Genomic DNA, 45348 nt, shown 5'->3' with positions numbered 1-45348 from the left:
AGGTATATTGTTTATTACAACCACAAACGAATAAAAGTAAAATTAAAAGGATTGACCCCTGTAGAATACAGAATTCAATCCTCATTCGCTGCTTAGATAAAGGGTCTAACTTTTCGGGTTCAGTTCACTTAGAGTGACTTAGCATTAGGTTTATTCTTTACTTCATCAGGTACGTAATCTAAAAGTACGGATATTATTGTATTAAAATTCCAGGGAGTAAGATTGTTTCCAGTATTTTCTTTTAACTCAGTTCTTAGCTTTTCACCCCATATAGGATATTTATTGTTGCTTTTTGCCTCCTCTAACATATAATCGACTACATTTAGTACTTTATAATATTCATTTTCTTTTGTGCTAATATAATAATCCTTTTGTTTATAGTTCATATCTCCGATCCCCTTTTGGTTATTTATGAACAATAAATTTTTTCATAAGATAGCATCAAATTTAGACTATATCTCTTATTTCCTTATAACATCTACATTGATTTAAATAGTTTATAATATCTTGGTTATTTACTTCTTTAATATTATCTCCAAAAAGTTCAACGGCACTTTCTAAACGTTCAATTTTATTATCAATCGTTAGTACATATCGAAGTGCATCAACTACTGGTGCATTATGGTATGTACGACGAACGAAATATTCTTCGATTGCCTTATTTAAGTATTCTGATTCAGCCTTTCTAAATTTAGGTTCTGACCTTTGAAGGTTCTTTACCTCCATCTCTCTCATAAATCCCTCATCCTCTCCGATTTAATTTACTATTTTATTCCCCTACTAGAAGTAAAATAAAACTTAGTTTGTATACAAATTAATGTATTTTCTCAAAATAAAAAACACCTGTGAAGACAGATGTTTTTTGTAAACTTAACATGTTAAAGGAGAAACGATTCGTCAGCAAAAGGAGGAATCTGATTAGGTACAGTATGTGCTCATTTTTCGTATTTATACGTATTCGAATTAATTAAAGAATAAAATGAGGTTAAGCAAACCCATTGATGTTCGATTCGTGTAAGGTTAAAGGATAGATTAAATTTTGACGAAGTGAGTTATAGAATGTAGTCAAGTTATTGTTGAGGAAATATAGCTTTATCTTTTAATTGATGCATCACAGGGACATACTAAAAAATGAGGTGATAACATGGAAATAAATCGAGCTAAACAAATTCTTTCTTCCCCCAAGGAAATTGATGTTCATTACCACGGAGTTCCTATTTGGATTAAAAGTGTAGATGAAACATCAAGTATGGCTACCGTTCATGCGAGAGGAACACATGATGAAGACCGTATGGTTCCAGTCCTTGATTTAGAAGAAAAATAAAAAGTCGGAAAGGAAGAATGTAGTTTTTTTACATTCTTTTCTTCCATCTCCAAATAGAACCCAATAACTGATACCATATTTCTATAAGCTTTATTTATAAGAAAAAAGAGGTGCAGCATGAAAGAGAAAAAAGAACCACAACTTAGAAGTGGCGAGCTAGAAAATGCAGAACTAAAAGGCTATTATGGAATGGATCCTGAAACTAGCCTTCAATCTGTTAATTTTGCCACGACAGAGAACCTATACTTAAATGAGCATTGCCAAGAAGATTCTAAAGAAAATGAATAAAAAGAGAAGAAAATAACCGACCTTTATTTCTTTTCTGTAGTTATACATTTTTATTAAGTCGTCAATAAAAGGGTTTTTAGATAACATATTTCGATCTCAGCTTATTCTTACTTCTGCAACGATATTACCTGACACATAACCATTATAAAGAGCCACTTGCGTAAAACAAGTGGCTCTTTGCTACGTTGTTGAATACACCTGAATCCCTAATAAATAAGGGCAAAAAGCAATCTATAATTGATTTAGATTATTCTTTAACTAATTTAACAAGCATATGAGCAAGATGATGTTGTTCTTCCTCGTTTCCAACTTTCCATAACTCATGTAACAAGTATTGCTCTTCATTTTGTGGCTCCTCATGTGCCGCGAGATAATCAGCTATTTTTTTAGCTGCTAGAGCTAATTGATTATCATTTAACCCTAGTTTCTCACCTTTTGTGACTTTATCTCCTAAGTAACTTTTAAATTCGTTAAAACTAGAAAGGATGTTGTCTTTCTTCTCTTGACTCATTTCATTTAGTTTATCCCCTACTTTATTTTCAACGGTTTCAGTATTATTGTTCATTTTTCATTCTCCTTCCAATTAAGTATCAATGTTCTTATATGGTAAATCCCCCATTTACAGATATATAAACATTTCGTAGCCTACTCATTAAGCAGAATAATAGTGAACCTTGAATAAAACGCGATTATTTGTAATAAAGTTTAGTGAAAAACCTTTTTGATAACAGGATGTATTTCTTAGGATGTTAACAAACTAGGTTAGTTTCACAAAATTTAATCGGTTATTTAGATGAGGAACGGAGTGAATACAAATGAGTTTGGCTACTTATATAGGTTCGAACGTAGAATTACCTATTAATAATGAATTAGATGATTTAGTTACTATTGGGAGCTGCTTTTCAGATGAAAGAAATCGATTGAACATAAAGAAACATCAATTTACTACCCTTTATGTTTATGAAGTTGCAAGTGACTGGGGAATTGAAATTACGGAATATATGAATAAGAGCAGGCGTAAAGAATCAAAAGAGAAACAGATTGCACTATGCAAATTGATGGACCGCTATCTTAAGTCAGGAGACTTTTTTGAATTGTATAGTTGTTGGGTAGGGGAAGAAGCTGAAGAACAAGAGAGGAAATTAACATTAAACATCCATTACTTTGACATTGACGATATTGACATGCCGGAAAAAACATTAGTTAGAATTGAAAAATGAGTTCGTCCTATTATTAGGGTAAATTTCCCCCTACATGGTATACATAAAAAAGAAAAACTCCCCTAATGCCTTAAGAGAGTTTTTCTTTTTAGTTAAATATTAAGGGTGTAATTGCTTGTTACTTACATATCATTTAATATTTTTGTAGATATTTATTATAACCTATCAAATGATTTCGGGAAAGCAAAAAATGAAAGCGATTACTTTTAATTTAAAATAATAAAGGAGATATACTATATTTTTATGAGGTGTATTTTGCTTCTGAAAAAATGCAGACCTTAAGCTTAACTGTTTTAAATTTCCCCTTATATATTAATATAAAAGAAACTTTTATTCTTTATCGTTTCCTGGCACAACATTAGAAACCATAGAAGTGTCTCCAGTATAATACTTATGCGGATAAGGATCAGAAGGCTTGGCAGTCTTTGTTACAAACTCTTTCTCAAGATCACCTAATTCGGTTTCATCTGTATTATTCTCTGATACCTGCTCTAAATCATTTGATTGGTTATTCCCCATATAAAATTCCTCCTTTTAATTAAATAATGCTCATTGCTCATTAAGAATACGTTTTTTAATAATCTGGATATAGATGCTGTTTTTATTCTATACTTTCCTGTGCCTTTTCTTCATTTAGTATATATTTCAAATTAATATTTATTACTTTTTTGAAATTGTGAACGATTTATTCATACCTTTAAAATCCGTTATGTTAACTGAGAAAGTATGCTATATTCACTTCAAAAAGCAGAGACCGATTGGCCCTGCTTGTTATTTGACTATTACTTTCCCTACCATTCCACTATTAAAATGATACCTACATATCAGTTCATATGTACCTGGGTTTTGTGGTTTCACGGTAATAGTTTTTTCTTTTCCAGGCTGGATTTCAGCGTCAATGCCGAGTTTTTCTACTGTGAAGGTATGCTCTTTCTGACCTTCATTTTTCAATATCAATGTTATCGTCTTTCCACTCGGGATAGTGATGGTTTCTGGATTAAAGTAATCATCGTTCAACTGAACCTCCATGGCTTGCTGTCTTACCACGTCAGATTCGGCCAAAACGCCGAGTGACCCTGAAGTTATCACACCGATAACCATCGCAAACAAAACGACCCATCCCGTTAACCAGTTTTTCATAGACATTTACATTCACTCCTTTCACAAGTCATATTCTTTTCCAATTCATAAAATAATATCACTATTTTTTGTGAATTAATTATTATTTTTCCTTAATTTCAATTTTGGGAAGTCACAAATAGTTATGAACGCTGGGAGAATCTTGAGTGCTGAGAGAAGAAAATAGCAGGCTTAACCAGCACTAAATAAGTTTTATGAAAGAAGCTTCTCGATTAGGTCTCCCAATTAAATTACCGCACTTTACAAAATAGTATCGATACTAATAGAACAGTTATAATCATATTCTTATAAGAGAAAACATTAAAAAGGAGTGTTAAGTTAGTTGATCAAAGCTAAGGTTAGTTTACGGCCTATTGTTAGTAAGATAAATTTACCTACCGTTTTAAAAACAGCTATACTTCCAGGTGACTCATTTGAAAGCTTATTTATTGCCACCCAAGTAGGAGAGATCTTTTATATAAGAGACGAAGCTATACAGACTTTTTTAGATATTCGCTCACAAATCCTAAAATTGGGTACTTCTGAACCAGGTGTTTCTCGCGGGGGATATGATGAACGAGGACTGCTAGGGCTAGCGTTTCATCCAGAATTTTATTATAAAGGTCTGTTTTATCTTCATTACTCAGTAGCTGGAACACAAGGACCAGGTGCACTTTCCGAACATTTTAAGCCTAACCCGTGTGATCCTAAAACTTCAAAACTAAAGTGGATAAATAGAGAAACTAAATATGATCATATTGATACAGTGGAAGAATGGATTTTCCAACCAAATGGTCAACCTCAAAAAAGACGAACGTTACTTAACTTAAGAAGACCATTTTTTAATCATAATGGTGTCAACAGCTTAAACTTTTCACCTGAAACTGGAAAACTTATCTTAACAATCGGAGATGGCGGATCAGGATATGACCCCTTTAATTTAAGTCAGGATGATATGGAGATTTACGGAAAAATAATTGAAATTGATGTAAGTAAGAATACATTCATCCATAATCCACCCGCAGTCACACGCTTTCATGAACTCCCTTCACCTATTCAGGAAACCCTTACGCTCATTGCCAAAGGAGTTCGCAATATAACGGGCATTTCATTTCAAAAATTTTATAGTCAGTACATCAAATATGTGGGAAACGTGGGACAAGACGTGGTAGAGTCTATTTTTTCATTTGTTCATTATAAGCCAATACCTGTTCCTCAACTTGTTCAAGCTTCTTTAATGAGAGCTAAACCCAACCAAGAAGGATTTATTAACCTTGGATGGCGGGGATGGGAAGGAGATTTTCCAACTTCATTTATAAAAAGGTGTTCTGAAAATCCGGCCTTGGATGAGAAAATAATTGCTTATTACAATGAAGCAGTAAAAACTTCAGCGAGACGTCTTCAGCCTTTAACTAGTTATTTTCACAAAGATCCCCGCCCTAATAAATTTGGAGGGACCTCCCTTACAGGAGTTCAGCCATATATGGGAAACAAAATCCCTAGCTTAACAGGAAGCGTTATGTTTACGGATATTGCCCAGGTTAATGAATCTCAATCCCCAGTTAGAGGAGTTTTAGCTTATACCAAGGCAGGTACAGATTGTAAGCTAAATGATTTTAGTATTGTGGAAATTGATTATAATTTTGGTTCTCAATCGGCTTACTACGTTAGTTTGGGAACGAATCTGGATCAAACCAGGCTGTATTTAGGAGTTTATGGCTCTATGAAAGTGTCTGACTTTAATCAAGGTACTGTTTTTGAAATTGTTCCATGATTTACACTTATAAAATTCGACTAAACATTAATTTCCCCAAAAAATTATAGCTTAATTTTTTCACCAGCTATTTTATAGGAATGAGCAAATGAACTTTCTAGAAAATAAAAAAGCCTTTAATCAATAAAGCCCATAAAAGATTCATTTTATGGGCTACAGTACATACCTTTAAAAAGATAAAGAAATTTATCTTAACGGATACGACCTATTTCTGTAAAAGTAAATGCGACTTATTAATCCTCCCTCTTAATTTCTTTATATATTACACATAAGAGTTAATATATCGGGCAGTGGTCTAAATTAATCTTTAACCCCTTATAATGTAAACACAGTTAACCGAGGTGAAATTCATGTACTTTTTAAAGTCTCTTTCAAATGAAGTAAAATCTGCGCAGCTTCTTTTTAATAGACTATCTAAAACTAACCAGCTTGTATCAGGCGCTCTTTTCGCCAGCTTAGCAGCCCTTTTTCAATCAGCAGGAGGTTTCTTACCAGGAATAGGAATTTCCATTAGTCCATTATCTACTGCACCCATTCTTTTTTGTTTTGTACTTTCGCTCCCTCTAGGGTTTATTACCTATATATTAACAAATCTGCTTCTTCTGGTTATCCAGCCAAGTGAACTTATTATTTTTCCTTTTACAACAGGAATATTGGGAATGGGCATAGGAGCTGCTTTTTACTTTTTTAAAAAGAGATTGTACATTATTGTAAGTGGGGCCACCCTATTAACTGTTGGAATTATCACCTTATTGTACGGTTTCAAATTCCCAGTACTAGGTCCCGTGATTTCCAAGAATTTTTCTCTTTCTACTACTGGTTTAATTTTTGTATTTACTTTCCTTTATAGTTGGAGTTGGGTTGAACTCAGCTTAGCTTATTTAAAAAAATTAAAAACATTTATTTCCTTGTGAATCTCCAAATTAATCCCGTAATAGAGATAACTCGTTAAAATAATGGAGAAATCGCAATCAGCTTTTTAGAAGAACGTCAATTAGGACAATCTCATCTGAATTTTCCAAGGCTCTTTTCATTATATTTTCAAATTCAACTAAACTATTTGCTCGTTCTCCTTTAATTCCAAAGCTGGTTGCCAGTTGAACAAAATCTGGGTTTGTAAAAGTTACTCCATAGCTCTTACCAAACTTTTTGTTCATCATTTCCTGCTCTATTTTTAATGTAGAGTCGTTTAAAACAATAATGACGAATGAAATCCCTAAGCGCTTTGCCGTCTCTATTTCTGCAAAATTCATTAAAGCTCCTCCATCTCCAGTAATACAAATAACTGGATCATTAGGGCAGGCTAGTTTAGCTCCAATTGAGCCTGGTAAAGCAATACCCATGGAAGCTAGACCATTTGATATAATGAACTTGTTAGCGTTTTTGGGCTGATAAGTTCGGGCTATAGATACTTTATGAGCTCCTACATCTGAAATCACAATTGTTTCCTCTGAAGAGAGCTTGTCAATACTATGCAAGATATTCTCGATTGTCAAAGGCAGCAAATTGCTGTCTATCTTTTTCTCTTCAATGTGATAAGATTGCTTAATTTGTTTCTGGAGATTACCAGAGGGAATCCATGGTTTAGAAGGAATATCAAGCTGATTGAATACTCGTAAAGTCTGTTTTATATCTCCAACCAATTCGACTTCTATAGGATAATATTCATCTATTTCTGCCGGTAAAGTATCTATATGTAAAATTGGTGTTTTTTCTGTGTTCCATTCTTTGGGTAACTTCTCGACAAAATCAAACCCCATTACAATAAGTAGGTCAGCTTCCTTTAAGCCTGGGAGCACTTCATCTTTTTCATTAAATCCAAACGTAAAGAAATTTTTCGGATGATCTTTAGATAATACACCTTTAGCCATATAACTATGGGTAACCGGTGATTGAAGGCGTTCAATAAATGGTTGAAGCTCATCCAAGGCTCCCTGTCTAACAGCGCCGTTACCGATAATAACAAAAGGTCTCTCATGCTGCTTAATAAGAGTATTGGCAGCCTGAATTGACTCCAGTATAGGTATACTTACGGGTATAGATGTAGGTGAAATAGGTTTAATGGGAACGATTTGAGTTGCTAAGTCTTCTGGCAATTCTACTACTACGGGTCCTGGCTTTTCCATTTGTGCAACTTTAAATGCTTTTCGAATAATCTCAGAAAGCGTTTGTGAATCTTTTATTTGAACACGCCACTTCGTGGCCGGTTCTACCATTTTAACAATGTCCATATATTGATGGGACTCTTTATGTTGTCTCCCCAAAGCAGCCTGTCCTGTTAAAGCAACAACAGGGGAATGGTCTAGCTTTGCACTAGATATACCTGTCAATAAATTAGTAGCTCCGGGTCCTAATGTTGATAAACATACGCCTACTTTGTTTGTTAACCTTCCGTATACATCTGCCATAAAAGCAGCTCCTTGCTCATGCCGCACATTCACGAATTGAATCTGTTTAGAGTTAGATAAGGAATCAATAAAATCCAATGTCTCTTTACCAGGTATTCCGAAAATATATTCAACTCCCTCATTTTCTAAACATTGAACAAGTATATCCGTCACTTTCATATTGTTCGACCTCTCTTTAGATAGTATTTTGACAAGCTTATGTGAAAGAAATAGCTCATTAATTCTTATCTCGTTTTTTCTAGTTTTAACTAACCGAAATCGTAAATATATGGAATGAAATCATACTCACTAACTATTGTTTATAGTGTTGCCATTAGGTTCTTATGTTAAATACATTTTTTAGAGAATGTATAAATAATTGGATGCGTCAAAAAGATTGGAAGGAAATTAGACCTCAATGACTGTTTCTTTATTAGTGAACAAAAAAGGCTTTATTTTTTCTGCTATAACCTTACAGAAAGGTATCCTCTGTAACCCTTCCTCTATGTTGGCTGATTGAAAATGTGGAGATAACCTATAAAAAATTACTATTAGAAAGTAACATTTTAAGGAATGTAAAAAATCCCATATACAAACAATAAGACGCATATTCGTTTAAATTGGAAGGAGCCGTTTTTATGAAAAGATTATTATTGATGGGATTTATGTTGTTGTTTTCGCTAAACATGCTGGTTGAACCAAGTAGTGCTCGTGCTGAAACACAAGAACATCGTGTTAGTCAATCTCAGGTAAAGTTTGAAAATGAATTTAGAAGACTTTGGATGGAACATGTATTGTGGACAAGCAATTATATTACAAGTGCAACAACAGCAGGATCAGAAGACCAAAAACAGGTGTTGGCAAGGTTATTAAAAAATCAGGAAGATATCGGGAATGCTTTGAAGCCGATATACGGAGAGAAAGCTGGGAACAAACTTACGGCTTTGCTTAAGGAACATATTGTGATTGCTGGCAAGATTGTAGATGCGGCTAAAACGGGAAAGAAAGCCTTGGTGAATCAATTAAACAAAGAATGGTATAGAAATGCTGATGATATAGCAGCGTTCCTTAGCCAGGCTAACCCTTATTTGAAAAATGAAGATTTGAAAAAATTACTGTATATGCATCTAAAATTAGTGACAAATGATTTATCTGCAAGCTTAGAAAAAGATTGGGAAGCAAGAATCGTTGCAATTGATGAAGGAGTCTCACATATTATCTTAATGGCAGGTACTATATCTGCGGGAGTTGTGAAGCAGTTTCCAGAGAAATTTAATCAATAATCTTAATAATCTCCAGTAGAATGCTGGAGATTATTTGAAATTTCTTCATGAAAAACTGCACTTGTAAGAACTCTTTTGATTGATGCCTCTAGGAAACCTTATGTTCACTAAAAAGGTACATGTAGATATTCTGCATAAATCGTCATACCAAAAAAAAGGTTTATTAAATTTAAACACTGGGTATTATCAAATCAAGACGATGTGTTAAGAGTACCGCCCGTGCATGGGGTGTGTCCTTCTCTATTCTATAAAAAATGGCGCTTCCAACGGCGTCATTTTTTATTTGTAAACAAGTTTACGGATGCTAGTGCGAAGGTTGTATTTATATGAAAAAGGTACATGGATTCTTATCTAATAGAATCTATTTTTACACTACTATTCAAAAAATTCCCAGTGAACTTCCCTTTCTTTTGGACAGACCGGTCTCATTATGCTCTCTCATCTAATTTAGGTTCATACTTATGAATACAATGCCCATAATGATTGTATGGGCATTGGCTAATTTTCGGCTTTCATCCTTTCCATGTTTAAAAGATCATTTATAAATATTTTGAAGTTTTTGCACGAGAATCTCATTATGATGTAGATCGTCATACCCTAATCACCTTTTTAGTGAAGTGAGTACTGATAAAGAAAGTTAGAAAGATCACATTAATTTAAGTTTAAGATGTCTCTATTGGGATAATATAATAAATAAGCTAGATTTAATGATAATCTGGTTTTATTTTCTATATTCATTCTAGGAGGCAACAAAAAATGGAACACGGTAAAGTGAAATGGTTTAATGCTGACAAAGGTTTTGGATTTATTGAGCGTGAAGGTGGAGAAGATGTATTTGTTCACTTCTCAGCTATTCAAGGTGAAGGCTTTAAATCCTTGGATGAAGGTCAAGAAGTGACTTTTGATATCGAACAGGGGCAACGCGGACCACAAGCGACAAACGTAAATAAAGCATAAGAAACCATAATAAAAAACAGACTCTATTTTCAGAGTCTGTTTTTATTTAAAAAGATTTTTATATCAAAACTTGTTCATCAATAATTATAGTTCATGTTTTTTTAATTCTTCTTCAAAGAAAAAGGTACTTGGATATTTGTCGACTGTATAAGAGTATCTTTTCATGTTTTTTACATAATGACTTTTTAAGATTGTCACTGATTCATTCGATACTCTTATATTTACTATTTCTCCATTACTAAATATTTTCTCACTCATAGCCCTTATCCTTTCTCGCATCAAAAGTAATCAAGGATTATTTTCTATACGTTTTTTTACGGCCTGCTGTTTCTTTTCTACCTCTATTTCTCTTACGTTCTGTTTTTGCCTTTTTATTACGAAGCGGTGCCACTTCAGTTAATTGGAAAGGGGTCATATTTGATTCTTTTGTTAAGAGCTTTAAAGTGGCTGACAGTAAAGAAACAGAATCCACTTCTTCTAATAACTTTTCCGCCATTGGCTTATATTCCACAAACTCCCCCTTGTCGATAGCGGTCAAAACCTGGTGAATGATTGCTTCCTGATGCCCTGCCATTACCTCACTAGAAGTAGGAGGTGATTGTCTAGACATTTTGGTTTTCGTGACATCTTCGATCACTTTTAAGTGATTACGTTCTCTTGGAGTTATAAAGGTAACTGCCAATCCCTTAGTACCTGCCCGTCCTGTTCGGCCAATACGATGAACATAGCTTTCAGGGTCCTGAGGAATATCAAAATTGTAGACATGGCTAACACCTGTAATATCAAGTCCTCTTGCTGCAACGTCGGTTGCAACCATAATCTCAATCGTATGATTCTTGAATTGACGAATTACATCGGCACGTTTGGATTGCGTAAGATCTCCATGAATGCCTTCTGCTGCATACCCACGCTTTTTTAGCCCTTCAGCAAGTTCATCCACACGTTTTTTTGTGCGTCCAAACACAATAGCAAGTTCTGGTGATTGAAGATCTACAAGATTACAAAGAACATCAAATTTTCGATTCTCTGGAATTTCCATATATTGCTGCTCAATGTTCTTTACCGTTAACTCCTTCGCTTTTACTTTTACGAGTTCAGGATCGTTCATAAATTTCTGCGCTAAACTTTGTACTTGCTTGGACATGGTTGCTGAAAATAGTAAGGTTTGATGGGGAGAAGAGATGCCACCAAGGATCGTTTGGATATCTTCAATAAAACCCATGTTTAACATCTCATCTGCTTCATCCAGAACAGCTGTACGAATATGATTTAAACGAATGGTTCTTCTTTTCATATGGTCCTTAAGGCGTCCTGGGGTTGCCGAGATAATATGCGGTCTGTTTTTAAGAGCTTTGATCTGACGATTAATATCCTGCCCTCCATAAATGGGTAGCGTTTTAACTCCTTTTACTTGTCCAATTCGATTTAACTCCTCAGCTACTTGAATAGCCAGTTCACGTGTCGGTGCTAAAACTATTCCCTGAATCCCTTCTTCACCAAGCTCAACCCGCTCTATAAGGGGGATGCCAAAAGCTGTTGTCTTGCCAGTACCGGTTTGAGCTTGTCCAATTAAATCTTTACCCGTCATAGCTATCGGAATAGCTTCAGCCTGAATCGGCGTAGCCTCTTCAAAACCCAAGTTATGAACTGCCTTTTCAATTTCCTTGCTTAAATTAAAATCAGAAAATTTTTTCATTTTTTCGCGCTCCTTCTCTTACTTAAATTCAGAAATGAGAAAAGTACTCTTTAACCAGAGATATTATTTATTCATTTCTGCGTATTGGAAATCAGTGTTATTATTCACGAACATCTTATTTTAGCGTATCTATACAAGGCGAATTCATGCCTTATTTTATCCGCACTTCCGTGTATTTATAAATTTTTATAAGATCTATAAAGTGTGTTTTAATTTAGAAAGATATGGTTCTTACTATTTCTCTTTTAAAAGGTATACTATTTAGGAGGAGGGATGATACAGTTATGTATTATAACCATAGGAAGAAAAATCAAGAGCCCTTACCTAAAGAAAAAATAGAGATTTGGGAATGTGAATCAGAAGAATGTAATGGTTGGATGAGAAAAAATTTCTCTTATCAAAATCATCAAAAGTGTCCTTTATGTGGCCATAAAATGAGAACAGGAGAACGGCTTTTAGATGCGTCTCCTAATCCCCATCAAAAATAATTTATGCCCGGCTGTTGTATAAATTTATAAAAAACTTACGGTACTTCTTTAACTGAAAGTAACCTGCTTGCCAAACAAACATGCCATATTTGCTTCGTATTTCTAGCGTATGGTATAACTAGGCCATACCTTGTACCCTTCGTATGACTCAGAGACCAGACTTAAAACGCTGGTTTTTCTATTATAACGAGATTTTAAAATGAAATATAATATGTTTTTTGCTAGCTAGTGAAATCAAAAGTAAAAAAAAGACTCCTAGGTGGAGTCTTTTTTACTCATTTTAATTATGCTACTTTATGAACGTTAGCAGCTTGTGCTCCACGTTGGCCTTGTTCGATGTCAAACGTTACTTTTTGACCTTCTTCTAATGATTTAAAGCCTTCACCTTGAATAGAGCTGAAATGTACGAATACATCGTCTCCGCCTTCAATTTCGATAAAACCGAAGCCTTTGTCTGCATTAAACCATTTTACTGTACCTTGTTCCATAATATTGCCTCCTGGTGTGGAATACTCCACACTTGTATTACTACCCTTGTCCAACCATACTATCTTAAGATGAAAATTTCTATGGAAGAGATTTCTCTTCTCTCAATCCTACACCGAACAAAAATAATTAACCTAAGCGTAACACACAGAACCGAAGATAGCAAATACAGAAAAATAGATAAAATTTTAAAATGGAAATATATGTATCTGAATAAACCTTAATTTAAATTACTAGCAGTACATAAATTCAATGAACTTTCACCATTTTTTCACCTCTGTATATTACTTACAAAATAATAAGCGTATTAAGAAACCTGCTGTTTTTGTGTATATGAAATTTTTCATAAAATTGATATCTTGGGCATAATACAGGATAGACACTTGGTAGAGGGGGGATTGTGTGAGACTGAAGGATGGAAACTTTTATACAGATAGTAGAACCAATAAGGTATATAGATTAAATGAAGATAACAAAGGAAGCTGGTACCTGAGTACTCATGATGATGAAGATAATGATCAAATGTCAAGAACTTCGGGCCGTAACATGATGAAAATGTTAAAGAGTTTTTATAACAAAGTGAACGACAGGTGAAAATTTACAGATCTGGAAAACGGTATAAAAAATATAAAGCTAGCTGTGTTAAGCTAGCTTTATTTCTAGTTTATAGAGCTAGTTATCATAATGGTTTTTTTAGGAATTAAGCAACGATATTAACAAAAAACTTTAGCCTGGCCGTTGGCAATCACCTATTATTTAATTTCGATTGCAGAAGCCTTGTTGTCCCAATCCGACGCCATATTAGCAGTTTTACCATACCAATCGGAGTGTCTAAAGGAAACTCCTTTCCCATATCCTTGAGATGAAGTATGCTCCCACAGCGTCGTGGAATAGCTTGAAGAAGGTGATGCCGTACTTAAGGATGAAATTCTGTCATTCCAGCTCGAGGGCAAATTTTTAAACCCGTCTCTCCAATAAATATACTGTCCACCTTTATTTTTAGACTCATAGAAATCGGTACAACAGGAACCACTGCCCATCATATTGACTTTGTTTTGAAGTTTCTGTTTATCTTTTTCAATAAATGCGTTCAAAGCTTCCCTGCTCGTAAATCCATACGCCAACCAATCACCATTTTTATTCTGTTTAGGTAGAACCATGATTACTTTTATATCTGTGTCGGCAATGTTATTCGCTTTAGATTGGAAATTCACATCTTTTCCATCCACTGTTAAATAATGATACGAATTAATCGTATACTCTTTTTCCGCATACGCCGCGCCCGTAGAAACTGGTATAAATCCCATCACAGCAAAAAGACAACATAGTGCGGAAAGACAAAGTTTTACTCGCAAATTCTTCACTCCTGTATTATTTTAATTTAGATACTTTAGTAAGAAAAAGTAGACTGATGTTAACAGTCCTTGCGTAAAATCTTGATGGAACAGCCAATACCGGCTTGTAAACCAATGGATGAATCCACTTTTATTACTTATGTTAGTACTTTTTCTGTTTTTACAGTGGGGTGTTTATACTCAGCTACTCTAATCCCCCCTAACTTTAATATGCTATATACAGAAAAAACCAAATGTATATTTCTGTAGGATAAATATAATGAATATTCGAAGTATAATGAAATGCCAATACTACCAAATTTCAAGTTAATAAAATTTATTTGTTTTTTTACATAAATTTCAATTTAATGATGAGATAAATATTATTTGTTGAATCTTATAATGATTTTTATTCGAAATAGAATAGTTTAGATCTTTATTTATGTAATATGAAGGCAATCTTCTTTATTTTTTATAATAAAGAAGGCTCAAAATAATCAATAAAATAACCAGACCAAAAGAACTGAATTTTTACTCAGTTTTCTTTTTGATAAGTAAATTCAATACGTTTATATAGCTAAATAACAGAGTTAGTTATTACTCCCTGTATAGAAAAACAACCCATTTGTCGCCACTGAGTATAAATAATAAAATTTTTTATATTTCTTAGATGCTTTAACATTTACTTAAATTACTTTATTACTTTCAACGATATACCTTACCATTTAACAAAATAGATTTATTTACAAATGATAATATTTTATCTTTCCAGTATATTAATCTATAAAACTGGACAGACTAATAACGTATTCCCCCCTATTCCAATAAATTTGAAAATCCTTTGCCAATATCAGCAAAGGATTCTTTTTATATATAAACATTTCTTGAGGTGCAAATCCTTGAAAACTAGCAGTAAGATATATACCAATAGAAGGAGAACCCAAGTCAGCAAAGAGACCAATATGATTCCTATGTAAAAACCAGAACCTGTAAGATCATCCTTCTTTTTTTATCCTCACCTCTTGCTCAGATTTTTTGTTCCATAATGGAAGTAATCTCAGGCTCTGTTAAAATTTATTGATTTTGAAAAAGATAAAGACCAAATCCTAAAGTATCTCTGCCCCATGTAAGATAAGTACGTTTCCATGATCTAATTTTATTTAACATACTGTGATAATCAGGGTCGTTCGGGTTTTCATAACAATATTTTTCCATAGACATAGCATATAGTCCTTCATATTCGTCCCAATCATCATCACTTGCAACAACTGACCAAATCGGCACGAGCCCCATACTTTCTCCGATAAAAACATTCTCATGGTGTTTTTTTAATTCTGACTCATCCGCTCCACCAAGTGCATCTAAATATTCCTGACTAGGTTTCTTTTTCCAGTACCCTTCTCCTACTAGAATAAATCCGCCCTTTTTGACATTTCTTTTAAGAGCTTGTAACGTTAATTCCAGGCTCCCCAAAGCATGAGTAGAACCCACACAAATTCCTACATCAAAATGATTAACGTATTCACTTATCACTTGTTTGGCATCTTGTACAATGTACGTAATTTTTTCTTCAGGAATTCTTTTTTTGGCCTGTTGCTTTGCCTCTAAAATAGAACCTTCATATGACTCTACGGCTATTGCTCCAATACCATACTTTTCAACTAAACGTATTAACAATTCACACTTCCCAGCCCCGATATCCAACACTTTTGCATGAGGTTCTAACTGAAGAAAATCAATAATTCTATTGATTTTAGTTTCACTGATCGGGTTACTAAATAAATGTTCTCTGTGGGCAATTGATGAGAATTTATTTCTGTCCATTGATTGAACTCCCCTTTGTCCTTTTTAGATGCTTATTTTTCCCATTAAGTTATTTAGGATAGAAACATTCATAGTCCCAGCCCCCTTCAGAATAAATATCTATATTTACATATAACAGTAATTAATAAATTCCTTAAAAATTGGAGAAACCCTTCCTCACTGTGCCATAGTTAAATAGTCAAGATGGACAACATATAGCTAGTTAACATAAACACTCCTATAGGAACCAAACACAAAAAAGAACCCTTGCAGCAGTTGGGTCCAGCTAAATAAACATAGTTGTTCATATGTGTAAGTTTTTTATAAAAAATAAGTTCAACTAAAAAAATGAGATGTATAGATATAAAAAGTTTATGTTTTAATAAGGACTCGGCAAAATCCGTTAGGGGGAATATTGTTGATAAATACCGGTTATGTAGCTTAAATACCATTTCTATATTGTTTTTTGAAAAATCATCTATAATTGATATTGTTTTAATCTCATATTGAGATATATAATAAAAACAAGAACAAAAGAAAACGCTTTCTAAATTTAAATACATTGTTACTTCTCAAACTATAAGGAGGATTTAAAATGAGCCAAGTGGAAAGAAATTCTAAAGTGCAGAAATTAGTTGAGTATCAAAAATTCAATGAAGAAGAAGTTTCGAAGATGACAGATCCGCAGGTTGAATATTATCACTGGCTCTATTTTGATGATTCCGCTTATGATTATATGTAACTCAATTATAAAATAAGAAAAAAGCACAAAAACGTTTGGTACCAACGGGTTTGTGCTTTTTTCTTTTCTTTAATTATAAGATTACTCGTTTTTAATACCATTTCCTGTGACAACAAAGTGAGGGCTGTCTTCCTTCCGGTTGAAAAGTCTCCAGAACTCACTATATTCATCGTCTTCTGACGTATCCGGAAACACCTCTACTAAATAACCTTGAGATAAAAAGATCTTTAGCCCTCCTACTTCGTCCGAGTCAACTCTTTCTACAATCGTGTGTTCGTTTATATCTTCTATAATCGATTCAATTCGTTCTCTGATTTTTCCCTTCTCTTACTTCGCTGATTGTCTTTATAAATTCACGCTCGGTTACTCCTAGATAGGAGTCGGAGCGACGAACATAGACAATCCTGAGGTTTCTGTAAGGCTCAGGTATTGAAAAAAGTTGTACTAACCCTTCCCTCTCATATCTCTCCGCTAATGACCGGGCTATAAGTGTCACACCAAGACCAGAAACTACTGTCCCCATAATCGTTTCAAGTGTAGCAAATTCCATAATTTTTGGTGATACTATTTGTTCGTCTTTTAACCATTGCTGTAGTCTTTCTCTATATTGGCAGCCTTCATTAAATAAAATGAATGGTAGGTGCAGTAACTCTTTGGCAGACTGAATCTGCTTCTTACCTTTTTTATTTGCACTGCACACAAGTACAATTTCTTCATCAAAAGCCGGAATTTGATCCAGCGTTGATACATTTACTGGTTCTGCTACAAATGCCCCGTCTAACTGAAACTTAAGAACTTTCTCTATTAATTGTGTACTGACTCCTGATACTAGAGAAATATCTACATTTTTGTACTTATTATGATAGGAAGAAATGATTTCAGGAAACCCTACTACCGTTTCAACTAATCCAATACATAATGATCCAACAAGGTTACGCTCATCTTGAAAAGCTTTCTGTATTTCATCCATCAGCCTCATCATTTGTTCTCCATACGTTAAAAGTTTTCGACCTTCTACATTTAATGTCATTCCGCGTCTGTGACGATGAAACAATGGGTGTCCAATTTTTCGTTCAAGAGACCGAATACGTGCTGTTACATTTGGTTGAACATAACCTAGCTTATCAGCGGCAAGGCTTACACTGCCGTATTCTGCTACAGCCATAAATATGCGTATATCTTCTACTTCCATAAACATCCTCCTTTCCACTTACATTCATTTAGGTATTAATAATAGTGATATCTACAATCATTTATCATTATTTTACAAGATATCAACCTCTAGATAAAATAATGACATCCGAGTGCCACTGCAGCTATTTAGTAGCAATTACGTAAAGTTCTTAAAATGAGGTGACTGAAAGGAGGAAATCTGATTGTTTTATTTACTATTGTTTCTTGCCATCATCTTGGAGGTAATCGCAGTATTTTTTCTTAATCTTACAAATGGGTTCACAAACTTTGTTCCTACTGTTTTTGCCATATTATTTTATTGTTCTTCAATTGCTGCTTATATGCTACTTAACGCCAAAGGTGAAGTAGGAGTAGCAAGTGCTTTGTATGCAGGAGGAGCAACCGTACTTGTTGTTGTCACAGGTATTATCTTTTTTGATGAAACTATTTCCTTATCTAAAATTTTAGGAGTTTCTCTTATTATAATCGGTGCAGTTTCTCTTAACATTAAAGGGAGCTTTAAAGAAAGGAGCACAGCGTAATGGGATACGCATTTTTAACGATTGGCTTAGTTTTAGGCATTGCAGGGCAAATGTGTGTAAAACTATCTAAAGGCTTCAGACAAACTGTTCCTACGATAGGCGCATTTCTACTCTTCATTGCTTGTATTTATTTTATTTCTCTAACGACACACTATTTTGAAATGGGCGTCGTTTTTGCCATATGGGCAGGGCTGACAATTGTTAGTACAACGCTGTTAGGTATTTATATATTTAAGGAATCAAAAAACAAGAGAAAGATTATCTCGGTTACTCTTATTATTACAGGTGTTATTATACTGAAAGCTTTCTAATAAAAATAAGATAAATAAGGCCCTTACTTAACTTATAAGTAAGGGCACCAATGCAACTCGGTCCATCTCTTCTTCTAATTCATGTATTCGTTTTGATAATACACTTTTCAATTTCACAGCCTCTGCTAGAGAAATTTTAGACATAGATCAAAGCTCCTTTATTCATAAACTTAATTTTTACTATTTATTGTTGTAATATCTTCTTATAATAAGGGGGTGTTGTACCACTTCCGCCATACCCTGAGACACTGCTGCGATCCACTTTATAAGACATTACATAGCGTCCTTTTTGTTTACCTTTAGTCCATTTTTCTTCCAACGTCACTAGATACAACTCTTATATGTATCTTTAAAAACGTAAAAGTTGCTTTAGTTATTTTCATTTTACCGGTTATTTACTAGAAGTAATTCCTAAAAAATGAAGTGCATTTTTTACAGTAGCCATTGTCGGAGTAGAATCTAAATTAATACCTAGCTGTACAGCAGAGAGAGATAATTCTGGTCTTAATCCTGTTAAGATACATTGCACTCCAAGTAGTGACATAACGCTATTAATTTTAAAAAGATGCTCCGTTACAATTGAATTCAATGTATAAATACCGGAAAAATCTATAATTAAACAATTTATATTTTGCATCTGCACTTTTACTGGAACCGCCATTAAAAGTTGGTTTGCTCTTTCCTCATCTATGGATCCTACTAAGGGAAGTACAGCAATTCCCTCTAAAAGAGGAACAAGAGTTGTAGACAGTTCATTTATTTGCTTTATTATTTCTTTTTGTCTTATTTCACTCTCTTTTCTTACCGTAATATCTCTCACATAGGTTTGGATTACTTTTTTACCTCCCAGCAGCAAGGGATGACAATATAATTCAACATTAACAGTGGTCCCGTCCATTCTAAATATGTTTTCCTCTATGAGCTCTGCTGGGCGCTCGTAAGCCGATTGAATTCTTTTTCTTATCGCTGCCTTAGATGTTTCTTGAAATATATCTAAAGGACTTGCACCTATAATATCTTCCCTTTTCCCTCGAAAAAAATGTTCAGCTGCGTGGTTGACATATATAATCTTATGATTTGAATGAATAATAAGTGGATCTAATGCATATTCAATGACTTCCTGATAATCGATACCCGAAATGTTTTCATTCATAATTTTCACTCCTTAATAAGAAGGTTAGACTACTATTTCAAATTTATCAAGGGTTCAATGGCTTGTTTAGGAGCTTAAAAAACGCTAATAAACTGCTCTTTGAATATACAAATAAGAAATATTAAAAAATGGAAGGTTAAAAGATGATCTGTTTTTTACATAATAAAAATAAAAACAGCCCTTAGAAATGAATTCAAGGGCCCTCTCTACATTTATTTAAAAATTACTTTCTTACCGGATTAAACCGTCGTGTAAGGCTGTATCAGAAATTGTAGGACTAGGATGATCTAATTTCACTTCAAACTGCAATTCTTTTTGATGACAAAACACAGTAATTCTTCTTTTAGGTTATTTACAGAATTTTATCTTGTCCTCTTTTCCCCTTTACCCTATTCTCATTCGAATGAATCGTTTGATCTCTATTTCTTTTTCTTTTACTAAGAAAATAAATAATAAAACCTACTAAAACTAATAAAGTAATTAGAAGGATACTTGTAGGAAAGTATAACGTCCCTATGTGAATACCAAGAAATTGAATCATTATCCTTTCACCTCCATATGAGATTAGTAAATGATTCTTGTAAGATACTTTTCATTCAGTATCTTTCCGATTCATAAAACATTCATACAGAAGAACAAATATTATATATAAAGCAACATGCTAGCAAGGTTTACTAATTTTTCTCTATCACTTAGTTCTTTCAAAGGTTATTGTATAAGAAAACCATTACATATCTTTCTTTGCGATAATGATTATACGTTCCTGTTTCATTTCACCGACACATTTTTCAGCTTCTTCTCGCGTTAAACCTAATGAGGCCATTTTAGAATGAAGTTCATCTTCACGAGAAAATAACTTATTAACTGCAGATTCAAAAACTCCTTGATCAGAAACTCGATATGCTTTTGTATTTGTTGTAGCTGTTAAATATTCCGAGCGCTCTTTGTTATAGGTTAATAAATAAATTTCACTTTTACTAAACCCTTTTTTAAAGAAATCTTCAATGAATTTATTTGCCTGACCGCTATTTTCTGCTACTTTAATTTCTTTCACTATTTTCTCCTCCTCTACCCCTATAGAATATGTCCTTCTACTAATAGGTGTATCCTCCAGCAGCCAATTAAAACCAATTTATTCGGATATGGGATAAAAGACTATAAAATATTATCTGAATATTGTATAAAATAGGTTGAATTATCTATTTTCAAGAGAATAAAATATAGAATTCTTTTCCTCTTTAGACATATCGAAAAAGAACTTTTTATGTAACCTTAACTCGCTTATGTTCTTAGGTTATTTTCTTTCTAATCCATATAATTATAATTGTCAAAGTGTGAGGATTTATTTCTAGACCTTTTTAATATTGTAAAAGAGGGTAATATATTTTATAAAAAGGTGTGATTTTATTAATTTTTTACGTATTACGATCACGGCTGTTGTTCTCTCTTTCGTTGGTGTTATATTCAGGTAATTTACGGTCAAATAATTGGAGAAGAAAATTTTCAAATAGAAAGTCTTATCGGTCTTTTTATTGGTTTTTTTATTGGGATTTTCTTAATTTCCTATTTTACTGATTCTCATAAAAGGAACAAAAATAATAAATAAAATAACCAGGGTCGTTTGCGCACTAGTTTCAATTAAAAAGTGCGTTAACCCGGCTTGGATTAACGCACTTGATAGCTACGCATGAATCAGCAAAGTTCACTCTTTCTATAAAAGCTAAACATGCTTTTAAATGTTAAAAATGAGGCTTCGTTTTGATGAAAAAAGTCCGCATAATTGATAAATTTAGAAAGCGTATTTTCTATAAGATAACAAAAAACGATAATGTCTAATAGAAGTCTAATTTACAGTTGCTTATTACACTCGATTTCCTTTTAGGCCGATGATTTCTCTGATGACTTATTACCCGGTGCAAACCAACCTAATAGAGCGATACCAACTAGTACTCCATAGAAAATCAGGGTCCAAGTGGTGCTATGAGGAAAATGAGGATCTAAGACACCAATATCTTTATGCGCAAAAGTAATAACAGCAAGTTTCACACCAACCCATGCAACAATGGCATATGCTGTCGTTTCTAAGGCAGGTCGCTTTTCAAGGAGTTTTACAAACCAGGTCGCTGCAAACTTGATTAAGATAAGACCTGCGATCCCTCCAAGAACTACAACGGCAAACTGCCCTCCATCCATACCACCGATTTCTCCAAACTGTGAATCCGGAAGTCCAAGGGCTATAGCGACCGCAGCTAAAATAGAATCAATGGCAAAAGCAAGGTCAGCTAACGCAATTTTTCCCACTGTCGGCCAAAATCCCTTTCCAGCAGACTCCTTTTCATCATCATTATGAATATTCTCATTATGTTTCCCAAACCGTGCCTTAATGATATGCTTGAAACCTAAATAAAGAAGGTAAACTGCTCCTATGGCCTGTATCCACCAGACGTTGGCAATAAATGAAATGGCAAAAAGAGCTCCAAATCGAAAAATAAATGCCATGAGAATTCCGTAATTAATCGCTCTTTTTTTCTGGTCATCGGGTAAATGTTTGGCTATAACTGCTAGTACAAGAGCATTATCGGCTGACAATAACCCTTCTAACCCGATTAGAATCAATAATGCCCATACGTATTCGAGCCAAATAGATTCCATCCGCTTCTCCCCTTTCCGAAATGTAAGCTGTTATGCTAAAGGTTTTGTTTACAATAGAATAACCATATATACTAAAGGCAACCCTAAAAGCTAGGATTTTCATTATTTTAACACTAATCTCCTATAAAATATTTCTTTAAATACAAATAAAAACCAAATTATTAAATTTTTACATTTTTATCATCTAACTTTGCTTTTTTAGATTGTTAATAAACACTTTGAGCTAACGTCTCCATATAGAGGGACTAGTTAATATGTAATCGTTATTATTTGCGGCTTCCCTTACAAAGTAATTGTGATTAATTAAAAGAACTGCTAAAAAGTATTGATCAATCTACCACTTTATCCGCCTAGCATAACTGTAGACTTATTGCATGACGGTGAGGCTACAATTTACGCATCATGGAATGGTTCAACAGAAACAGTTGCTTGGCAGGTACTTGCAGGACCAACAGCTTTTAGATTAGCAGTAGTGGTATTTAGTACCCCTCGTACTGGATTTGAAACAGATATTCGTGCTCAGGCAGTTGGCCCCTATTTTCAAGTAAAAGCATTAGACTCCTGTGGGAACGTCATTGGTACATCACCGACTACTTACGTAAAAATAAGACGAAATAGACGAAAGTGAGTTTTAATAAGCTTGTATTCGATTTTTAAAATTGTTCTTATACTGAATTCCCCCACCTTAGCAAGCCTAAGATGGGGGGATTTTTAATTCTTGAAGAATATATTTAAAACATATTGTAGATTGTATTCATAATTATTACCAGAATCCCCTTTTTCAAATAATAAGCTTCTGATGAAAAAGGCAATAAAATTTAAAATTCAGCGTTCTTAAGTATTTTTTGAGGTTAGATAAGATAATTCACTAGGTAACCTTTGATTTATAGTTTCATAATAATTAAGTGGCCTTCCCCATAAAATCAATTTAAAAGAAAAGGTAGATATATTTGGCTTTGGTGATAGCTTGTCTCGAACCAACCCTAGTTATTGGCGTCAGCATAAACAGAATTGGGAGAATCTATTTTCAAGCGCGAAGATATCGATGAATGTGAACGTCAGTATTATAAATACCGGAATGCGGACAAATCCTTATGAGGTAAATTAGATGAGGAGCTGAAAAAGCATTGACTAAAATAAAAATCGATGGGTTTCAATTATTTTGTATGATGTTTATCTTTATATTAGGCAGTACGTTGCTTTTAGATATCGGAAAGGCTGCTAGGCAAGATGCATGGATAGTCCCCCTTTTGGCTACTTTTTTTGGATGTGTACTGTATTTAGTCTATATCTCCTTATATAAGAGATACCCTAATATGCCTTTGACTGGCTACCTCATTAAAATCTGGGGTAAATACGTAGGCAGTGCTATCAGCTTTTGCTATATTATCTATTTTGTTTATATTGCTTCTAGAGTACTAAGAGATTTTGAAGAATTACTGATTAGTTCTTCTTACTATGTTACATCGATTATTACGCTGGGCATATGCATGACCTTTGTTTTAATTTATAGTATTTACTTAGGAATAGAAGCATTCGCACGAGTTACATGCTTATGTTTTGTTGTTATTTTACTGACTCTTTTTATATTGAATGTTTTATATGTAGTAGGAGGCTATATCAAGGTGGAGAACCTTCAACCCGTATTAGCAAATGGATGGGGAAACATAGGGAAAGAATTAGTTCCTCTTGGCATTACTGTCCCTTTCGGGGAATTGATTACCTTTACTATGATTCTTCCTTATTTGAATAAAAAGAGTCAGGCTACAGCAATTGGGTTATCCGCCATTATAATAGGAGGAATTGTCTTAACGATTAATTCAATTATTCTTTTGTGTGTGCTCGGGCCAGAGACTGTTTTAAGATCCTCTTTTCCAGCTCTTACAGCTGTGAATTACATTAACATAGCTAGTTTTATTCAAAGGCTGGATACTTTTATTCTTATTTTAATGGTCATTTTAGGCTTTGTTAAAATAACCATCTATTTCTTTTGTGCCGTGATTGGCACGGCTGATTTGTTTCGAATGAAGCCTTCTGTTACAAACATTTATTTAATTGGCGGTGTTATTTTTTTCTCCTCACTGATGATTGCTCCTAGTTACCAAGCTCATATAAATGAAGGGCTCAAAGTTGTTCCTTATTTACTGCACCTCCCTTTTCATATAGCAATTCCCATGCTATTACTGATCACAGCATATATAAAGCAAAGAATAAAGCCTGCCCTTTCATAACAAGAGAGGCTATTGTTTATTTAAAAGATGAAAGATGCTAAAAAATAGGAACATCAAAATAAATCAAATGGTGAGAAAATAATCCTCCCCCCGAGCAGTTGTAAAATACTGTTTTATATTAGAAAGAGATTGAAGCATATAGTTTCCCTGAAAAACGTCGAGGAATACAATAAGAACATAAGCCCCCAGCAAAATACATAAGGATGGAACTATTTTAGCCATTATATCAGCCTCACCTTTTTCTTTTAAATTGCGGTAAATAATATAAAAATATACAAGGCGTCCATGAGATTTAATGATCTTTATTAAATGATCATTGTTCATATATACTCTTTCCATAATAATGGGATTCATTATAAAAGATGCAAAAAAGTGTAGGTCTTTAATTAGGTTTCTACTATCTATCCTCTCTGGAACTTTAGGAACACCAACCATTTTATTAATATTTCCGCTAACTGATTGTATAGGCGTTTTCCTAGAATTTAAACCATTTCTTATTCTTGCTTTAAGTCGGTCAGTCCCCATTGGAATTAGTTTAATTGTCTTGAAATATGTATTAAATATTGCCTATTAATTGATTTTCTGCAAAGTAATCTGTGATAGAAGATTTCGCAAAATAAGAATTTCCTCTAAATATTTTATCTTTTAAACACAAAAAAGAACCCTCTGCAAAAAGAGGATTCAACAGGGTAAGTAAGAAAAAGAAATATACATGCATGTTCCTGGGGGGTACTACGCTTGTATAATCAACCTATACCCTCTATTCACTAGTTGAAACAACTAAAAATATCCCATAAAAAAAATTTAATAATTAATCATCAACGTTTCTTTTCTTACAGTGGTTTTTGTTCATATCATTAATTACCATTATGATTTAATTAAATTAGCTTTATAGATTCTTGAACTACTGCCCCAAGGATGATAACCATCTCCTATATATGAAAAATCATACTTTTCGTAATACCCAACATGGTCGGTGCATAAATAAAGATTATCAAATCCAGCTTTTTTTGTATCTTCTTTCAGCTTTAAAAGAAGTTGCTCACCTAAGGATTTACCTCGATAACTTTCTTCAATATAAAGAGCACACACCCAGGGCCATAAATCCATGCGACTTATAAAATCGTTGGTGATAAGCCCTGCGCAGCCGATAATTCCTCCTTCATCTTCTAACAGGTACCAGACTGGAAGACAACTATTTGTTTTTAAGCTATGTGTAATACAGTCTTCATAAAGTTTCAAACTATCTTTACTCGCCCACTTACTCTGGATATATTCAATAGCTTTATCTTTGTACTCTACATGTTCTCTAATATTCACAATTCGCATAATAAATGTTCCCCTATCAAAAATGAGCCCTTTTATTTATATAAAAAGTTTTATAGACATTCTTCAAATAAAAAGATTCTTTGACGAAAACGCCTTTGTTACTGCTTCATTCGAAGATCCTTTTAACTGCTTGTTTCATACAAAAATCCTCTAAAAAAGTGGAAGACTACTACTATGTTAAATCACCAAAAGCCTCCATCTGAGTGAATAATTTGTCCGGTAATCCATTCCGATTCTTCACTTGCCAAAAAGATAACTAATTTCGCGGCATCCCGGGGCTCACCAAGTCGACCCATTGGGAACTTTGGCAGTAACTCTTCCTTTAACTCACTGTTCATCCAGCCAGTGTTAGTTGGCCCAGGATCTACAGCATTAACAGTAATTTTAAGAGGTGCTAATTCAATAGCAACTGATTTAGTAAATGTAGAAACAGCCCCTTTTGTTGCAACATAAGCCAAATTCCCAGGCTCAGGTGACTTATCTTGACCTGACACCATATTAATAATTCGCCCGCCATGCTTGCCTTCAATTTGACGCGCAAACTCAACAGTTAAAAGACATGTTCCTCTAACATTTACATTATAATGAGCGTCGAGAATATCAGCATCTATAGAACGAAAATCTACGTCCACAGAATGTGTTGCATTATTTACAAGAATTGATGGAGAACCCAGTTGGTTTTGAGCTGCATCAAGCAGTTTCCTGGATGCATCGGGTTGCGATAAATCTAATTCCATTGATTCACATCGCACCCCCAGACTGCGAATCTCTTCCATAAGATGCTTCGACCAATTAGAATCATCTTCATTAAAATAAGTCATCGAACGATCATACTTTGACCAATGAGTGAAAAAAACATCTGCGCCTTCTCTAGCTAATTCCCTGCATATTTCAGTACCAATACCTTTTGCCCGACTAGCACCAGTAACAATCGCAATTTTATTTATTAACCGCTTCATAAAGCATCTCCTCATGAGAACGCTGAATTCATATGCTCACCAATAGCACACGAATTCAGCAATCCTGTCTATGTATATTAATCTATCAAGTTGTAATGCATGAAAAAATGTAATTAAAGTTTAAAAGGTATTTTCTCCATATTAATCATTCATTCTTATTTCACCTCACAAAAGTATTTTTCCATACATGCATTCAACTTTCCTGCCTTATCAACATGTTACAGACAGCAATGGGAGCAATGTCCTCGTTAGATTGGTGGGATGAAGACTTCTGTCTTCGCCTCGCTGAACGGGAGAGATTTGTTATTCGTTACGACCATCGTGATTTAGGGCGGTCTACCACTTATCCACCCGGTACGTCTAACTATACAATAACGGATATGGCTGACGATGCAATTGGTGTTTTAGATGCTTACTCTATAGACAAAGCTCATATTGTTGGAATGTCTTTGGGCGGGATGATAGGACAAATCCTTGCACTTAGATATCCGGATCGCATAGACTCCCTTACTTTAATTGCATCAAGCGTATTTGGAACGGAGGCGGAAAAATTGCCCCCAATGGATCAGCGTATACTTGATTACCACACGAAGAGCACTTCCATAGACTGGTCAAATCAAGAGGCGACCGTTTCCTACCTTGCAGGTGGATGGAAAATTTTAAGTGGGACAAAACCTTATGAAGAGGAAAGAATGTATAAGCTAGCGGAAAGAGAAGCTGCCCGCGCCAACCAGCTGCCGAGTAGATTTAACCATGCTTTGCTTCAAGGAGGAGGCCAATATTATGACAGATCGAGTGAAATTACTATACCTACGCTGATTATTCATGGAACAGAAGATCCAGCACTCCCATACGAACATGGAATTGCTCTTGCAAAAGCTATTTCCCATGCTAAATTAATAGCTCTTGATGGTACAGGACATGAAGTCCATAGTGAGGACTGGGCACAAATTATCGAATCAATTGTAGGGATTAGCAAAACATGAGACATGAAGACTTCAAAGCTCTTTTTCAAGAAAGCTTTGGGGTCTTTTCATGTTTCAAAGTTCCTTCCTTCTACTTACAGTAGACAAAACGTCTCCTATAACAAAGGGTGTTTTGTACAAAAGTACCTACACCTTTTCAAAACATCACATTTACGATACACTGATATTCCGTATAATATCCACATAAGGGTATTTAAGTAATAAAATGGAGTTTTTTATAAAATATTTTAAGGTGCTTTTTTGTTTAATCTTATTAATCCTTGTAGGTATAACCGGCTGTTCTTCAAAAGAAGAAGTCACAAGCATTAACACTGTTGATGTAAAAGAGCTTAAAGACCACAGTGGAACTTATGTTGGAGATAATTCTAACGTAGTAGCTATCGTAAGAGCATTGCCTGGAGGAGAAACGTTTAAAGAAATTGATTTACATAATAAAACACCCAAAATAATGTATGGTACTAAAGAGGGCTCTTTATCAGAAGATGAAATGTTGAAGTATTGGTTTGACGGTAAGAATACATTAGAGGAAAATTTTCTTTACAATGCTATTTATTTAACAATATTAGTCCCTAATGCTGAAGGTTACAGCTTTAGAGTAGACAATCAAAAATTTTCAGCGTCTAGAGAAGAAATGGAACAGTTTATTTCCACAAACGTCCAAACTTTACCAAGTAGCAATGAATTATTTGATAAAGAAAAAACGCAACAATTTATAGATGATAATAAAGAAAAGATCAATAAAGCAGTTAAGTCTTCGGATACTCGAACACATTTTTTTAAGAGTGTTCCTATAGTAAAAGAATAAGAGGTTGAGACATAACGAAATGAATCCAATCTAAAGACAAACAATTAGTATACATGAGCTGAACCGCTTGTGACACCGCAGTTGATTTCCGTGCAAGACTTCGCTTTCCGCGGGCGGCCGCTGAGCCTCCTCGTCGCATACGCTCCTGCGGGGTCTCACCTGTTCCGCTTTTCCCGCAGGAGTCTTCGCCTTGCCCTCCAATCAACTGCTAGAAAGACCTACACACATGAAACTTACGTTTACTCTAACAAAAAAAACCAAACCATGAATCAAACACCTTGATCAATAGTTCGGTTTTTACTTCATCTAAAATAATTTTGTCCCAGCCTCTCTATTTGCCTTTGTGCCTAGCTTTCGCCTTTAGTTTCTTCATCAAATACTTTTGTTCCTTTAGTTCTTCATGGTATTGTTTAGCTTTCTTTTTTCTACTTTTTTTCTTTTCTTCGTACTCCTGCTTCATGGCTTCTTGAGCTTTAGTCGAAATACCAATTTTATTTATTTCTTTTGCTACTTGGCGTTGTAAGCGTTTTGGATTTAACTTTTTATTAGATTTTATTTTTACATCAAGACCTGAATGAACCGATTGATTGATAATATCTAGAAGTCTGTAATAAATAAAGTCTAATATCTCTGTATCTTTAGGTTCTGCTCCAAATACATAACGAAATGCTCTTAATTTACCGTCTTCTACAACTTCAATAATTCCTACCCAAAACTGACCATCATGGTAAATCGTTAGTGACATAACGATTCCCTCCTCTAAACATACTATGAAATGATGGACATCCCGAGGAGGGGAAGGTTACTGACATTAATACATATCAATGCATCCGGACTACCAACCGAATTGTGTTTTTACATCTCACATACAAATTTTAACATGAAAATATTTATTATAACTACCTTCTTTTATTTTTCACCAAAATTCATTACAAAAAATAAAAAGCTCGCCATAATAAATATTGGGATTACTGCAAAAGAGATTAAACTAAAATATTTCATCAACCCTTTTTCTTGTTTTCCAAAAGCTATTATTCCATATGAGAATCCTATCAAATAAACAGTAATACATACATACAAAATGTTGGGGCTATGTATGGGTGTAAGGTATTGTCCAACACCAACAACCATCCCAAGCAACGATAACCACAGTGAATATTGACTAAAACGTTTTTCAATTTGGTCCTCCGCAAACTAGATATATGTTTATATGGCACCATTTAACTAGCAGCTACCATAATGTACTTAATCACCAGTAGAAAAAAGCTTGGGTGAATCACTCCAAACTCTTTTTTCTATAAAGAAAGAATCCAATTCCCGCTCCCAGTATAGCTATAACTACACTAAAACGAATTAGGTGAATAATAAAATCAATAAGGTTTAAATAGGTTGTTTCTGTTACACCATCACCGACTGATTCAACTTCTTTATATGGAATCACAAAGAAACTTAATGATACTCCTAAAATAAGGCCATAGAAAAAACCTTTTTCTATAAATTTCAACAAGACACTCTCCTCCTTTCAAACATGCTCATTTAATGAGTTATAGCATTCCCTATAACTATTAAAAGGCGTTTATTTATCTTCCATAAAAATTATTTTATTATGAATTTTATTACATATAATCTATATATTAACATATTCATGGATTAAAAGAGAGACTAACTTATAGTCTCCCTTTCTATAAAAGTTTAATAACTTTTACCATGTTATTTACTTAACCAAACTTTCAAATTAAATAAAAGATCCAGAAAGTCACGAAGCAAGGAAGCTTTTCACAGCAGTTAAAAAAGCGGATAAGTTTCCTGCATGCACTTCATGCCCAGCCCCTTCTATCGTTACCAATTTGCAATTTGGAATGCGATTAGAAACTTCCTGCAATTTATCTTGAGGAATATGACTGGCTCCTCCTCCTATGATAAGAGTAGGCGCGATTATATCTGTAAGACTTGCCCACCATTTAGGATTCGGGTTGTTCAGTTGTTGAAGAATCGAAGGTACAACCTCCCAGTCAAACGGTAAAGAACCAGGAGGTTTGGAAGGAATTTCGAACTGCTCTCCTGTAAAAGGTGGAGGAGTATCTTCAACAATCAGCCGCTCCACCCTTTCTGGGAATGTTTCAGAAAAAAGATAGGACACCGTACCACCCATAGAATGACCAATTAACGTAAAGCGCTCCAAATTCATCGCATTTACAAATTGAAGTAAGTCATCACACATCAGTTCAAACGTATACATGCCAGTTCTCTCACTTCCACCGTGTCCTCGCTGATCTAAAGCTAAAAACCGATATTCCTTTCCTAATACATCTGCTACTTCGTCCCAAGACTCTGCACTCATTCCCAAAGCGTGAAGTGCAATAATGACGGGTGCCGAAGCTTCGCCCGCCTCTCGATATTGAAATGTTAAATCATTTAGTTCAATTTGATTTACTACCATTTTCAAATTAGATCAACTCCTAACTCAGATTTCACCAATTAAAATCTAGATTATTAAGGTTCATCTATATATTAGTGAAGTAATGAAAATTCCCTTCACCCCTTATCTTATTAAAAATAATGTGAGATTATTTTATATACCTTTTATAAGTCTTTAGTCAGTGTAATGCACCTAGAGATTCTTACTTTCAATCCCCTTATAATTTAACCCAAAGGTATTACAAGCTAATTGAATAAAAGATTGCAAAGGAAGAGACATGAATTTATCTTTATGCCAAAACATTTGTGTGTAAAGAGGCGTATCAACTTTAGTGCACACTAATTCTTTTAATATGCCTTTCTCAACCTCTGCTTTTACTACTACTTCGGGCAATATGGCAATACCTAAATCTAACATCACGCATTGCTTAATAGCTTCTACGCTTACAAATTCAAATTTAGTTGATGTACAAATACCCGCCTCACGAAACAAGTTTTCCAATACTACCCGATATGAACACCCCGACTCAGTATACAAAAGAGTCTCATTCTCAAGGTCTTCTAAGTAGATTTCCGCTTTATCAGCTAAAGGATGCTGAGGAGAAACTATAATTTTTAGGTTTTCCGCAACAAGACATTGCGTATGTAGATTTGCATCGTGATGCTGAATAGGCTCCATTGTAAAGGCAATATCAAGAGTTCCATCTAGTAGCTGCGCTCTTGTTTGTTCTTGAGAGTAAATGGGCTTAAAGATCATTTTAACCTTTGGAAATTGATCCTTGAACTCTTTTAATATTGGAGGCAATCTATACGTGCACTGGCTTTCAGAAGATCCAATGATAAGCGTACCCGCGGGCTCCTCCACTCCACTTACAGCGTTTTTTGCTTCTTTAGTCAATTGAATCATTTTATCGGCGTACCTTTTAAATTCTCGACCTGCCTCTGTTAGGACTAAGCGCTTCCCTAAACGTTCAAACAACGGCGTTTCAAGTTCATTTTCAAGAGCTTTTATTTGAGCGGTAACGCTTGATTGAGCAAAATTTAAAATTTTAGCCGTATAGGTGAAATTTAAGTTTTCTGCAGCTGTTTTAAATGTAATCAATTGTTTTATTTCGATTTCCCTCACCTCTTTATAATCGGATATTTCGATTGATTCAATCGCAATGTTCATCTGTTACGATTATTAATTTCATTATAAAATATGTTAAATCAAACCACAACATACTAAATATAAAGAGATAAGGGGAAATCATAATGACTATAAAAAAAGAAAATACAAAGGAATCCATCACTCTAACGCAAAAAGATACCAGTGAAAAAAACTTCAAATACTACTGGAATGAAATGATTCGAGCACTTATCGTAACCAAATAAGTAAGGCTAATCAATTTTATTTTTGGGAAAAGTAAATCCACATACAAGCGTATAAATATAAAAACAATAGCTCGCTAACGCTGACGATATACAGAATTAGCGAGCTATTAATCTATTTAAACTTATAATCATGTTTATTGGCTTGAATCTAACCTAAACTTTGCAATATCCTTGTCATCTTGGGAGATAATGAGTGTACCCTTTAACGCATTAGCTTGTAGCTTTTTTAGTTTTTCTTCAGTTGGCAAAAGAGATAATTCATTATTTTTTTGTTTTGCTCCTAAGGTATAACTAAGAGTAAATTTACTTGTTCCTTTAGATGGAATTTCTCCTATACTCATACCAATACCTAACTTATTGTTATCCATATTATAAATATTTGAACCAATTGCTTCCTTTACAGCTGATACTAACTCCTTATCTGGTTCTATGCGAATGTTTGTTTTAGCAGAATCAGAGAGAGCCATAATATTATTAGACGTATTTTCCATCGTAATTGACATTAGGCGATATACCAAGTTCAGTGACTTAGTGTAATGTATTCGAAAACGAACAATCCTAAAATTCTATTAAGCAAACTTTCTGGGTTCCTCCACATAAAAATCCACATAACCGCAGCTTGAACAAACATAAGGTATTAACTCACTGTAATTGTGATTGTTATTTAATACGCTGCTCGGTGTTTTATTTACACCTACTGTACCAGGTGATGATTGAATACAAGCTTTGATTAGAGTTGAATCACATTTAGAGCACTTTTTGCTTTGCATACATATCACCCCTCTATTCCATAACATCATTGCTATTTTCTATAGTACATGCTTACTAGCTTTAAAATTAACAATTAGCCATATAACTTGAATAATCAAAGGGAAAATAAATGCAATCAGCAACACTATAAATGCCAATAATTTTAGCTCCGGTGTTTGGGTAACAGCCGCCCCATCAACTTCTCTTGTCCAGACAGCAACTGTGCCTACAGCGAAAAGTATGATCCAAATTATATTAGCTATCCACCAGGAAATCCATCGCCTTTTCACATCATTACTCCTTTCAATTTAAACTGCATCTTTCTTTTTTAATTCCCAGATAAGAGCAATGGTAGAAATAGCTCCACCTACCGCAAAGAGGTAAGAAGAAAACGGTATTGTTTTATATACGAATAAACCTCTTACTCCATAGAAACACAGGATAATAGTGCTGATTAAACGAATCATAAGCCGAATATTTTTATTGATCTTTTTATCCCCCTTAGGATTTTCCCTGCACCTGATCCTTTATCATAAGTCCAAATATAGCGAAGAAGTTTAATACAACCAGCAATCCATAATAAAAGCCAATCCCTTCAAAAAACAAAGAGAGAATAGGAAATATCATAGATTCAAAGCCAAATAACATAATAATAAGACCAATTCCTTTAGCAAGCTGTTTTTCATCCTTAGGTGTAAATACCTTTCCATACCCAGCAATGAAATTAGTATTACCTTTTTTCCATACGCGTTTCCCAATATAAATAATGAAGCAGCTTACCAAACATATAAATAATACGTTCAACATCAGATATTACCCCTTCTTTACATACTCTAATTTTACATATATAGTATATTTTACCATAAATAATTTGCAAATATTATGTGTTAAAGGTGAACTCATAAAATATAACACTATAAAATATATACATACTAATTATGGATATCTTAATTAAACAAGAACTCACTGAAGAATATAATAAAACTGAAGAAGTTGTGAAAAGCGCTTTTTTAAATGAAGAATACAGCGATAAGAAAGAACATTTTGACGTGCCTGAAGAATTCTTTATGGCCTTAGAGTTAACAGAGGGATTATTAAAAAATATGCAAGGTGTTGTGCATTACTCAAAAGCTTTTTCAAAGTAAATACTAACTGATTAATTAGGTTTTACGTAAAGGCTGCCTAGAAAATAATTTTATAGTGTTTTCTGTGGACAGCCTCTTTTTTATTTACCTGATATTATTAAAGCGGTGGATTTTCTACACCTAAATGAACCCAATCTTCTTTTGGAGGCCCATAAACTCCAGCAGGTTTTAGTCCTGCTTGACGCATCAGAACTGTAATTTGACCTCGGTGATGAACAATATGCTTGATTAGTCCCATTAAAATTGCAGCATTTGATTGCTGTCTTCCAAACGCTTCTTGTGTATGCCCTAAAGATTCGTCTGTCCATTGCTGTTCGATAATTTTAGCAGCATGAGAACTTACATTTTTAAAGGTTATAGCGATTTCCTGTGCTGAAGATGGAACGCTTGCTGTACTTTCAATTCTGTCTATACTTAATCCGAATTCAGTTAGGTAATCTGGAATATTTGTTGTAAAATGCCAAGCAATTCTCCCTAACGTACGCCCTTCAGGATACACTTGTTGTTTCAACGAATCATCTGTCAAGCTATCTAAAACTTTTTGAGTTAGCATGGCTTCGCTGTTCCATTCTTTGATAAAATCTGAAAGGGTGTTATACATGTAAAAGACCTCCCAATATAAATCTAATCTAAATTAACACTTAAATAATATCATAGAAAAAACCAGTTGGCTTATTTACTAAAGAAAGGAGATTCTATGTTATTTAAAGCTACTGCTCAAAAAACTATTATTTTTTCTTTATTACTTTTAAATGCTTTATTAATTATTCAAGCAGTTCAATATAAAGCACTTGACTTTTTACTTCTTTTTGCTATCCTTTGTTCGTTTCTTTCCATGTTCCTGAGATATGAATTTCAGATAGACAAAGATACTTTAACCTATAGAACATATATATTATGGTTTAAAGTATATGCAAAAACAGTTAAACCACTGGACATTAAAAGAATTTTATTTAAACGGTTGAGTTGGAAAACAAAATTAGCAGTAGTACAAGTAGAAAAGGGGTGGAATATGCGAATAGCATTATTTAATCCACCAAACGTTTTTAAGGAGCTAGAAACATTTGCAAGTGAATATGATATAGATATTCAAAAAACATCAGATTATAAAATTCTAGAGAAAACGTCTTGAATGTCACTACGTTTAGAATACATTAACTTTACGTATATTTTATAAAAAGGCTGCATAATCAGCAGTTATTCATTTCTAATTAAGATGCTTTCGGACCTTTTTACTGCTACAAAGAATTAGTAAAGAGGTCCTTCTATTCTTGTAGAACCCTGCTGTAAGCATCTCTAAGTTTAAACAATTTTGCCCTACTTAAAAACAGTCTCCAAGACCATTATATTTAACATTATTTGGATATATAATTTGTGTATAGCGCTTTTTAAGAGGTGATGATTCTGTATATATCAAAAAAGGTTGGCATTTTAAGCTGGGTTGCTACTTGCTTGTATTTTTTAGTTGAACCTTTCTTTATTTTGACTCCAACTGCTCCATACAGTTTTTTATATCACGCAATGAGTGATCTGGGCGTAACGTCTTGTGGAAACTACACCTATTCAATTGCACCTCATGAAATTTGCTCTCCTCACCATTTCTGGATGAACGTATTGTTTATTATAAACGGATTAACACTTTCAGCTGGCATTATGTACATTTCACAACATTTGAAGAAAACAAAAAAAACCCAACTAGCAACAGTTTTTATTCTTATATTAGCTTTAGGTAATATTGTTTCAGGCTTTATACCAGCTGATATACATTTATTTTGGCATTCAATATTTGCTCAGCTTGGTATGATTACTGTTTTAGCTGGTCTTTGGATATATGCGTCGTTCTTAACCAGCGGCAAGTATTGGACCTATGGTTGCTTAGTCTCCTTACTAGTCATCCTTATACTCATTATGCTTGTATTTTTTGTTCCTATGCCTACCGGTCTGCTGCAAAGGTTATTCTATTTAGTAATCTTTATATGGGGCACCGTGCTTTCCTTTATCTTAAACAAGTAATCCATTGTCACTGTGTTTCATATGAGCTTACAAGATTATGTTAAACAAGTCGGAATTTTAAATAGCAAAAAGTCCATAGAGGCACCCCCTATGGACTTTTTATACGATTTTGTTAAATAAATTCTCTTAATAATTCTTTAGATTTTTTTCCGCTAAAACCAAAATAATTGCCAATAAGCTTGACGTATTCTGTGTAGGTTACTTTTCTATTTAAAGCAGTTTCCCACCATCTCTGTGGATTATAATAACGACTTCCACTAGAACAATAGGTTAATTGTATTTGGGTATCCCTAAATTCTTTATTAAAGTTTTTTTCTACCCTTTTCATATGATAGTTTGAAGAAACAACGATAGCGGATTGAAAGTGATAGTTCATCATTAGCTCTTTTGTAAATTTAGCATTTTCCATAGTACTTGTAGCGTGATTTTCTAATATAATTGAATCTTCTGGTATTCCAGAGTCTTTGGCTAGATGATAAAAATTATTCTCTTGACCATTCGAAAGGATCAAATGAGACGCATATCCTTTTTTATACAATTCAATTCCTTTCTCTAGTCGATCATTATCACCACTTAACACAATAATCACGTCAGATTTTACAGGCTTTTCGTTTACCACAAGCTCTTTCCCGGCAAACAGGAAAAAAATCGTCCCTAATCCCAGCATGAATATACTGATCTTTACTCTTCTACCTTTAATTTTTTGCATATAGACCCTCATTTAAAAAGTTCACTTCATATCGTATCATAAAGCTCAATATTCATAAAAATAAAAAGGTAATCTTCAAAAAAATTTTGCGCGCTGCAAGTGATCACAGCTTTTATATAAAAGTTAGAAGATAAAACTTTAACAAACATTCTTTCTAAATATTTTCATGAATCACCTTAAATTTCTATGAATTTAATATTTTTACTTATTTGTATTAATATTTATCTTTTCACTTATTTTTCATTTTTCTATGATAAAATCACGATGACACAAGAAGCAAACTAATAATTTATTTATTAACTTAAAAAGCTGACCATTATGGTCAGCTTTTTAAGTTAAAAGAGAATTAACTACATCATAGCTTTCTATATTGATTCAGCCAGTGCACTATAATCTTTAGTAAGATTCTAAGTTTTTTATTAGACAAATTTTTTCCCTTAATGTTAAACTGTTTCCCGAAGGAAAAATAAATTAGAATTCAACTATATAATTTGCTAGCGCGTATAGGCATTTAAGTCTCTTCTAAGTTAAAATTTTATTTTCAAAGGGTTTCTTATGCCTAAAAAGTTTCCTTCAGGCAAATTTATAGTATTCAATAAAAAAAATAAGCTGAAGTCAAAAAATAGCTTGTTCATTAAATTAGGACTATTAAACACTTTTAATTATACAGGCTATCCCTTGGTAGACCTTTTATATAAAAAATACAGGTAAAACAGATTGGAGGTTTGGGATAAATCATGAGAAGGAATCTATTTTATTGATGTTTTTTTAATTCTACATATATTAGAGAAACTTATGTTCAGTGATTGGAATAGAAATTTAATAAAGAAAAGGTGTTTTAAAGATGGAACGCAAGAAGTCAGAAAGCTTTAATTATGGTCTTGCTTTTACACTGTTGCTGTTTTTTATCATTAGCTGTATAGCTATTTATAACGCGCAAAAAACAGGACAGTATTCTACAAACTTTGTAATTAAACAAGTCGAGTGGTACGCAGTAGGTATTGGGATTATCTTCCTCACCATGAGGCCCGATGAGGAACAATGGGACCAATTCACATGGTTCTTTTATGGGCTAAATATTTTCATCCTTATTTTACTCATCGTTTCTCCTCAAAGTATTGCTCCTGTCAAAAATGGTGCAAAAAGCTGGTTCGTCCTTCCTGGTATTGGATCGATACAACCGTCGGAATTCACAAAAATCTCTTTAATCTTAGCATTTAGTAAAGTGATACGAAATCACAACGAAAAATTTCGTGTAAGAGATATAAGAAGCGATGTTTTACTCGTTGGAAAGCTAGGAGCTACGTTAGCTGTCCCTATTCTTCTTATTATGCAGCAGCCCGATTTAGGAACGGCGCTTGTGATGATCTTTTTATTCTTTGTCATGATATTCGTTTCAGGGGTAAGTTTTAAGCTCATTCTTCCTACCTTTACTTCTATTATAGGAATCGCTTCAGGTATTTTATATATGGTTTTGAACCACCCAAAAATATTAGAAAAATATTTGCACGTTCAATCCTATCAGTTTGACCGTATCTATGCGTGGTTTGATCCGGAGTCTTATGCAGGTAGCTTGTCTTACAACTATATGCAAGTGTTAAAAGCAATAGGTGCAGGATCCATTTCAGGAAGAGATACATCAAAGTTTTCAGTATATGTTCCTGAAAAACATTCAGACTTTATTTTTAGTGCAATTGGAGAAAGTTATGGCTTCGTAGGAACTAGCCTTATCCTTTTCTTATTTATGGTGCTTATTTACCAAATTATTGCCGTCGCATTTCATACGAAAGATCAATTCTCTACATACATTTGTACTGGCGTTATTTCAATTGTTTTCTTTCATGTCTTAGAAAATGTAGGCATGTGTATAGGACTTCTTCCGATAACGGGAATACCACTGCCGTTTATAAGCTACGGAGGAAGTGCGTTAATGAGTACGATGTTTTTGATGGGACTAGTATTAAATATAAGCTTTCGATCAAAGGCTTATATGTTTGATCAGGATGTGAGGTAATACAATGACTAGTAAAAAAATAGCTAAAGAGATAAATTCAGACCTAAAGATTCGTATGAAAGTATTGAAATATATGTGTATTTTTTTATTTTCTCTCTTGTATATAGCCGTTATTAGGTGGCTTTTTTAGGAGGAGTTTTTTATGTTCAAAAAAATTCTAAAGTGTTACGATTACAAATTTATTGCTGCGTTAGTTGTTTTAAGCCTAATCGGTTTAATTATGGTTTATAGTGCCAGCATGGTAACAGCAATTAGTCGTTATGGTGTATCTGGGGATTATTTTTATAAAAAACAAAAGCTTGCTCTTATAGCAGGCTTTATCCTTTTCACGTTAGCAGCTATCGTACCGTATAAAATTTATCGGGAAAAAGCAGTATTAAAAGTTTTATTAGGTGTCGCTGTTGCACTCCTTATTTTAGTTTTAGCTTTTGGACACACAGCAGGTAATGCACAAAGCTGGTTTAAAATTGGGCCTATTGCTATTCAGCCGTTAGAAATAACAAAATTAACGCTCATTATCTATTTAGCCGCTGTTTTTGCAAACAAACAAGAATATATCAATGCTTTAAAAAGGTCGATTCTTCCACCCATGCTGGTTGTGCTTTTTATTTGTTTTTTAATTATCTTGCAGCCTGACTATGGCGGAGCCTTGCTTATTTTAGGAACAGTCGTAGCTATTGTGTTATGTTCAGGGATTTCAAAGAAATCTATTTTAAAAATTAGTTTATTAGGCGTAATTGGAATACTTGTTATGTTAGCCGTTTTATTAGTAACCGGAAACATGGATCTTTTATTTTCTCCGGGGCGTTTAGCTCGTTTTACTGGCTTCTTACATCCTTTTGAAAATCAACAAGGCGATGGATATCAACTTGTTAATTCCTATGTGGCTATAGGAAATGGAGGAATATTAGGTATGGGGCTGGGCCAAGGCATTCAAAAAACGGGCTACTTGCCTGAATCACATACGGATTTTATTATGGCCATTATTGCAGAAGAGCTGGGATTTTGGGGTGTACTTCTTGTATTAGGGCTACTGTTTTTTATTATTTTTAAAGGATTAAAAACAGCTATTAAGTGTCGTGATCCTTTTGGAGCACTGTTAGCTATTGGTATTTCCGTTATGATTGCTGTTCAAGTATTTGTAAACCTTGGAGCTGTCACGGGTCTTCTTCCAATTACCGGGGTCACCCTCCCTTTTATAAGCTTTGGAGGTTCTTCGCTTACATTGTTAATGCTTGCTGCAGGAATACTTACCAATGTTTCGATGTTTAACACATACACTCAAACATATAAAAGCCAGTCAATGGAACAAGCTTATATAAGGAATGTTTAACGTTTGAATGGCTAAATGGTGTATGTTAGCTATTGTGATTGTTATTAACAAACTTCTACAGAAGACACATATCTCCAATTCTTTCAAGCAAGCTCACCCTTTATATTAAGATCATTGTCCGCTGCTATAATAAAAAGTCCTGACTATATATCAGGACTTTTTACTTTATTTACACAAATAATAAAGCTGCCGTTTAGTTTCAATTGCTGTGTTTTTTACTAGTAATCTATTAGAGGATAGACTTACTTCCTAAATAACGAGGTGCCCAGTAAGAATTGCTTAACGATGCAATAGTTACACCCGTTGAACTTCCAGCATGAATAAACTGTCCGTTTCCAATATAAATTCCAGCATGTGAAGGACCTCCAGTAGTATCGAAGAATACGATATCTCCAATATTCGGGGTAGATGTACTTTTTCCTGACTGATACAAGGTAGCTACTGTTCGCGGTACAGTTACTCCACCTCCATTTTTAAATACATAATAAATGAAACCACTGCAATCAAAACCGTTTGGAGACGTGCCTCCCCAAACATATGGCACCCCTATGAATTTTTTAGAATAAGCAACAATATCACTAGCTTTCGCTTGCGTTGAACTATTAACAGTTGAAGAACCAGTGGTGCTAGTAGATGCGTTATTTAAGGCATTTAAAGTAGCCGGACCTACTATTCCATCCACAGCTAACCCATGATCCCGCTGAAAATTCATAACGGCAGTTTGAGTAATTGTGCCAAAATACCCTGTTGGTGTGGCGTTAAAGTAACCTTTTTCCTTTAACAGCTGCTGTACTTTTTCAACTTCATTACTAGTTATTCCATATTTTAGAAGTGTACTGCTTGTAACCGTACTTGTTGAATTAGCTATTAACGCTTTATATGTATTGGGTCCTACAATTCCATCAGCGGTTAAACTATGAGAACGCTGAAAGCTTAGAACTGAATCTTTTGTAATTGAACCAAAATAGCCAGTCGAAGTAGCTGAAAATATCCCCTTCTGTCTTAAAACATCCTGTAATTCTTTTACGTCTGGATCTGTCATACCTTCTTTTAATAGCTTGTCTCCTAAAGCTGCATGGCTTATTGTTGGTAAAACAATTAATGACGAGCATAGAGCTAATGAAGAAATTATCTTTTTCACTAAGTATATCCCCCGATGTTATATTTTTCTTGTTCTTGACTATAAAATTTTAGCAGGGAGAAAGAGAAAAGAAACAACCTATTTATGAATTTTTTGTGACATTTTCAAAAATCACTTGATTTATTAGGAGGTAATTATTTGTTTTGTAATATAAAGTATAAATATACTTATAATGGTTAAACCTGTTGTTCTTTAACCTCATTTATCTTTTTACTTATATAACGCCAAATTTTGAATACAATAAAACACCTTTCTATAATGGTGAACACCAAAAGGAAAGATAGGATGCCCTCGTAAAAAGATAGGAGGAATAATGTGAGCAAATTAGTGTTTTTGAAGCGCCGGTTTAAATACTTACTTCTTAAACTATTACGATTAAAAGATCATTCACATAAAGTTGCGCTAGGTTTTAGTTTAGGTTCTGTTGTGAACTTTGTTCCTACCTTTGGATTTGGCCTTATAATATCCGTAGGTTTAGCTAAATTATGTAAAGGAAACAGCATAGCAGGACTTATTGGTGGAATGTTTTTTATGTGGGCCTTTCCGTTTATGTTTTACTTGAATACAGTAGTTGGAGGATATATATTCCCAATCGATCTTGATCAAACTTTACTTCAGAATACAGATGAAGATTTAGATAATCGACTAGAACTAGGAGCAAAATTAGGAAAGAATTTTTTAACAGGAATGTTTCTTAATAGCTTCTTATTTGGGAGTATACTCTATCTTGTTAGTTATTATATTATAAATCAGTACAGAAGTTTTCTCTTACAGTACATTTATAAGAAATGGGTAGTAAAAAAACGTACTAAACAAACGTATTATTAACTCGATTTCAACATTTATTTTCTATTATAAAGCGACCTAATTTATATCAAAAATATAGCCAGTAAACTGAACATTTCTTCAAAAGGCATAAGAATAAATTGACCCATAATTAATACATGTGGTTACCAATTATGGGTTAAGGTACGGTCTTCGTTTCTGCTTTAAGGTGAATATTAGGGAAATAAAAGTTTACTCTCATTTTTTTGTTGAAAGTAGTACAGTCTGTATCCATCATTAACTTCCTTCTGATATTTAAGGAATTTGAGTATCGATGAAGGCCTTTTTCTTTTTCTGAGTGTGGAAAGAGTATCTGATTAGTGAAAGACAAATAATAAGCCTTCATATCGCGATGAGAGACTTTAAAGTCGCCGTAATAGGCACATTCGTCCTCTAGCTGGTTTAACTGAAATAAATTAAATCCATTCTCTTTTTAAAAAAGGGAGATAGTAGATTCTGTTCCTTGTTTTAAGTAAAAAGGAAAAACAAATTGAAAGAGAGCTCTGTTTATCTTTTTTTCTTGGATATCAATTTGCTGCTTTTGTTCTAATGTACTCCTTTCAACTTTATATATCATTTACCATTTTGTATCATAACGATTGATAGTAAACCTAATATATATTTTTTCTTTGTAAGAGTGCATTCAGTTTAAAAACTTAAAAACAATAAAACAGCTCCACATAAAAATAAGTAGCCATACTACGATAATAATTGAACCCGCAACCCAATTTTTAGGTCGTTCATTTTGAATGAGCTCTTCTGCTTTTATTGTGCAGTCCTTTATAACACTTGTAGGTAGCATCTTCAAAGCAAGCATAATTCCTAAAGGCACAATGATTATATCGTCAATATAGCCTAAAACCGGTATAAAATCAGGAATTAAATCGATTGGACTGAAGGCATATGCAACAACACAAGCAGTAAATACTTTGGTATACCAAGATACTCGTTCATCTTTATAAGCTAAGTATAAGATAAATAGCTGCTTTTTTAACTTTTTAGCCCATAGCTTTAATTGATTAAGCATGTTTCCTATTCTCCTTTTAGTGGGGGTTTTAGATAAGTATATCAGGAGATAGATATTTTCATTTTGCAATTTAAGAAAATATTGCATTTATTTTGGTAATCATTTGACTTAGCGACACTATTCTTAGCATCGCTAATTTATTGAAAATGGGTAAAAACGTTGCTGTATATCTGGACGGTTTGATGTAATATAAAAATTACTTTTATTCTCTTTGATACCTACATATTTCTCTTATTAATAAATTTAGAACTATAAAATAACTGATTAATGCAATCATCTTGATTTACAGCTAGTTTGGGAATAGCTTGAATAGGAACCCAATAGTATGAAAAGATTAATCCTGCATCTTCCCCTTTAGAATTAACCTTGTATTCCCACCGTTCTGCAGTTTTTTCTTTAACTTCTAAATAAAAAACATGTCGTTCATGATACTGGCTTTTACCTTCAGGATGATAAACATATGTTTTCAATTTTGTTACCGATAAAAACTCCATTAATCCAGATTCTTCTTTGACCTCCCTATATAAAGCTTCTTCAATTGTTTCTCCCTGTTCTACAGTACCTGCTGGAACTTGAACTCCTGCTTCTGGATAATCTTTGTGTTTGTAAACTAATAACTCTGTATGATGACCATTAAACCTAGTTATGTAAGCCATAACTTTTGTTATCATCGTTTTATCCTTCATATTCGCTTCCTCCTATATATAGATACTAACCTTACAGATTTCTTCATCAGCAAACAAACTTCTTTAACTCCCAAGAATAAATCAGGCATATTTTATTATATCTATTTTAATTGCAAAAATAATTAGTCTCAGTGTTGTCATAATAAGCTGCTTTTACGGAAGGTTAACTGGTATGGGAATTGGAATGGTTAGTTTTGCTATTCTGATAGGATCTATAATCATCATATCAGTAAGTGAAATAATAGGAAAAGGCAAGAATCAAATTGATTCTTGCCTTTTCTGTCTTTATTTTCTTTCAAGAGAAGGTTCTGATACATTTTCGTATTCTGTAATTTTACAGAGACGATTTTCATGACGGCCCCCAACAAATGGGGTTGTTAACCAAGTCTTCACAATTTCGCGAGCTAAACCTGGCCCAATTACTCGTTCCCCCATGGCTAAAATGTTCGTATCGTTGTGTTCACGCGTCATTTTAGCTGAAAAAACGTCATGAACAAGTGCGCAACGAATTCCTTTTACTTTGTTAGCGGCAATACTCATGCCAATTCCCGTACCGCAGATTAAAATTCCAAAATCCGCTTCTTCATTTGCTACTCTTTGGGCAACTGGAATCGCATAGTCCGGATAATCGACTGAGCTACTGCATTCACAGCCTAGATCTTCATATATTATGGACATTTCATCTAGCAGATTTATAATCTCTTTGCGAATGTTTATTCCACCATGATCTGAAGCAATTATGACTTTCATAAGATTACTCTCCTTGTTCAGCTATAGTCTTAATTAAAATTCTAATGATTTTTGGAGTCTCTTTTTCCCGATACGTTATTTCCTAGAACAATCCTCAGAACACTTCCCGTACCATGTTTTA

At 33.9% G+C, this 45348-nt stretch carries 53 protein-coding genes and 2 pseudogenes (1 of these 55 running past the window's edge); 23 read left to right on the top strand and 32 right to left on the bottom strand.

The window, feature by feature from the left end:
• Nucleotides 1-96: IS3 family transposase (locus tag ACN6NE_RS19370; protein WP_157842263.1), on the top strand; the 96-nt coding region annotated here is incomplete at its 5' end.
• A 32-nt stretch (nt 97-128) separates the two neighbouring features.
• On the opposite strand, the gene ACN6NE_RS19365 is transcribed toward ACN6NE_RS19370, so the two are convergent.
• Both ACN6NE_RS19365 and ACN6NE_RS19360 read right to left on the bottom strand, forming a co-directional pair.
• Nucleotides 129-386: a hypothetical protein gene (locus tag ACN6NE_RS19365; protein ID WP_474326618.1), complete on the bottom strand. Its 258-nt coding sequence runs from the start codon at nt 384-386 to the stop codon at nt 129-131.
• A 61-nt stretch (nt 387-447) separates the two neighbouring features.
• On the bottom strand, nt 448-735 hold the full coding sequence (locus tag ACN6NE_RS19360) for a hypothetical protein (protein ID WP_474326615.1): 288 nt from the start codon (nt 733-735) through the stop codon (nt 448-450).
• Between the two features lie 409 nt (nt 736-1144).
• Here ACN6NE_RS19360 and ACN6NE_RS19355 point away from each other — a divergent pair, with 409 nt between their 5' ends.
• Nucleotides 1145-1324, top strand: a complete 180-nt coding sequence (locus ACN6NE_RS19355) for an H-type small acid-soluble spore protein (protein ID WP_013056420.1) — start codon at nt 1145-1147, stop codon at nt 1322-1324.
• Between the two features lie 117 nt (nt 1325-1441).
• A complete protein-coding gene (locus ACN6NE_RS19350; RefSeq protein ID WP_474326612.1) occupies nt 1442-1612 on the top strand; it encodes a hypothetical protein in 171 nt (56 codons plus the stop codon).
• A gap of 247 nt (nt 1613-1859) precedes the next feature.
• On the opposite strand, the gene ACN6NE_RS19345 is transcribed toward ACN6NE_RS19350, so the two are convergent.
• A complete protein-coding gene (locus ACN6NE_RS19345; RefSeq protein WP_129707581.1) occupies nt 1860-2177 on the bottom strand; it encodes a DUF3243 domain-containing protein in 318 nt (105 codons plus the stop codon).
• Nucleotides 2178-2427: 250 nt separating this feature from the next.
• On the opposite strand from ACN6NE_RS19345, the gene ACN6NE_RS19340 reads away from it, so the two are divergent.
• On the top strand, nt 2428-2832 hold the full coding sequence (locus tag ACN6NE_RS19340; RefSeq protein WP_474326609.1) for a hypothetical protein: 405 nt from the start codon (nt 2428-2430) through the stop codon (nt 2830-2832).
• Between the two features lie 330 nt (nt 2833-3162).
• Here the strand turns inward: ACN6NE_RS19340 and ACN6NE_RS19335 are convergent, their stop codons facing one another.
• Entirely contained in the window at nt 3163-3351 is a 189-nt protein-coding gene (locus ACN6NE_RS19335) for a hypothetical protein (RefSeq protein ID WP_074897191.1), read from the bottom strand.
• Nucleotides 3352-3603: 252 nt separating this feature from the next.
• A complete protein-coding gene (locus ACN6NE_RS19330) occupies nt 3604-3978 on the bottom strand; it encodes a cupredoxin domain-containing protein (RefSeq protein ID WP_129707577.1) in 375 nt (124 codons plus the stop codon).
• 316 nt (nt 3979-4294) lie between these two features.
• Here ACN6NE_RS19330 and ACN6NE_RS19325 point away from each other — a divergent pair, with 316 nt between their 5' ends.
• Both ACN6NE_RS19325 and ACN6NE_RS19320 read left to right on the top strand, forming a co-directional pair.
• Entirely contained in the window at nt 4295-5725 is a 1431-nt protein-coding gene (locus tag ACN6NE_RS19325; protein WP_474326606.1) for a PQQ-dependent sugar dehydrogenase, read from the top strand.
• A gap of 350 nt (nt 5726-6075) precedes the next feature.
• Nucleotides 6076-6639 (top strand): hypothetical protein, encoded by a 564-nt coding sequence (locus tag ACN6NE_RS19320; protein WP_474326604.1) that lies wholly within the window; start codon nt 6076-6078, stop codon nt 6637-6639.
• 57 nt (nt 6640-6696) lie between these two features.
• Here the strand turns inward: ACN6NE_RS19320 and ACN6NE_RS19315 are convergent, their stop codons facing one another.
• Nucleotides 6697-8292, bottom strand: coding sequence for an acetolactate synthase large subunit (locus ACN6NE_RS19315; protein ID WP_129707572.1), 1596 nt, complete (start codon nt 8290-8292; stop codon nt 6697-6699).
• Between the two features lie 458 nt (nt 8293-8750).
• Between ACN6NE_RS19315 and ACN6NE_RS19310 the strand changes: the two genes are divergently transcribed.
• Together ACN6NE_RS19310 and ACN6NE_RS19305 are read left to right on the top strand one after the other, a co-directional pair.
• Nucleotides 8751-9395 (top strand): glycosyltransferase, encoded by a 645-nt coding sequence (locus ACN6NE_RS19310; protein WP_129707570.1) that lies wholly within the window; start codon nt 8751-8753, stop codon nt 9393-9395.
• Nucleotides 9396-10151: 756 nt separating this feature from the next.
• Nucleotides 10152-10352: a cold-shock protein gene (locus tag ACN6NE_RS19305; protein WP_013056409.1), complete on the top strand. Its 201-nt coding sequence runs from the start codon at nt 10152-10154 to the stop codon at nt 10350-10352.
• Nucleotides 10353-10647: 295 nt separating this feature from the next.
• On the opposite strand, the gene cshA is transcribed toward ACN6NE_RS19305, so the two are convergent.
• The gene (gene cshA / locus ACN6NE_RS19300) at nt 10648-12048 is read right to left on the bottom strand and encodes a degradosome RNA helicase CshA (protein WP_474326601.1); all 1401 of its coding nucleotides are present in this window, start codon (nt 12046-12048) and stop codon (nt 10648-10650) included.
• A 284-nt stretch (nt 12049-12332) separates the two neighbouring features.
• Here cshA and ACN6NE_RS19295 point away from each other — a divergent pair, with 284 nt between their 5' ends.
• Complete coding sequence (locus tag ACN6NE_RS19295; RefSeq protein WP_129707566.1) at nt 12333-12536, top strand: cold-shock protein; 204 nt, start codon at nt 12333-12335, stop codon at nt 12534-12536.
• A 284-nt stretch (nt 12537-12820) separates the two neighbouring features.
• On the opposite strand, the gene ACN6NE_RS19290 is transcribed toward ACN6NE_RS19295, so the two are convergent.
• The 3 genes from ACN6NE_RS19290 to ACN6NE_RS19280 all read right to left on the bottom strand — a co-directional run bounded on the left by ACN6NE_RS19290 (nt 12821) and on the right by ACN6NE_RS19280 (nt 16180).
• The gene (locus ACN6NE_RS19290) at nt 12821-13024 is read right to left on the bottom strand and encodes a cold-shock protein (protein WP_013056405.1); all 204 of its coding nucleotides are present in this window, start codon (nt 13022-13024) and stop codon (nt 12821-12823) included.
• A gap of 750 nt (nt 13025-13774) precedes the next feature.
• Nucleotides 13775-14377: a hypothetical protein gene (locus ACN6NE_RS19285; protein WP_438616521.1), complete on the bottom strand. Its 603-nt coding sequence runs from the start codon at nt 14375-14377 to the stop codon at nt 13775-13777.
• 1053 nt (nt 14378-15430) lie between these two features.
• Nucleotides 15431-16180: an SAM-dependent methyltransferase gene (locus tag ACN6NE_RS19280; RefSeq protein ID WP_474326598.1), complete on the bottom strand. Its 750-nt coding sequence runs from the start codon at nt 16178-16180 to the stop codon at nt 15431-15433.
• A gap of 574 nt (nt 16181-16754) precedes the next feature.
• Between ACN6NE_RS19280 and ACN6NE_RS19275 the strand changes: the two genes are divergently transcribed.
• Nucleotides 16755-16901: a BH0509 family protein gene (locus tag ACN6NE_RS19275; RefSeq protein ID WP_013056404.1), complete on the top strand. Its 147-nt coding sequence runs from the start codon at nt 16755-16757 to the stop codon at nt 16899-16901.
• 298 nt (nt 16902-17199) lie between these two features.
• Here the strand turns inward: ACN6NE_RS19275 and ACN6NE_RS19270 are convergent, their stop codons facing one another.
• Nucleotides 17200-18093, bottom strand: a complete 894-nt coding sequence (locus tag ACN6NE_RS19270; protein ID WP_129707560.1) for a LysR family transcriptional regulator — start codon at nt 18091-18093, stop codon at nt 17200-17202.
• Nucleotides 18094-18277: 184 nt separating this feature from the next.
• Here ACN6NE_RS19270 and ACN6NE_RS19265 point away from each other — a divergent pair, with 184 nt between their 5' ends.
• Together ACN6NE_RS19265 and ACN6NE_RS19260 are read left to right on the top strand one after the other, a co-directional pair.
• Entirely contained in the window at nt 18278-18616 is a 339-nt protein-coding gene (locus ACN6NE_RS19265) for a DMT family transporter (RefSeq protein WP_474326594.1), read from the top strand.
• On the top strand, nt 18616-18927 hold the full coding sequence (locus tag ACN6NE_RS19260) for a DMT family transporter (protein WP_129707556.1): 312 nt from the start codon (nt 18616-18618) through the stop codon (nt 18925-18927). Before ACN6NE_RS19265 ends, ACN6NE_RS19260 begins: the two co-directional genes overlap by 1 nt.
• 391 nt (nt 18928-19318) lie before the next feature.
• Here the strand turns inward: ACN6NE_RS19260 and ACN6NE_RS19255 are convergent, their stop codons facing one another.
• The 3 genes from ACN6NE_RS19255 to ACN6NE_RS19245 form a co-directional block, all read right to left on the bottom strand.
• The gene (locus ACN6NE_RS19255; protein ID WP_474326591.1) at nt 19319-20080 is read right to left on the bottom strand and encodes a PAS domain S-box protein; all 762 of its coding nucleotides are present in this window, start codon (nt 20078-20080) and stop codon (nt 19319-19321) included.
• Nucleotides 20081-20807: 727 nt separating this feature from the next.
• Complete coding sequence (locus ACN6NE_RS19250; RefSeq protein WP_129707550.1) at nt 20808-21134, bottom strand: YflT domain-containing protein; 327 nt, start codon at nt 21132-21134, stop codon at nt 20808-20810.
• A gap of 824 nt (nt 21135-21958) precedes the next feature.
• Nucleotides 21959-22732, bottom strand: a complete 774-nt coding sequence (locus ACN6NE_RS19245; protein WP_474326588.1) for a TerC family protein — start codon at nt 22730-22732, stop codon at nt 21959-21961.
• A 325-nt stretch (nt 22733-23057) separates the two neighbouring features.
• On the opposite strand from ACN6NE_RS19245, the gene ACN6NE_RS19240 reads away from it, so the two are divergent.
• From ACN6NE_RS19240 to ACN6NE_RS19230, 3 genes are all read left to right on the top strand, one after another.
• Entirely contained in the window at nt 23058-23360 is a 303-nt protein-coding gene (locus ACN6NE_RS19240) for a hypothetical protein (RefSeq protein WP_240702635.1), read from the top strand.
• A 294-nt stretch (nt 23361-23654) separates the two neighbouring features.
• Complete coding sequence (locus ACN6NE_RS19235; protein ID WP_276319796.1) at nt 23655-23840, top strand: Ger(x)C family spore germination C-terminal domain-containing protein; 186 nt, start codon at nt 23655-23657, stop codon at nt 23838-23840.
• Nucleotides 23841-23859: 19 nt separating this feature from the next.
• A complete protein-coding gene (locus tag ACN6NE_RS19230) occupies nt 23860-24963 on the top strand; it encodes a GerAB/ArcD/ProY family transporter (RefSeq protein WP_474326585.1) in 1104 nt (367 codons plus the stop codon).
• Nucleotides 24964-25026: 63 nt separating this feature from the next.
• Here the strand turns inward: ACN6NE_RS19230 and ACN6NE_RS19225 are convergent, their stop codons facing one another.
• From ACN6NE_RS19225 to ACN6NE_RS19215, 3 genes are all read right to left on the bottom strand, one after another.
• On the bottom strand, nt 25027-25488 hold the full coding sequence (locus ACN6NE_RS19225) for a hypothetical protein (protein ID WP_474326582.1): 462 nt from the start codon (nt 25486-25488) through the stop codon (nt 25027-25029).
• Nucleotides 25489-25830: 342 nt separating this feature from the next.
• Nucleotides 25831-26292, bottom strand: a complete 462-nt coding sequence (locus ACN6NE_RS19220) for a GNAT family N-acetyltransferase (RefSeq protein ID WP_129707544.1) — start codon at nt 26290-26292, stop codon at nt 25831-25833.
• 182 nt (nt 26293-26474) lie between these two features.
• Entirely contained in the window at nt 26475-27251 is a 777-nt protein-coding gene (locus ACN6NE_RS19215) for an SDR family oxidoreductase (protein WP_474326579.1), read from the bottom strand.
• A gap of 230 nt (nt 27252-27481) precedes the next feature.
• Here ACN6NE_RS19215 and mle point away from each other — a divergent pair.
• Together mle and ACN6NE_RS19205 are read left to right on the top strand one after the other, a co-directional pair.
• A pseudogene (gene mle, locus ACN6NE_RS19210) lies at nt 27482-28237 on the top strand (alpha/beta fold macrolide esterase); the annotation flags it as partial.
• Nucleotides 28238-28442: 205 nt separating this feature from the next.
• Nucleotides 28443-29042 carry a DUF4825 domain-containing protein gene (locus tag ACN6NE_RS19205; RefSeq protein ID WP_240702632.1) on the top strand — a complete coding sequence of 200 codons (600 nt, stop codon included), beginning with the start codon at nt 28443-28445 and terminating at the stop codon, nt 29040-29042.
• Here the strand turns inward: ACN6NE_RS19205 and ACN6NE_RS19200 are convergent.
• The 8 genes from ACN6NE_RS19200 to ACN6NE_RS19165 all read right to left on the bottom strand — a co-directional run bounded on the left by ACN6NE_RS19200 (nt 29026) and on the right by ACN6NE_RS19165 (nt 34391).
• Nucleotides 29026-29247 (bottom strand): hypothetical protein, encoded by a 222-nt coding sequence (locus tag ACN6NE_RS19200; RefSeq protein WP_474326576.1) that lies wholly within the window; start codon nt 29245-29247, stop codon nt 29026-29028. The genes ACN6NE_RS19205 and ACN6NE_RS19200 overlap by 17 nt on opposite strands.
• Nucleotides 29248-29373: 126 nt before the next feature.
• Entirely contained in the window at nt 29374-29787 is a 414-nt protein-coding gene (locus tag ACN6NE_RS19195) for a YjdF family protein (protein WP_129707538.1), read from the bottom strand.
• 531 nt (nt 29788-30318) lie between these two features.
• Nucleotides 30319-30549, bottom strand: coding sequence for a hypothetical protein (locus tag ACN6NE_RS19190; protein ID WP_129707536.1), 231 nt, complete (start codon nt 30547-30549; stop codon nt 30319-30321).
• 249 nt (nt 30550-30798) lie between these two features.
• A complete protein-coding gene (locus tag ACN6NE_RS19185; protein ID WP_474326573.1) occupies nt 30799-31488 on the bottom strand; it encodes an alpha/beta fold hydrolase in 690 nt (229 codons plus the stop codon).
• Between the two features lie 165 nt (nt 31489-31653).
• Nucleotides 31654-32577 carry a LysR family transcriptional regulator gene (locus ACN6NE_RS19180; RefSeq protein WP_474326671.1) on the bottom strand — a complete coding sequence of 308 codons (924 nt, stop codon included), beginning with the start codon at nt 32575-32577 and terminating at the stop codon, nt 31654-31656.
• Between the two features lie 391 nt (nt 32578-32968).
• Nucleotides 32969-33337, bottom strand: coding sequence for a hypothetical protein (locus tag ACN6NE_RS19175; RefSeq protein WP_240702631.1), 369 nt, complete (start codon nt 33335-33337; stop codon nt 32969-32971).
• 306 nt (nt 33338-33643) lie between these two features.
• Nucleotides 33644-33874 (bottom strand): DUF3923 family protein, encoded by a 231-nt coding sequence (locus ACN6NE_RS19170; protein ID WP_129707528.1) that lies wholly within the window; start codon nt 33872-33874, stop codon nt 33644-33646.
• Nucleotides 33875-34085: 211 nt separating this feature from the next.
• The gene (locus tag ACN6NE_RS19165) at nt 34086-34391 is read right to left on the bottom strand and encodes a hypothetical protein (RefSeq protein ID WP_129707526.1); all 306 of its coding nucleotides are present in this window, start codon (nt 34389-34391) and stop codon (nt 34086-34088) included.
• A gap of 131 nt (nt 34392-34522) precedes the next feature.
• Between ACN6NE_RS19165 and ACN6NE_RS19160 the strand changes: the two are divergent.
• Nucleotides 34523-34627 (top strand): annotated as a pseudogene (locus ACN6NE_RS19160) (GNAT family acetyltransferase); the annotation flags it as partial.
• Nucleotides 34628-34826: 199 nt separating this feature from the next.
• On the opposite strand, the gene ACN6NE_RS19155 reads toward ACN6NE_RS19160, so the two are convergent.
• Nucleotides 34827-35330 (bottom strand): DinB family protein, encoded by a 504-nt coding sequence (locus ACN6NE_RS19155; RefSeq protein ID WP_474326570.1) that lies wholly within the window; start codon nt 35328-35330, stop codon nt 34827-34829.
• 96 nt (nt 35331-35426) lie between these two features.
• On the opposite strand from ACN6NE_RS19155, the gene ACN6NE_RS19150 reads away from it, so the two are divergent.
• Together ACN6NE_RS19150 and ACN6NE_RS19145 are read left to right on the top strand one after the other, a co-directional pair.
• Nucleotides 35427-35861: a diguanylate cyclase gene (locus ACN6NE_RS19150; protein WP_474326567.1), complete on the top strand. Its 435-nt coding sequence runs from the start codon at nt 35427-35429 to the stop codon at nt 35859-35861.
• Between the two features lie 266 nt (nt 35862-36127).
• Nucleotides 36128-36742: a DUF998 domain-containing protein gene (locus tag ACN6NE_RS19145; RefSeq protein ID WP_129707520.1), complete on the top strand. Its 615-nt coding sequence runs from the start codon at nt 36128-36130 to the stop codon at nt 36740-36742.
• Between the two features lie 112 nt (nt 36743-36854).
• Here ACN6NE_RS19145 and ACN6NE_RS19140 read toward each other — a convergent pair whose 3' ends face one another.
• Nucleotides 36855-37451: a YdcF family protein gene (locus ACN6NE_RS19140; protein ID WP_129707518.1), complete on the bottom strand. Its 597-nt coding sequence runs from the start codon at nt 37449-37451 to the stop codon at nt 36855-36857.
• A gap of 844 nt (nt 37452-38295) precedes the next feature.
• Between ACN6NE_RS19140 and ACN6NE_RS19135 the strand changes: the two genes are divergently transcribed.
• Together ACN6NE_RS19135 and ACN6NE_RS19130 are read left to right on the top strand one after the other, a co-directional pair.
• On the top strand, nt 38296-39465 hold the full coding sequence (locus ACN6NE_RS19135) for an FtsW/RodA/SpoVE family cell cycle protein (RefSeq protein WP_129707516.1): 1170 nt from the start codon (nt 38296-38298) through the stop codon (nt 39463-39465).
• Nucleotides 39466-39607: 142 nt separating this feature from the next.
• Nucleotides 39608-40798, top strand: a complete 1191-nt coding sequence (locus ACN6NE_RS19130; RefSeq protein ID WP_129707514.1) for an FtsW/RodA/SpoVE family cell cycle protein — start codon at nt 39608-39610, stop codon at nt 40796-40798.
• Between the two features lie 229 nt (nt 40799-41027).
• Here ACN6NE_RS19130 and ACN6NE_RS19125 read toward each other — a convergent pair whose 3' ends face one another.
• Nucleotides 41028-41939, bottom strand: a complete 912-nt coding sequence (locus ACN6NE_RS19125) for a C40 family peptidase (protein WP_129707512.1) — start codon at nt 41937-41939, stop codon at nt 41028-41030.
• A gap of 315 nt (nt 41940-42254) precedes the next feature.
• Here ACN6NE_RS19125 and ACN6NE_RS19120 point away from each other — a divergent pair, with 315 nt between their 5' ends.
• Nucleotides 42255-42767 carry a DUF2062 domain-containing protein gene (locus ACN6NE_RS19120; RefSeq protein ID WP_129707510.1) on the top strand — a complete coding sequence of 171 codons (513 nt, stop codon included), beginning with the start codon at nt 42255-42257 and terminating at the stop codon, nt 42765-42767.
• A gap of 640 nt (nt 42768-43407) precedes the next feature.
• Here ACN6NE_RS19120 and ACN6NE_RS19115 read toward each other — a convergent pair.
• The 4 genes from ACN6NE_RS19115 to ACN6NE_RS19100 all read right to left on the bottom strand — a co-directional run.
• Nucleotides 43408-43791 (bottom strand): YkvA family protein, encoded by a 384-nt coding sequence (locus ACN6NE_RS19115; protein ID WP_129707508.1) that lies wholly within the window; start codon nt 43789-43791, stop codon nt 43408-43410.
• Between the two features lie 218 nt (nt 43792-44009).
• Nucleotides 44010-44477, bottom strand: coding sequence for an NUDIX hydrolase (locus ACN6NE_RS19110; RefSeq protein WP_129707506.1), 468 nt, complete (start codon nt 44475-44477; stop codon nt 44010-44012).
• Between the two features lie 285 nt (nt 44478-44762).
• Nucleotides 44763-45227, bottom strand: a complete 465-nt coding sequence (gene rpiB, locus ACN6NE_RS19105) for a ribose 5-phosphate isomerase B (protein ID WP_057241977.1) — start codon at nt 45225-45227, stop codon at nt 44763-44765.
• Nucleotides 45228-45302: 75 nt separating this feature from the next.
• Nucleotides 45303-45348: the 3' portion of a GapA-binding peptide SR1P gene (locus ACN6NE_RS19100; RefSeq protein WP_107917869.1), read on the bottom strand. 89 nt of this gene lie beyond the right edge of the window; the window shows 46 of its 135 coding nt (coding positions 90-135); the start codon falls outside the window, past its right edge — the gene reads right to left on this strand; the stop codon is at nt 45303-45305.

The sequence above is a fragment of the Priestia sp. 53B2 genome, from assembly GCF_056099005.1.
Note: the sequence above shows the minus strand (reverse complement) of the source record. Positions and strands in the feature narration are given on the sequence as shown.

What these genes read in the sequence shown, in the direction of transcription:
- ACN6NE_RS19365 (WP_474326618.1), bottom strand. Translation starts at nt 386, where the DNA reads ATGAACTATAAACAAAAGGATTATTATATTAGCACAAAAGAAAATGAA.
- ACN6NE_RS19360 (WP_474326615.1), bottom strand. Translation starts at nt 735, where the DNA reads ATGAGAGAGATGGAGGTAAAGAACCTTCAAAGGTCAGAACCTAAATTT.
- ACN6NE_RS19355 (WP_013056420.1), top strand. Translation starts at nt 1,145, where the DNA reads ATGGAAATAAATCGAGCTAAACAAATTCTTTCTTCCCCCAAGGAAATT.
- ACN6NE_RS19350 (WP_474326612.1), top strand. Translation starts at nt 1,442, where the DNA reads ATGAAAGAGAAAAAAGAACCACAACTTAGAAGTGGCGAGCTAGAAAAT.
- ACN6NE_RS19345 (WP_129707581.1), bottom strand. Translation starts at nt 2,177, where the DNA reads ATGAACAATAATACTGAAACCGTTGAAAATAAAGTAGGGGATAAACTA.
- ACN6NE_RS19340 (WP_474326609.1), top strand. Translation starts at nt 2,428, where the DNA reads ATGAGTTTGGCTACTTATATAGGTTCGAACGTAGAATTACCTATTAAT.
- ACN6NE_RS19335 (WP_074897191.1), bottom strand. Translation starts at nt 3,351, where the DNA reads ATGGGGAATAACCAATCAAATGATTTAGAGCAGGTATCAGAGAATAAT.
- ACN6NE_RS19330 (WP_129707577.1), bottom strand. Translation starts at nt 3,978, where the DNA reads ATGTCTATGAAAAACTGGTTAACGGGATGGGTCGTTTTGTTTGCGATG.
- ACN6NE_RS19320 (WP_474326604.1), top strand. Translation starts at nt 6,076, where the DNA reads ATGTACTTTTTAAAGTCTCTTTCAAATGAAGTAAAATCTGCGCAGCTT.
- ACN6NE_RS19315 (WP_129707572.1), bottom strand. Translation starts at nt 8,292, where the DNA reads ATGAAAGTGACGGATATACTTGTTCAATGTTTAGAAAATGAGGGAGTT.
- ACN6NE_RS19310 (WP_129707570.1), top strand. Translation starts at nt 8,751, where the DNA reads ATGAAAAGATTATTATTGATGGGATTTATGTTGTTGTTTTCGCTAAAC.
- ACN6NE_RS19305 (WP_013056409.1), top strand. Translation starts at nt 10,152, where the DNA reads ATGGAACACGGTAAAGTGAAATGGTTTAATGCTGACAAAGGTTTTGGA.
- cshA (WP_474326601.1), bottom strand. Translation starts at nt 12,048, where the DNA reads ATGAAAAAATTTTCTGATTTTAATTTAAGCAAGGAAATTGAAAAGGCA.
- ACN6NE_RS19295 (WP_129707566.1), top strand. Translation starts at nt 12,333, where the DNA reads ATGTATTATAACCATAGGAAGAAAAATCAAGAGCCCTTACCTAAAGAA.
- ACN6NE_RS19290 (WP_013056405.1), bottom strand. Translation starts at nt 13,024, where the DNA reads ATGGAACAAGGTACAGTAAAATGGTTTAATGCAGACAAAGGCTTCGGT.
- ACN6NE_RS19280 (WP_474326598.1), bottom strand. Translation starts at nt 16,180, where the DNA reads ATGGACAGAAATAAATTCTCATCAATTGCCCACAGAGAACATTTATTT.
- ACN6NE_RS19275 (WP_013056404.1), top strand. Translation starts at nt 16,755, where the DNA reads ATGAGCCAAGTGGAAAGAAATTCTAAAGTGCAGAAATTAGTTGAGTAT.
- ACN6NE_RS19270 (WP_129707560.1), bottom strand. Translation starts at nt 18,093, where the DNA reads ATGGAAGTAGAAGATATACGCATATTTATGGCTGTAGCAGAATACGGC.
- ACN6NE_RS19260 (WP_129707556.1), top strand. Translation starts at nt 18,616, where the DNA reads ATGGGATACGCATTTTTAACGATTGGCTTAGTTTTAGGCATTGCAGGG.
- ACN6NE_RS19255 (WP_474326591.1), bottom strand. Translation starts at nt 20,080, where the DNA reads ATGAATGAAAACATTTCGGGTATCGATTATCAGGAAGTCATTGAATAT.
- ACN6NE_RS19245 (WP_474326588.1), bottom strand. Translation starts at nt 22,732, where the DNA reads ATGGAATCTATTTGGCTCGAATACGTATGGGCATTATTGATTCTAATC.
- ACN6NE_RS19225 (WP_474326582.1), bottom strand. Translation starts at nt 25,488, where the DNA reads ATGGGGACTGACCGACTTAAAGCAAGAATAAGAAATGGTTTAAATTCT.
- ACN6NE_RS19220 (WP_129707544.1), bottom strand. Translation starts at nt 26,292, where the DNA reads ATGCGAATTGTGAATATTAGAGAACATGTAGAGTACAAAGATAAAGCT.
- ACN6NE_RS19215 (WP_474326579.1), bottom strand. Translation starts at nt 27,251, where the DNA reads ATGAAGCGGTTAATAAATAAAATTGCGATTGTTACTGGTGCTAGTCGG.
- ACN6NE_RS19205 (WP_240702632.1), top strand. Translation starts at nt 28,443, where the DNA reads ATGGAGTTTTTTATAAAATATTTTAAGGTGCTTTTTTGTTTAATCTTA.
- ACN6NE_RS19195 (WP_129707538.1), bottom strand. Translation starts at nt 29,787, where the DNA reads ATGTCACTAACGATTTACCATGATGGTCAGTTTTGGGTAGGAATTATT.
- ACN6NE_RS19175 (WP_240702631.1), bottom strand. Translation starts at nt 33,337, where the DNA reads ATGTCAATTACGATGGAAAATACGTCTAATAATATTATGGCTCTCTCT.
- ACN6NE_RS19165 (WP_129707526.1), bottom strand. Translation starts at nt 34,391, where the DNA reads ATGTTGAACGTATTATTTATATGTTTGGTAAGCTGCTTCATTATTTAT.
- ACN6NE_RS19155 (WP_474326570.1), bottom strand. Translation starts at nt 35,330, where the DNA reads ATGTATAACACCCTTTCAGATTTTATCAAAGAATGGAACAGCGAAGCC.
- ACN6NE_RS19150 (WP_474326567.1), top strand. Translation starts at nt 35,427, where the DNA reads ATGTTATTTAAAGCTACTGCTCAAAAAACTATTATTTTTTCTTTATTA.
- ACN6NE_RS19145 (WP_129707520.1), top strand. Translation starts at nt 36,128, where the DNA reads ATGATTCTGTATATATCAAAAAAGGTTGGCATTTTAAGCTGGGTTGCT.
- ACN6NE_RS19140 (WP_129707518.1), bottom strand. Translation starts at nt 37,451, where the DNA reads ATGCAAAAAATTAAAGGTAGAAGAGTAAAGATCAGTATATTCATGCTG.
- ACN6NE_RS19135 (WP_129707516.1), top strand. Translation starts at nt 38,296, where the DNA reads ATGGAACGCAAGAAGTCAGAAAGCTTTAATTATGGTCTTGCTTTTACA.
- ACN6NE_RS19130 (WP_129707514.1), top strand. Translation starts at nt 39,608, where the DNA reads ATGTTCAAAAAAATTCTAAAGTGTTACGATTACAAATTTATTGCTGCG.
- ACN6NE_RS19115 (WP_129707508.1), bottom strand. Translation starts at nt 43,791, where the DNA reads ATGCTTAATCAATTAAAGCTATGGGCTAAAAAGTTAAAAAAGCAGCTA.
- ACN6NE_RS19110 (WP_129707506.1), bottom strand. Translation starts at nt 44,477, where the DNA reads ATGAAGGATAAAACGATGATAACAAAAGTTATGGCTTACATAACTAGG.
- rpiB (WP_057241977.1), bottom strand. Translation starts at nt 45,227, where the DNA reads ATGAAAGTCATAATTGCTTCAGATCATGGTGGAATAAACATTCGCAAA.